Genomic DNA, 50,690 nt, shown 5'->3' with positions numbered 1-50,690 from the left:
AAGGACTGAGTCCAGTTCAATACCGAACTCAGTCTTTACCTAACTAATTTAAACTGTCCAATAAATTGGGGTCAGTTCATATGTCGCTGTTTTTTTATTTTCTCATCAATGAATCCCCCTTCTAGCTCAACGTGTTTCCTCATCTTATTCCTTAAAAGCATATCCATATCAATTTTTATTATTTTATGAACTTAGATCAACTTGATAGCGTGATATCCAACATAACGATGATAATTCTTTTCTTTGGGGTGAATAATGAAATTACGTGTTTTGGCAACCGCATTAATTGCGAGCTCAGTACTTTTCTCTGGTATTGCAAAAGCAGATAAACTCGATGATATAAAAAAAGCAGGTGTAGTACGTATCGCGATTTTTGATAGCAATCCTCCTTTTGGCTTTATTGATCCTCAAACCAAAAAACTGGCAGGTTATGATGCAGATATCGCCAATGAAATCGCCAAAGATTTAGGTGTAAAACTGGAACTGCGCCCAACAAACCCAGCAAACCGTATCCCACTTTTAAGTTCTAAGAAAGTCGATTTAATCGCGGCTAACTTCACCATTACCGATGAACGCGCTAAGCAAGTTGATTTCTCTGTTCCTTACTTTGCAACAGGACAAAAATTTATTGCACGCAAAGGGGTTTTAACTAATCCAGAACAAATTCATTCACTGCGTATTGGTGCTGATAAAGGCACCGTTCAAGAAATCACTTTACGTGAACGTTATCCTGACACCAAAGTGATCTCTTATGATGATACACCTCTCGCTTTTGCTGCATTACGTAATGGTAACGTACAAGCAATCACACAAGACGATGCAAAATTAGTGGGTTTATTGGCAAATCTTCCTGATGCCATTAAAGCAGATTTTGAAATTTCACCGTTTAGCATCACTCGTGAATACCAAGCTGTTGCAGCTGCTAAAGGTGAAGAGCGTTTAATTAATGAAATCAATAACACGCTATTAAGATTGGAAAAAGAAGGTAAAGCAGATCAGATCTATAACCGTTGGTTTGGTCCTGAAACAAAATCAGCTCAGCCTCGTGGCGATTTCAAATTTGCCCCACTATCAGAGCAAACACCACAATCTTGATCCTTAAAGTGTAATCACTTTCTTATTTCATTAAAAACAAAGTTATTCCTTTATTAAAACACCGACCCCGCTTCTGCGGGGTTTGGTGCCTACAATAGGCCTATTATATGTTTGAGCAATTTCTTTCACATTACCTTCTTGAGCCACACTATTTACGCTGGCTCTGGAGTGGTTTTCTAATTACCTTGCTTATCTCTTTTTGGACTATTGTCATTGCAACATTAATGAGCTTTGCCCTTAGTGCTGCAAGAGATAGTGCTTTTGCACCATTACGCTGGTTAGCCACTGCTTATACTTCACTATTTCGTAATACTCCACTGTTAGTACAGTTGTTCTTTTGGTATTTCGCCTCAGGAGAAATTCTGCCACAAAGTGTCATGATGTGGCTAAATACGCCTCATGAAGTTTCTTTTTTAGGGCTCACACTGTCCTGGCCTTCATTTGAGTTTTTAGCCGGTATTGTCGGTCTCACATTTTACTCAACCCCATTTATTGCTGAAGAGCTCAGAGCCGGTATTCAAGGTGTTAAACAAGGGCAAAAATATGCGGCTTTAGCACTAGGCTTAACACCGTGGCAATCTATGCGTTATGTCATTTTACCTCAAGCTTTTCGTATTGCTCTGCCACCTTTACTCGGTCAATACATGAACGTGATAAAAAACTCATCACTCACTATGGCTATTGGTGTTGCAGAGCTTTCTTACGCATCAAGACAAGTCGAAACCGAATCATTACGTACTTTTGAAGCCTTTGGTGTTGCAACTATTCTTTATATTGCGGCGATAGCCTTAATGGAAGCGTGGGGACAATGGCATCAGCAACGTAAATTAGCACAAGGGTATTAATATGGACTTTACTGTTATTGCTGATAACTGGCAGTACTTACTCTTTGGTGCTTATCCTGATGGGCCTTTAGAAGGTGCAGCGCTGACCGTGTTTATCAGTATCATTGCGGGTATTGTATCTATTATTTTAGGTACCTTAGGTGGTATTGCTCTGGCTATGCTCCGAGGTGTCTGGGTTAATCTTTTTGCGGCTTTTTTAGGCTTTTTTCGTGCTATTCCTGTCATTATGTTGATATTTTGGGTCTATTTTCTCTTGCCCGTTGTATTGGGGATGGAAATACCTGAGATCACCACCGTAATTTGTGCATTGGCGTTAATTACATCGTCTTATATTGCACATGGCGTTAAAGCGGGTATCTTGGCGATTGGGAAAGGTCAGTGGCAAGCAGGGTTATCGTTAGGCTTTAATCGCTGGCAAGTACTGTGGTATATCGTATTGCCACAAGCATTACGCATGATGGTCCCTTCGTTTATTAATCAGTGGATAGCCTTAATTAAAGATACTTCATTAGCTTATGTCGTCGGTGTCGGCGAGCTTTCTTTCTTAGCCACACAAGTCAATAACCGTAGCATGGTTTATCCAATGGAAGTCTTTCTGTTTGTTGCTTTTATCTATTTTGTGCTCTGTTTTTCATTGGAAATAATTGCCAATAGAGTTGCTAAATTATTCTCAACACAAAAAGAAAAACGCCCTTTTTGGCAAATGGTGTTGCCGATAAAAAAGAGACCATTTGTTGAGAAGATTGTCGGTTAAGACATTACTAATCTAAAAAGATATGTAAAATAGCTGGCCTTTTATCCATAATAATGTAAAAATATTTGCTAGTTTAGCTGATGAGTATTCAATAATATGTCTTTAAAAATAGTATCTCTTTTTTCTGGTGCTGGTGGTTTAGATCTAGGATTCAAAAAAGCAGGATTTAATATTATCTTTGCTAACGAGTTTGATAAAGACATATGGGCTACATATGAACATAACCATCCTGAAACATATTTAGATAAAAGAAGCATTACATTAATTAATGAAAATGAAATTCCTCAGTGTGATGGAATTATTGGTGGTCCCCCTTGTCAAAGCTGGAGTGAGGCTGGTTCAAAAAAAGGAATTAATGATAAAAGAGGTCAGTTATTTTTTGATTTCATTAGAATTTTGCGCGCTAAACAGCCTCTATTTTTCTTAGCTGAAAATGTGAGTGGTATGTTAGCACCAAGGCATAAAGATGCTTTAGAAGAAATAAAAAAAACATTTGAAGATGCTGGATACAAACTTTATTTTAAACTGTTAAATGCGACAGATTATGGAATTGCACAAGATAGAAAACGTGTCATTTTTATTGGCTTTAGAAAGGACCTTAATGTTCATTATACTTTTCCATTACCCGTTGAAAATAAATTAGTCTTAAATGATGTAATTAAAGACCTTAGTGATAGTGCAGTACCTGCAATAAATAAATCAAAACCTAACTCTAATGTCAAATTCTCTAATCACGAATATATGACTGGTGGATTTTCTTCGATGTATATGTCAAGAAATAGAGTGAGAGCTTGGAATGAACCCTCTTTTACTATTCAAGCCGGAGGGAGACATGCCCCCATTCACCCTAGCGCACCTAAAATGATAAAAGTAGAACCCGATAAATTTATATTTGCTGAAAATAAAGATAAATATAGACGTTTAAGTGTTAGAGAATGTGCAAGAATACAAAGCTTTCCTGATGATTTTATATTCAAATATAGTGATTTAAATCATGGTTATAAAATGATAGGAAATGCAGTAAATGTCGATTTTGCTAAAATATTAGCAAAAAGTATAATACAAGCACTTCCCGTTTAAAATAGCAACCTAACTTAAATTTTTGGTTTTATTTTTTCTATATCAATATCTGAAAAATTATTTATTCCAAGGGCAATGAGACATGATTTAATTTTAGGCATCATGTCTCGTTGCCCTGTAAAAACTAAAGGTTGATTAAAAATAAAATTTGGATATAACCTACCTTCTTTTATTAACCACTCTATTGCAACTGCCAATGCTCTTGGTCCATCGGCTTTATTCGCTTGATATCTAAAGTTATTAGCAGTAAAAACAAGATAAATATCTCCAGCATCATAATGCTCTAAGTTAATTAAATCATCAATAATAGATTGAGCATTTCTATATTTTTCTCGATTGCCATAAAGGATATATTCTGCGATACCTGAATTTTCTTTTATATTTCCATTAATAATAGCGTTTCTTTTTTCTATGGATTGATTTTCACCTTTAAAAATAACGCGAATAATTTCCTCATTACTTAAATCTAGTTTTACACTTAAATTTCTTTCTTTATTTGTAACTTCCAGCTTCCATCCTAATGTAAAATATGCATCACTAACATTATTTCGTGTTTTTAAACAAACTAAGTTCTCAATATCTTTAAACTTTTTAGTTATTTTTTTAGTGTTTTCAATTAAAATATTTGACCAATTAGGACCTAATAAATCTTCAGCTACAGATGCTGTTAATTTATTTGCTAAAAAATCAGCATCGTCTTTTTTTACTGATATTTTAATTTCGGACGATATGTTTTTATCAGTATTCCTTAGTAAAACATAAACATCTGTTTTACATTCCCCACCACCATATCTAGGGTGTGGTTTATATGCTTGGACATGATTATAAGACTCATCAGCCCAATTCAGAACACCATTGAAACTATTAAACAGTTCAATAATATGATCTTCCAAATCTCTATAAACAGCCATATTAATGGTCCTTTTTTATCTAATTTTTATTAAGAATTTTTAATTATACTACCAAATTAATTTTATAAAATAAGTCTGTTACAAATACAGATTTCAATGTGTAATATCTTCAGCAGAATTTATAAAATATCAGACATGTATCTTTTTGATAACACGATTGATTGCTCTTTAAGTTCGGTTCTGGCTTTATTTGTGTAGGATAAAATGAAAAATATTTTTGGGAATCCTTTGTCTATAAGCTTGTCATTCCCAAATTATGCATTGTTGGATTTGCTTCCGCGTCTATTTAAACGACAAGCACATAGTACTACCGCTCACACATAGCTTATTACAGGCGTCATTACTTTCTTAAAGATGACTTATATAATCTTAGTTAACCCTCAGATAAATATGGATATTAATACTGTCTTTATCTCTGCTTGTTTGATACTTACAATTGATAATATCTTAATGAAATTAGTCACCAATTTACCAATAGCGCTTGCACCAGCGATGAGACTTAACATCTTTTTTTTGTAGTTATCGATGTACTAGGCTAAAGCAATTTAGCCTTTTTATTATGCTTATGATCCGTCCTAAATAAATTATCTTTATTGACAACAAATAGATAAGAAAATAACTAAACGCATTAACGAACTCATAAAAGATATAAAAAGAACACTGTTTAGCGAAATAGGTAAACCAGAGCCATTGAAACATAATTTAACCGTTTTTTGGTCAAGACGGATCACTGATAAACATCGTCTCATCTACCGTGTTACTGATCCCGCTGTAGAAATTGCATCATGTCGATACCATGATTACCCCCTTACCTTTATCCAATTTAACGCTTAAAGGATCTCAACCTATTTTTAAGCTTTAGATTTGCCTTCTACGCAATCGATTACTTTTTTAGGTGCAGTTCTGGTTTTATTTGTGTAGGATAAAGCGAAAAACATTTTTTTTTGGGATCTTTTGTCTATGAGCATGTCATCACCAAATTCTGGTTCACAGGGTTTGCTCCAACGTGTGTTTAAGCTACAAGAACACGGTACAAACGCTCGCACTGAACTGATTGCGGGTATCACGACTTTCTTAACGATGGTTTATATTATCTTCGTTAACCCTCAAATTCTCGCTGCTGCCAATATGGATATTAAAGCCGTCTTCGTGACGACCTGCTTAATTGCGGCTTTCGGCAGTATTTTAATGGGATTAGTGGCAAATTTACCTATCGCCGTTGCCCCTGCGATGGGTCTAAACGCTTTCTTTGCCTTTGTGGTTGTTGGTGCAATGGGATATTCATGGGAAGTCGCTATGGGTGCAATTTTCTGGGGCGCAGTGGGTCTGTTTTTATTAACCCTCTTTCGTATTCGTTATTGGATAATTGCCCATATTCCATTAAGTCTCCGTGTAGGTATTACGAGCGGTATCGGCCTTTTTATCGCCATGATGGGACTAAAAAACTCCGGTATTATTATTCCTAATAATGACACTATCGTAACTATCGGTAATTTTGCTTCTCATAACGTATTACTGGGTGCATTAGGCTTTTTTATTATCGCCATTCTTGCCGCTCGTAATATTCATGCTGCAATTCTTATCTCAATTGTGATCACCACTGTCATTGGTCTTCTCTTAGGGGATGTTCAATATCAAGGTATCTTTGCGATGCCTCCTTCTATCACAACTGTGGTAGGTAAAGTGGATATTGTCGGCGCGTTAGATATCGGCCTTTCTGGTGTAATTTTTGCCTTTATGTTGGTTAACTTATTTGACTCATCAGGCACTTTAATTGGTGTCACTGATAAAGCGGGTTTAACTGATGACAAAGGCAAGTTTCCACGCATGAAACAAGCATTATATGTCGATAGCTTAAGCTCTGTTGCAGGCTCGGCAATGGGGACATCTTCTGTTACTGCGTTTATCGAAAGTACTTCAGGTGTTTCTGTCGGTGGGCGTACCGGTTTAACTGCCGTTGTTGTCGGTATTCTTTTCCTACTCGCGATCTTCTTATCACCACTCGCAGGCATGGTACCAAGCTATGCAACCGCAGGCGCACTGATTTATGTGGGTGTATTAATGACATCCAGCCTGACACGCGTAAAATGGGATGATTTAACAGAATCTGTTCCTGCCTTTATCACCGCAGTCATGATGCCATTTAGCTTCTCTATCACAGAAGGTATCGCACTTGGTTTTATTGCTTATTGCGTGATGAAAGTGGGTACGTTTCGTTGGAAAGAAATTAATCTATGCGTTGTGATTGTTTCACTGCTATTTATTTTAAAAATATTACTGATTGATACTCATGTGATTGATTTAAATTCTTTATTCTAATATTCAATAAATTAAGATCATGATGATACAGACAAAACGGCACCAATAACGTGCCGTTTTTTATAAGAAAAGAGGTGATTATGCACGTAATTCTACAAGTCGATTTCCCGTATCATGGTCCTTTCGGTGATGAAATGACACAAGCTATGGATGCATTATCTGCATCAATCAACCAAGAGCCTGGCTTTATCTGGAAAATTTGGACTGAAAATAAAGAAACGCAAAAAGCGGGGGGGATTTATCTTTTTGATTCAAAAGAAAACGCTCAAGCTTATTTAGATAAACACAGTGCTCGATTAAAATCTTTTGGTATTCCAGAAGTACGTGGCGATATATTTGCAGTAAATCAGGCGTTAAGCTTAAAAAATCAAGCCTCTTTTTTGGCTAAGTAGCTAAAAGCACAAGTGCTATATAACACTTGTGCTTTTCTATTTTCTACCATTACGCGACTTTCGTGGGCAATAACAAACCAAAAACAATCGAATCAGAAATCTCATCACCCACTATCCAACGCTGTTTTAGATACCCTTCTTGTTCAAAACCTAATTTCGCTAACAACGCTGCAGATGCTTTATTATCAGGGTGGATATCTGCTTCTAAACGGCGAACAGATAAATGTGTTTGAAGATACGCAATAAACGCGACCATTGCTTCTTTCATAATGCCTTTACCTTGATAAGCCGTATCAAGGCAATACCCTATTTCGCCACGTCGTGAATTAGGGTAATGATTAAAGAAAACACACATGCCCATAAGTGCATTTGTTGTTTTATCTATCACCGCTAAACGCAGGTACTCTTTTCTTTCCATATGCGTAATATCTTGAATAATATCTTCCTGAGCTTCTTGCAGTGATTGCCAAGGGAGATGGCTCCAATAGCGCGTCACTTCAGGTGAACTCATGATCTTAAACCAATCTTCACTATCCCCCATTTCAAAAGGACGCAATCTCAACCTTTCCGTTTCAATCTGAATATCAGCGTAACGCATTTCTACTTTTCCTTATGTGTTTTTGGCGCCACAAAAGCAATACAAACGGGTTCCGCAATAGCATTTGGCTCGGAACGAAACATTATCTCTTGAGTATCGGCTATTTTTAAACTCGGCCAGTGCTTTAATCCTTCATCAAAATGTGCTTTTTCACAGTAATAGCCCACTTCACTCACCAAGACGACACCTTTTTCTTCTAATTGTTGAAGTGTGATATATCGATTATAAATATTAGGAGGTTGTACATTCGCTTCTAATACCCAAGGCTGTGAAGATAATGGTCTATCTTTGCCATAAAAAGTCACCCATTCATGCATATATTCGCCACCCACATACGCAAGTGGTGTGTGATAATGCTGATGCCAAGCTTGTTCAACATCTTGCACAAAGGTTTTTACGCCAATAAATTTTTGACCTGCATTACGTACATTAGCAGCTTGAACGACGGTATAACCAGAAACAACTAACATACCCCAAACACCTAAACCATACAGTGCGCCACGTAATGGACGTTTAGGCATGACACTGATTGAGCCCACAAAAAGTGCCGTCGCAATCGACATAAAGGGTTGTAGCCACTCGCTAATACGGCCACCTTCATGGAAACTAAACCAAATAAAAATAATCGTTAATGGGAACAGCAAAATAAAATTAAGCAATTGGCTATCTTTAGAAGCAGACCAACTCACGCGTCCACCATAAAAACGTAAAATCCCCCACATTAAAATCACAGGATAAAAAACGGTCAGTGCAGCACGAGTTGTACGTAAATTAAAACGGCTTTCGATTTGTGAATCGACCCACTTAAAAGCCGCAAAATCGGTTTGCCATAACCAAATCAAATTGGGAATAACAAAAGCAAACCAAATAGCCAACGCTAAATAGAAATAGGGTGAACAATAGCTTGCTCGAACTTTAGGTACAAAAAGGCTTGATAGAAACACAGAACCAATAAAAGCTAATGATGAATATTTCCCCATTGTGGCAATACCCATCGTAATTGCGAAGCCAATCCAATATTTTTGATTATCATTAATGGCACAAAGGAAAAAATAAAGTGCCCATGCCCAACAGCCCACTAGAATATAGTTATCGTTATAAGGGATAATATCGAAGTTGATGATGCCAGATAAATTAAGTCCCAACATGGCAAACCATGCAAGGTTCGTATTACGTGTCAATTTATAAGCTAAATTCCAGACACCTAATAGTCCAATGGCAATGACAATAAAGTGGATAAAATACCAATAAAAGCTAAAATCGATACCGCCGTAAATAGCCGGTGTCATTATAAAACCAACAAACCAAGGATTTTTGGGCGAACCCCACCCGCCATTAGTGCCCCAATTGACAGCCTCAACGGCATCATAAGGCACGGTCGGGTCAAAGAGATAACTCACTAAGATCCAAAGTGTCGCATAACCAATAACCCACCAATATACTGGTTTACGTAATTGTGCAGATGATAATGTCATAATAAATAGAAAGTTAAGTTCATTAATTTAGTTTAATCGTTAATTGACGTTACAACACAGCAAAGTATAGTGAAACGAACTGCACATTGTACGTGAGCAAAAATTAAATTGTCTTAAATTTGCGCTTTTATTGAAAATTTGTTTCTGATAGATTGCGCAACCAAGAAGATCACTATCGAGTTACCATTATGAATATGATTAAAAGAAAACCCGCAGCTAAAACACGTAAGAAATCGCGTGAAGAGCTAAACGCGGAAGGACGTGAGCGTAAACGTCAAAAGAAACACCGTGGCAATCCTGCCGGTAACCGTCAGCAGGAAGCGGAAAATAAACAGCAACTGCAAAATACAGCGCCCAAAGATCCACGTATTGGTAGCAAAAAACCGATCCCTCTAATTGTGGGCGATGCACCAAAAGTTGCGAAGAAAAAACCTGCGCCAGTTAAAGCAGAACCTGTTCGTTTAACACCTGAACAAGAGTTAGACCTGTTAGAAAACGATACACGTTTAGATGAATTACTGTCTCGTCTTGAAAACGGTGAAAAACTCAATGCAGAAGAACAGGCTTATACTGAGAAAACCCTTGATCGCATTGACGAATTAATGGTTGAGTTAGGTATTGAGTTTGAAGATGATGACGATGAAGAAAAAACAGAAGACATCATGCAACTACTGAAAGGCAAATAATCAAAAGGCGAATCATTTGCCTTGATCGCCTTACATTTAAAGGATATCAATAACTTATTGATATCCTTTGTTTTTATAACACTATCTCTATTTTACTTTTCATTTAAATTTATTATTAACAATAGAGTAAATAGCCCCTTCAAGCTCAGATAACTCCATCTATTCCTCCCTTGTTATCCCTGATATCCTATTTTTCTATCTTTTATATACGAGTGATAAAAAATATGGATAACAAACAGCAGTACTTAGATATCGCAGCTGGGCAAGGGGAAAAAGTGCCCTCTCGTATAGTGGCTTTCCCTGCACAGCCACTAAACTATGCGCTCATTGAACAACGCCTAGAAGAACAGACCGATTACACTGATGGTGAAATAAATTATCTAAGTGAAAATATTGACGACGGTTTTTTCTATCGTTGCCAGCATGGTGATGACGAATTACATTTTTTTGTCTGTCTTTACCCTCGTGATGAAAATTACGAAATACGTCCAATGTATTCGACTGATGAACTCACACCACAGCGACTCGCGCATGCAAATGCGACAACTCAAGATTTATTATTAGAAACACTTTTTACTGAAACCCTGCATCCTTTAGCGAGCTATCGTCATCAACTGAATTTTCTTAATATCATCGCACCCGAAATGGTTTTAGCATTAGATGAATCAGCAGCGGGTAAAGCATTAACACCTGAATGGGTCCGCTTCCAATTAGAGACGCCAGATCTCTACCCTGAAGTAGAAAGCTTATATGTTATTCATGCAGTCTATGACACAGAAAATGATCCACCAACTATGTTCTGGTTCCATACACATGGATTAGCGCGCTGTGGTTTAACAGAAGTCGATTTAGTTATTCCAAGTATGCTTGAATCTTACTATGGTATTCCTGATCTCTTCCGTTGCTTTGTGAACAACAGTATTAATCATCGCCAAATTGAATTTGGTGAACCGATGTTGTGTGGTCAAACATCATCAGGCTTAGAGTATCTTGTTGCATTACCTTTTGAAGAAGGTATTCGCCATATTAATCAATCAACGCCTCTTGATAGCCTTAGACCTTTAGAAGAAATGCGTTATGACACGGAAGGGGCACCAAATGGTGTATTCTTGGGTGATTTAGCCGATCGTGATGAATATCATCAACATCCTTCCTCTATGCTATTTAGAACCAATGAAGAAAATCCTGTTTTAGAAACCTTCTTTAGAGGTTATGAAGAGCAACAAGCGATGATGCTACTGCGTAGCAATGAAGAAACCTATGAGATGTCTGAAAAAGCCAAGCGACGCTGGGAATACTTCGTTTCTATGTTTGATAACTACAATCAACCCCCTATTGAGAAAAAAAGTGGTTTTCTCTCCAAACTATTAGGAAAAGACAAACCCGAAGAGACTGAAAATCCTTGGCAGTTTATGATCAAATTCGGTATTCCTTATGGTGAAGAGGAAGAAAAAGAGCTAGAGCATATGTGGTTTGTGCCACAGTCTCGTGATGGAGACACCGTTTATGCAAAATTACTCAACGTGCCATTTTATGTTAAGGATATGCAAGAAGGTGAAATCTATCCTATTAATATCGCATTAATAACGGATTGGGTCGTTTCATACGAAGACAATAGTTATACCCCGAACAATATTTACCAACTTTTTAGCCACCAGCAAACTCACTAATTAACGGCTATTTACAATAACAACGCGAGCTTTTCACTTAAGCTCGCGAGCTTCATATTCTTGAAATCTACTTTTATATTGTGAACCGTTAATATCATTAGTTGATTGTTATTTTGTTGCTACACTGACATTTCAATCCTTCACATTCTGTTTTTGTCTAGTAACAGATAAGGTAAACAGTCCATTTTCATCTCAATATCTTTTCTCTGATTGATTTAAATCAAGTGCAGATACGCGTAGACTAGGCTAAATTATACCCAATAAGGATAATTATAATTCTCATTAGCATTAAAAATATTTATTATAATTAACCTGACTATTATTATGTGAATTCTCATACACGTTAATACTTATCAGTATCATTGTTTTTTGTATCAATATTCGTGGAAGGACGATTATGTCTCTGATCCCAAATCACAGTTATAAAATCTTGAGCTACTCACCTCAGATTAGCCCTGCATACAGACAGAAATTATTGTCTTTAGGTATGTTACCTGGCGCTGTGTTTAACGTTATTCGTATCGCTCCATTGGGTGATCCTATTCAAATAGAAACACACCGAGTATCCCTAATTTTGAGAAAAAAAGATCTCGCACTCATTAATCTTAGCGAAGTGGTTCATAACGAAAAATAATCGTTATTTCTCATTCAACCAGGCAAGACAACTATTGGCATCACTATTATGACTCCTCTCACTATAGGTCTTATCGGCAATCCCAATGCCGGTAAAACAACACTCTTCAACCAGTTAACAGGCTCTCGTCAGCGTGTGGGGAACTGGGCGGGTGTAACGGTCGAACGCAAAGTTGGCCGTTTCACAACGGCAAATCATAAAATTGAGCTCGTCGATTTACCCGGAACTTACTCTTTAACGACAATATCAGAACAGACATCGCTGGATGAGCAAATTGCTTGTCATTTCATTTTAAGTAATGAAGCAGACATGCTGATTAACGTGGTTGATGCATCAAATCTTGAGCGTAACCTCTATTTGACATTGCAACTGCTTGAGCTCGGTATTCCATGTATCGTGGCATTAAACATGCTCGATATTGCAGAACACCAAGATATGCAAATTGATATCAAGGCACTTTCAGAGCAATTGGGTTGCCCTGTTATTCCAATGATTTCAACCAAAGCGTCAGGGATTGATAAGCTCAAAGAAGCTATTGATACCTTCCCTGCGGAAAAGAAAAAACCACAAGAATTGCTGACGTCTTATCCACTATGGTTATTAAATGAAGTCGAGGTACTTGCTGAAAAAATTAATCATGATGAGTTTAATTTACAGCAACGTCGTTGGATGGCATTACAGTGCTTAGAGGGTGATATCTATACTCATCAACGCGCCCAAATCACGACAGAAGACATCAAAACCATTCGTCAACGCATTCAGGACGAACACAATAATGAACCAGAATTAGTCATCGCTGATGCCCGTTATCAAAATATTGAGCGCATCTGCCATACCGTGATTAATATGGAGTCCATTAAGCCGAATATTCTGACACAAAATATCGATAAAGTGATATTAAACCGTTGGTTAGGTGTTCCTATCTTCTTGTTTGTTATGTATTTAATGTTCGTTCTAGCAATTAACATTGGTGGTGCATTACAACCTGCTTTTGAAGGTGGCTCCGAAGCTATCTTTATTCATGGTATTCAATGGATTGGTGCAACTTTTAACTTCCCTGAATGGCTAACGATTTTCCTTGCTCAAGGTGTCGGTGGCGGTATCAATACCGTTCTACCATTAGTGCCACAAATCGGGATGATGTATCTCTTCTTATCTATTCTTGAAGATTCAGGTTATATGGCTCGTGCCGCATTTGTTATGGATAGATTAATGCAGGCTTTGGGTTTACCGGGTAAATCATTCGTACCACTCATTGTCGGTTTCGGTTGTAACGTGCCTTCCATTATGGGTGCGCGGACTCTAGATGCACCCAGAGAGCGATTGATCACCGTATTAATGGCACCATTTATGTCTTGTGGCGCTCGTTTAGCTATCTTTGCGGTATTTGCGGCAGCTTTCTTTGGTAAAAACGGCGCAAGCGTTGTTTTCTCACTTTATCTTTTAGGTATTGTGGTTGCTATTCTTACTGGTTTGTTGTTAAAGCACACCATTATGCGCGGTGAAGCCTCACCGTTCGTGATGGAACTGCCTGTTTATCATGTTCCCCACGTTAAAACCTTACTGTTACAAACATGGCAACGTTTAAAAGGTTTCGTCGTTCGTGCAGGTAAGGTCATCATTATTGCGAGTATGTTTATTGGCGCACTAAACAGTTTTACCTTTTCGGGTAAACCTGCGGATAACATCAATGATTCGGCATTAGCTTCTGTCAGTAAAGTGATCACACCATTACTGCAACCTATTGGTGTTCACAATGATAACTGGCAAGCAACCGTTGGTTTAGTCACGGGGGCAATGGCAAAAGAAGTGGTTGTAGGAACATTAAATACTCTTTATACCGCAGAAAGCATTGTTAATGAGCCATTTGATCCTGAAGAATTCGACTTGTGGGGAGAAATTGGTGATGCATTTGGTGAGACATGGGATAGCTTAAAAGAGACATTCACTTTAGCCGCACTTTCTAACCCCATTGAAGCCAGTAAAGGTGATGGTGAAATGGATACGGGAACGATGGGCACAATGGGGGCAAAATTTGGCTCAGGTATTGCTGCTTATAGCTACTTAATCTTTGTTTTACTGTATGTACCTTGTGTTTCAGTGATGGGAGCAATTGCGCGTGAAACCAGTCGTGGCTGGATGACTTTCTCTATTCTTTGGGGATTAAATATTGCTTACTCACTGGCTGCGCTATTCTATCAAACCGCAACCTTTAGTGAGCATCCACAAAGTAGTGGTATCACCATTGCGGCTGTAGTTATCTTCAACTTAATTTTGTTTATCTTGTTGCGTAATGCGCGTAGTCGCCTAACAATTAACTTAAGCAATAAGCCTTCATTGGCAAAACAGTGTTGTTCAAAAGGTAGCTGTCACTAAGTGACAAAGGAAAAAGAAGATGGCCAGTTTGATAGAAGTACGTGATTGTATCGCCCTTAATGGTCGAGCCGATGCCCGTCTTATCAGCCATCAACTCAAGATGCCTGAACCTTTGGTACAAGCAATGTTAGAACGGCTCACATTGATGGGTAAGCTTGAAGAGGTCGAGGTGGAAGATTGCCTCACAGGCAGTTGTAAAAGTTGCCCAGAGGCAACCGCCTGCCAGACAAAGCTTTATCAATTACGCTAACTATTTGTTAAATATCGCTTAAAAATAAAATCCCTTACCAAGGTAAGGGATTTTTTTGTCTTATCGTTAATGATGACATTTTTTATCTTCTTAAACTGCCCCAAATAGGGGGCAGTTATTAATAAATTGATTACTTAAGAGAACAAGCATTAATTAACGCTTGCGTAAATTCATCAGGATGAGAAATAAACGGAGCATGGGCTGCATTACGGAAAATAACCGAAGGTGATTGAGGATAAATAGCATCTAATAATCCAGCCACTTTCCGAGGAACTAATCCGTCTAAATAACCATAAAAACGAATAAAAGGACAACGCAACGCTTTCAATTCTTCTCGTAAATCTTCAGTTCTCAAAATTTCTAATCCGCCATTAAGCACTTCGACAGAAGGTAAAGGTTGCTCTAACACCACGGATTTTAATGCCTTCATATCTTCACGCGCACTTTGAGTACCCAATGTTTGCAGAGCTAAAAAACGTTCAACTGTACGATGAAAATTCTCATTTAACTGCTGTTCAAATCCTCTTAAAACCTCAGGTTTGATACCAGGCCAATCGTCATGAGCACCAAAGCAAGGTGAAGAAGCTACCGTAATCAATGCTTGCACATTATTAGGGTTATCCAACGCAACACGGCTCGCAACTAATCCACCTAAAGACCATCCTAACCAAATGGCATGATCGGGGGCTTTGGCAAAAACAATCTCTGCCATCTCTTTTAATGTGAGCACAGAAAAACCTTGGCTACGGCCATACCCAGGGAGATCAACAAGATGCAGTGTAAAATGCGAGTTTAGTCGCGGTATTAATGATTGCCAGACCTCTGCATTCAATCCCCATCCGTGTAATAGCACAAGATGCGTTTTTCCTTCACCTATGGTCTGCCAATACAATTTATTCATTGTTATGCTCTCTTCTCTTTAGTACAGGGATTTTCATTATGTGGATAACAATAGCAGGATATTGTTGGTTATGTCGTCAACCCTTACATTATGATACTAAAGGTATTTGCTCGAGTTGTATTCGCAATTTACCTAAACAGCATAACCGATGCCCATGCTGTTTATATCCTTCATCTCACGCTATGATGCTATGTGGACGCTGCTTACAATCGCCTCCACCATGGAAACAGATGTTGACAGTCACTGACTACCAACCGCCATTAAATAAATTATTGCACCTTTATAAATACCAACCTCGCCCTCAAATAGCGTTATGTCTTGCACGACTTTTTCTATTGCGATGGCTTTCACATCGGCGAGAAAATTTGGTGCAAAAACCCGATAGAATTATTAGCGTTCCTTCGCATCGTCATCGCCTTTGGTCTAGAGGCTTTGAGCAAGTAGAAGCTATCGCTAAGCCTTTGGCAAGGTGGCTAAATTGTGCTTATCAACCGGATACCCTGATAAGAACTCGTGCTACACTGGTGCAAACGCATCTTAATGCCAAGCAAAGGCAACAAAATTTAAAGAATGCATTTGTATTAAATACCACAGTGTCGGTATCAGGGAAAAATCTGGCACTAATTGATGATGTTATCACTACAGGCGCGACATTAAAGAGTATTGTCCCCTTGTTATTTCGTGCGGGAGCACGCTCTGTTGAGGTATGGGCGATTTGTCGAACCTTGTAGTTAACCGCCAATTGGGCGTATGATAACCAACCAGAACAGTCAACTATTGAGCAAGACGATATGATTATTATTACTGATGCCGCACAGGCGCATTTTGCCAAACTACTGGCTAACCAAGAACCCAACACCCAAATTCGTGTATTCGTTATCAATCCGGGCACACCGAATGCTGAATGTGGCGTTTCATACTGCCCACCGGATGCCGTAGAGCCAAACGATACTGAAATTAAGTTCGAAAAACTTTCTGCGTATGTTGATGACATCAGCGCGCCTTTCTTAGAAGATGCGGAAATTGACTTTGTCACTGACCAACTGGGCTCACAATTAACCCTGAAAGCACCTAACGCAAAAATGCGTAAAGTCGATGCTGATGCACCGTTAATTGAACGCGTAGAATATGTACTACAATCACAGATTAACCCACAATTAGCCGGTCATGGTGGTCGCGTTAGTCTAATGGAAATCACTGAAGATGGTTATGCTATCTTACAATTCGGTGGTGGTTGTAACGGTTGTTCAATGATTGATGTCACATTAAAAGATGGTATCGAAAAAGAACTGTTAAACCTGTTCCCTGATGAATTAAAAGGTGTGAAAGATTTAACTGAACACCAACGTGGCGAACACTCCTACTACTGATCCCTCAGTATCACATCCCCTATGATACTCACCTGCACTGATATCATGGGGGATTTGTTTATTAAAATAATCATTTACAAAGTGTAACGCCATCTTTACCTATTTGACGTTATGATAAATGTACGTTCTCTCGCTCAGAACAAATAAATCAATTAACAATATAATAAATAAGACAATTATGGATAAGTTTCAATTTCTTAGCATTGAACAAGCCTATCAATTCTGGACCTCTCAAGCGGCGATATTAGTTGATGTGAGAGATCCTCAGAGTTACCGCATTGGTCATGCTACCGGTGCATTTCATCTCACCAATGATACGCTAAACCAATTTTTACAAGATGCTGACTTTGATGTGCCTGTTATGGTGATGTGTTATCACGGTCATAGCAGTCAAGGTGCAGCTCAATATCTGGTCAATATGGGCTTTGAAACCGTTTATAGTGTTAACGGTGGTTTTGAAGCATGGCTAAGAGAGTTTCCACAAGCGATAACTTCTCTGCAATAACTACAGATGAGTTTTGTTAATGATCCATATTATTACGCTTTCTAACCCTCAAGCAGCTGATTTGTTTGTCAATTACATGGCAACAAAAGGTGTACGTATTCACGCAAAAAATGAAAATCAGCAGATCTCACTTTGGTTAGAAGACCAACATCAGTTGGATATGGTTGAAAAAGAACTAAATACTTTTTTACGTGAGCCTTTTCACCCACGTTACCAAGCCGCAAGTTGGCAAACTGGTGATCCCCAAAATACGAGTATCAACTATCGCCCAGCCTTTTCGATAAAAAATATGGTGCAACGATCAGGCCCATTAACGGTGCTGGTGGTAATGTTATGTACCCTTATTTTTATTTGGCAACAAGTGGTAGGCGATTATGAGGTTATGCTCCATCTAGCATGGCCTTATACAGAGAGCTTGAACGTTGAAATTTGGCGCTATATCACCCCTGCGTTTGTTCATTTCTCACTAATGCATATCGCCTTTAACCTTGCAATGTGGTGGTATCTCGCCAGTCAAACAGAACAACGATTAGGTACAGGTAAATTATTCGTCATCATGTTCGTTTCTGCGCTCTTTAGTAATTGGGCACAATCACTGTTTACACACTCCAATTTTGGTGGACTTTCTGGTGTTGTTTACGCATTAATTGGCTATGTCGGCTTAACGGGAATGCGTAATCCAGAAAAAGGTATTGGTGCTCCAACAGGCTTACTCGTCTTTTCGATTTTGTGGATTGTTGCGGGTTATATGGGCGTTTTAGGTGACTCTATCGGAAATACTGCACATTTTGCAGGCTTCCTTATCGGCTTATTGATGGCTTTGTGGGATAATCGACATCAATTATCTCGTAGATCATAATAAAATTAACATGATATTTTTTAACATTAGGGGATACCTGTGAAGCAAACGCAACGACATGATGCCATCATTGAACTGGTACGCCTACAAGGCTATGTCAGCACTGAAGAATTGGTGGAGCATTTTGAAGTCAGCCCACAGACAATCCGACGTGATTTAAATGAATTAGCGGAAAAGAACAAAATCCAACGTCATCACGGTGGTGCGGCATTACCTTCAAGCTCAGTGAATACGGCTTATCATGATCGTAAAATTATGTGGTCTGATGAAAAATCACGTATCGCACAACGAGTAGCAAGCTTAATTCCTGATGGTGCAACACTGTTTATTGATATCGGTACAACACCTGAAGCTGTCGCACATGCATTAATTAACCACAAAAACCTACGTATCGTGACCAACAACCTCAATGTGGCAACGTTACTGATGGGCAAAGAAGACTTTCGCTTAATTCTTGCGGGTGGTGAAGTGCGTACACGAGATGGTGGTATTGTCGGTGAAGCTACGCTTGATTTTATCTCTCAATTCCGTCTTGATTACGGTATTTTAGGGATAAGTGGCATTGATATGGATGGCTCTCTACTTGAGTTTGATTACCATGAAGTTCGAACTAAACGCGCAATTATCGAAAACTCACGCTGTGTAATGTTGGTGACTGACCATTCTAAGTTTGGTCGTAATGCGATGGTAAATTTGGGTAATATGAATCTAATCGATTACTTATTTACCGATCAAGAACCCCCCGCAGGTATCCAAAAAATTGTCGAACAACACAACGTTCAACTCGAATTATGTTAATTGAATAAAATCCTCAAAAAGTACCTTATCAGGTACTTTTTTTTCGCCTATTCCCCACTAAATTCTGATTAACTCATTCTATTTACTCTCTTTTTTGACTTACCCACTCTCTTTTTTATTAATACATTAACAATGTTGCTTATTTTTAATAAACACACAAAACATGTGGATATGATAATAAATTGTTATCCATATCACGCGGTTATGTTTTTTATCAGTTATATAGTTGGCATTTTCATCAAACTTCATTACAATTATGAGCGAAAACGAACATTAAAGAATTGTTTCGCGCATTCGTAGGAGGATGTTATGAAAACTCAAGACTTGATTGTCATCGGCGGCGGAATAAACGGCGCTGGAATTGCGGCGGATGCAGCTGGCCGAGGCCTTTCAGTACTTATGCTGGAAGCTCAAGACTTAGCAAGTGCGACATCTTCCGCAAGCTCTAAACTTATTCATGGTGGTTTACGTTATTTAGAACACTACGAATTTCGCTTAGTGAGCGAAGCACTGGCAGAGCGTGAAGTGTTATTGCGCTTAGCACCACATATCGCATTTCCAATGCGTTTTCGCCTGCCACACCAACCACACTTACGCCCAGCTTGGATGATCCGTATTGGTCTATTCCTTTATGATCATTTAGGAAAACGCGTCAGCCTACCAAGCAGTAAAGGCATTAAATTTGGTGCAAACTCTGTTTTAAAACCAGAATTAACTCGCGGTTTTGAATATTCAGACTGTTGGGTTGATGATGCGCGTTTAGTGGTACTCAATGCACAAGAAATCGTCCGTCGTGGTGGTGAAGTACGCACACGAACTAAAGTCACCCGAGCTTGGCGTGAAAACAATTTATGGATGGTAGAAGCACAAGATTTACGTACTGGTGAAACATCGCTCTATCAATCAAAAGCACTTGTCAATGCTGCTGGCCCTTGGGTTAAAACACTGTTTGATGAAGGCTTAAAACTGAAATCCCCCTATGGTATTCGCTTAATTAAAGGCAGCCATATTGTTATTCCTCGTGCGCATAACGAACCACAAGCTTATATTTTACAAAACGAAGATAACCGTATTGTTTTCGTCATTCCGTGGATGGATGAGTTTTCTATCATTGGTACAACCGATGTGGAATACAAAGGCGATCCGAAAGATGTCGCGATTGATGACAACGAAGTTCAGTATTTACTGAAAGTGTATAACGATCACTTTAAAAAGCAGTTAACCAAAGAAGATGTGGTTTGGGATTACTCTGGCGTGCGTCCATTATGTGACGATGAATCAGACTCACCACAAGCGATTACCCGTGATTACACCTTAGATGTTCACGATGATAATGGTCAAACACCACTATTATCTGTATTTGGTGGTAAATTAACGACTTATCGTAAATTAGGTGAACACGCTGTTGATAAACTCGTTACTTACTTCCCGAATATGGGCAAACCATGGACTAAAAATGGTCAATTACCGGGTGGTAATTTAGAAGGCTGTGATCGTGATGGTTATTCACGTTTAATTCGTCAACGTCATCCGTGGTTACCAGAAGCACTGGCTCTGCGTTTTGCTCGTACTTATGGTAGCAACACCGAATTACTGCTTGAAGGCATTACTGATCTAGCGGGTATGGGCGAAAATTTCGGTCATAACTTGTATGAAGCAGAATTACGTTATTTAGTGAAACATGAGTGGGTTATCGAAGTTGATGATGCTATTTGGCGTCGTACCAAACTGGGTATGTGGCTAAATGACGAACAAAAACAACGTATTATTGCGTGGTTAGCAGTAAATACACAAAATTCATAAGAATAGTCACCCTATTCTCTGACTCTGTTCGATGTTTTTATTAGCAATTTTTGTGGCGCCTAATACCGCGCCACTTTTTTTTACTTTTTACCAGAATGCTAAAATTAGCATGATTAACAGTATGTTAACTGTTTTTCCAGGAAAGCTTTTAATACAGTAGCATTATTTTGTTGCTCATCTTTACCTGAATAAAGTAATACCAGTGGTTGCTCTTTGGCTATCACTAAGAGTGATTGCCAATGTTCAGGAGCACCTGTCAATTCGGCAATATAGCGTTGCGTAAATTCAGTGAAATCCCCTTTACCAGCATGAAACCATTTTCGTAATTCGGTCGAAGGTGCAACTTCTTTATTCCACTCATCATAATGAAAATCTGTTTTTTTCACGCCTCTAGGCCACAATCTATCAACTAATACGCGATAACCTTCATTCGCCCCATCTTTATCGTTATACACGCGTTTACAAGTGATCATTTCGCCTCTCATTAAAAAGTCAGTGAGCTTTATTGTAGAAGAAAAATCACTCAACTTATCAGGCTACACACTCACTTTTCTCATCATTGCGTTTTACAACATGAATTTTCCTCTCATTGTGACTGAATTATCCTCATCAAAAATAGGGTGAATAATTGTTGACTAAATAACCTAATTAAGAGAGTCTACATCTAGACGTCTAAATGGTTAGATGGGTAAACAAGTAGTAATACTTAAATAAAAATAACAACACAGTGACATGATTGATGAGGTACAGGTATGAGCTTTTATCACGCAAGCCAACATGAAGCATTAAATCAAAATCTTGCCGAACTTGATGGTCAGATCCAAGTTTCCTTTGAGTTTTTTCCACCTCGTACCGAAGAGATGGAAAATACCCTTTGGCAATCCCTTGCGCGTTTAAATACCTTAAAACCGAGCTTTGTCTCTGTCACTTATGGCGCAAATTCGGGTGAACGTGATAGAACACACTCCATTATTAAAGGCATTAAAGAACGTACAGGACTAGAAGCCGCACCGCACTTAACCTGTATTGATGCTAGCCGTGAAGAGTTACAGCATATTGCACAAGATTATTGGCAAAATGGTATTCGCCACATTGTGGCATTGCGAGGCGATTTACCCGATAACACCCAAAAACCCGATATGTATGCAACTGATTTAGTGCATTTACTCAAAGGAGTGGGCGATTTTGATATTTCTGTAGCGGCTTATCCTGAAGTGCATCCTGAAGCAAAAAGTGCGCAGGCGGATTTAATCAATTTAAAAAGAAAAGTCGATGCTGGAGCCAACCGCGCGATCACCCAATTTTTCTTTGATGTCGAAAGCTATTTACGTTTTCGTGATCGCTGTGTTTCAACGGGGATTGATGTTGAAATTGTGCCAGGCATTTTACCTGTCACTAATTTTAAACAGCTAAAACGCTTTGCTGGTTTAACCAATGTGAAAATTCCGGGTTGGATGCATAAAATGTTTGATGGATTAGATAACGATCCTGAAACCCGTAGTCTGGTAGGTGCTTCGATTGCTATTGATATGGTGAAGATCCTAAGCCGTGAAGGCGTCAAAGACTTCCATTTTTATACACTTAATCGTTCAGAGTTAACCTATGCTATTTGCCATACACTTGGCGTTCGTCCTGAACTTGTACAAGCCTGATCCTATCTTACAATTACCCCGCCAATTAAGCGGGGTGATATTTGAATGAATTACTCACCCAAATGATAAGGTTTTTCTACTGGTAATAGACTGTATGCGGTGTCGAGATCACCATTAGCAATACAAGCATCTATTTTATGTACCTTATCGGTAATATCTGTAATATTTACAATCCACTCTTGGCAATATTTTTCAACTGCTTGATTTCGCAAACCAATTTGGATGGTACGATAACTGAGTCGATTCAGATAAATATCACGTTCAGGGTCCCACTGAATGCGGATATTACTGGTCTCTGATGCCTCTTTCCAAGCCTCAGCAGTGACATAGCGATCGGGATCAAAATGACTCACAACACCTTGTGTCAGCATCTCTTGAAAACCTTCATGCGTAATATCAACCGCAAGAATAGAAGCTTGATTAGCATCTTTGCGTCCCCAACCAGAACGGTACATCATCCAAAGAAAGGACGGTTTTACCCAAGTCATGCGGGTCATACTAAAAGGGGGTGAAACAAATGTTCCGTTTGCGACTGCGCTCTGAGCTATAGTATTTGAATAGGCTTGATAAACACGAACAAAATCATCCGTATAATATGCCCTTACTTCGCACTCAGGACATCGGTCAACATCATCGTTCATCTTTCTTTAATATCCTTTTATATTAATAAAATGGAACTATCCGCTTAAATTATGAGCCTCTGATTACAGATAATCAAGAGTCCCTATTTTTGATAAGGCTATATAAATAGCGTAACGCGTGTCCATAAAAATAAAAAAAAGAATAACAATAAAACAAACCGACTAATGTCACGATTGTGGTTTATTTGTACAGAAATGAGTCAATTAAAACGTCTATTCTGCTCACAAGAATAAGCGATTTAATTAACTCATTGGGGAGAAATCAAGCGCTCGATCAGTTGTGTTTTTATTAATGCAGGAGATTGAACTGCGGTACCCGCTATCTTTGCTGTCATGATTTCAAAGGCTTTTTCGACCAATAATGCTTCATCCTGCTTCATCGACCATACATTATTAGGTAAAAAACTAAGCATCACATGATCATCGAAGGTACCAATATGAAGATCAGCAGGAATGCTTCCTTCACGTTGACGGATAACACTCAATAAACCTTCAAGAATAGGCAATGATGAGGCAATAAAATGAGAGGGGATTTGCTGATGTTGTTCTAGATACTGTTTCATCATCTGCTCACCATCTTTGGTCGTATTATGCTCCGCATAAGAGACCGTAACACGGTGATCATCACCATAATGCCCTTTTATCGCTTGCACATAACCGCGCAAACGAGCGGCAATAGTGGGTAATAATGCATCACCGGCAAAAAAGTGGATTGGCACATCTTGCTTTATCATCGCTCTTGTTAGCTGAGCACCACTGTCACAGTTATCTGAAGCGACACAAATAGCCTCAGAGACAGAGAAATCTCTATCTAAAAAAACTAATGGTTTTTGACGATGCTTAACATGATGTAGCTGATTTTTGCGGCTTGATGAAACAATAAAAATGCCATCAACATTGCGCTCATCCATTGATTTAACGAGCTTATTTTCATTTTTGATATCACCATAGGTACAACTAATCGTTAGCTGGCAACCAATTTGGTGACAATGCATTTCTAATTTTTCAGCCAACGCGGCGAAGAATGGGTTAGAAAGACGAGGGATAACCAATCCGTAAGTATCTGTTTTATTAAGCTTTAAGCTTCTAGCCGCATGATTGACGGTATAACCAAACACCTCAACATAGTCCGCTATCTTCTTTTGCGTTTTTGCACTGATCCGGTATTGATCACCTTTGCCATTTAATACCAATCTGACTGTGGTAATAGACAAATTCAGGTCATTTGCAATCTGTTCAACTGTTTTTGCCATTAATATTCCATCATTGATATTGCCCTCATCTTAATGATGAGGGCCAGTTAACCTTTACTGAGCAGGCTTAGCTCGGTATTTCTTCCACATTGCTTTTAACGATGGTCCAATAATAGGTAGGATCAACGTCAGTATCGCAATACCTAAGAATGTCGCTGTAATCGGGCGTGTATAAAGGATAGATAAATCCCCCTGAGACATCATTAAAGCACGACGTAAGTTTGATTCTGCCATCGGCCCCAAGATAATCCCGATAACCACTGGAGACATGGAGAAATCCAGCTTAATCATAATGTAAGCGAGTAATCCTGCCCCCATCATCACAAATACATCGATGATACTATGGTTCACAGAATAAGCACCCACACTACATAATACAAAGATAATTGGCACTAATACGCGACGCGGAACATCCATCACTCGAACGAAGAGTTTCATACATAAGAAACCTAAAATACCGAGGAAAATATTCGCCATCATCAAACCAATAAAGATGCTGTTAACTTCAACGGGATTATCAGTAAAGAGCTGAGGTCCTAATGCCAATCCTTGGACCATAAATGCCCCCATGATAATGGCCGTTGCACCATCACCCGGAATACCTAAGGTCATTAAAGGCACCATGGTTCCGCCTGTTACTGAGTTTGCTCCAGCTTCTGGTGCAGACACACCTTCTGGTGACCCGTGACCAAACTCTTCAGGGTGTTTAGACCAACGCTTGGCTTCGTTATAAGAGATAAATGATGAGATATCTCCCCCCGTTCCCGGAATAGCCCCAATCGTTGTGCCAATAGCGGACGAACGGAAGTACGTTGGCAATACGCGTTTAAAATCAGCCCATGTTGGTAATACACGGTGAATACGCGCATTAATTTTTTCGTTTTTCTTCTGTTTGCGCTCACGGTACTCTTCTTCAAAACTGATCAAGCCTTGAGAGAACGCGAACAGACCAACCAAGATAGGAATAAATGAGACCCCACCCATTAGGTAAACGGTATCAAAGGTAAAACGAGGTCCCGATGTCATTGGATCAAGTCCAATAGTGGCAATCGCTAAACCTATCGCCCCGCCCATTAATCCTTTCACAATCGATTGCGATGATACACTGGTAATAATACTTATGCCAAATACTGCGAGTGCAAAATATTCAGCCGCAGAGAAACCTGTTGCCACTTTTGCTAATTGAGGCGCAATAACAATCAGGGCTATCGTACTAAAGATCCCCCCGAACATAGAGCCCATCGTAGATAAACCCAGCGCTCTTCCTGCTTCACCTTTTTTCGCCATTGGATAACCATCCAATACCGTCGCAGCAGAAGCGGGAGTACCCGGCGTACTAATTAATATCGCAGTAATTGAACCACCGTAAACGGCACCACAATACATTCCTAATAACAGGAGGATCCCGGTCATTCCTTGGAAGGAGTAAGTCAATGGGAGAAGTAATGCAATCCCCATATTCACTGTCAGGCCTGGTAATGCGCCGATAATAATACCCGCGAACACCCCCAACAGGATCATCGTGATCGTTTCCAGACTGAAAACGATCATTAAAGCGTCTAATATTTCCATCTCAAAGCTCCTTTACCGCTTACTCAAAAAAGACGGAGGTTGGCAGAGGTGAATTAAAGATAATGTCAAAGAAGACATAAACGGCGGCGACCATTACGACCGGAATAACAACCAGTGCAATAGGTTTTCTTTCATTCATCAGCCACATAATGATCGGGATAAGAAGCAGTGACGGAATAATAAAGCCAAAAAAGTGCAGACCAGTGGCATAGACCAACATAAAGAGGCCTAAACCATAAGCGCGTTTAACGGCGGTAGAACTCAGGTCAACAGACTTATGTACGTGTTTGATTTTATCAACCACAACACCGATCCATTGAAAAATCCCCAGTAAAATAAATAAGATGGCAAGACCATAAGGCCAAAAACGCTCCCCAGGCACACCATAATCATCAAACATGCTCATATCACGGGAGAGATAGATAATAAGTGCCCCGAAAGCCACTGAAATCGCACCGATGATTGTATTGATTTTTGTCATGTCGGGATCTCCCCGACCCTACCTGCCATAACAGGTAGGGTGGTTTATAATAATAGAAAAGTTATTTTTTCAGGGTTGTTGAAATTAACTCAGCGTACATCTCGTGGTCTTCTTTCATCATTTGGTAAGCATCGTCACCAGTGATGAATACAGGCATAATACCTTGTTTTTTCAGTGCTTCTTGATATTCAGGTTTTTGAACCACTTCAGAGAATGCACCGACTAACTCTTTCTTCACGTTATCAGGTACATTCGCAGTTGTTGCTAATACAGCCCAAGCACGCATTTTCACGTTAGTGTCTAATTTCAATGCTTCTTTGAAAGTAGGTACCGCTGGGAATAATGGGAAGCGACGTTCATCCATGACACCAAGAACACGCAGAATACCGGCATCAACTTGAGACTTAACCGCACCTGGAGTCGTTAATACGCCATCAATGTGGTTACCCACTAAAGCCGCGATTGAAGGGCCTGTACCTTCGTTATAAGGGATATGGTTAAATTTAGTACCCGTGGTACGTTCGATATTAACACCCGCTAAGTGATAAATAGCCCCCATACCTGAGTTACCGACTTTCAGTTTACCCGGATTCGCTTTCGCGCCATCGATAAACTCTTGTAACGTGGTGTAAGGTGATTCTGCATTAACCACTAACACCACAGGATCAGCGATAGTGGTTGCGATTGGGGTGAAGTCTTTATAAGTAACAGGTGATTTTCCTTGGTGTGGGAACATCGCCAATTCAACCGTTGTCATGACTAATTTTGTGCCATCTGGACGCGCATTAGCCACTTCAATTAGACCCGTTAAACCATTACCAGCAGGCTTATTCACCGGAACGAAAATACGTCCAGCTGGCATCACATCTTTTGCAAATTCAATGATAGTACGTGCAGAAGTATCAGTACCACCACCTGGGTTTTTCGGAATGACAACATCAATATTTTTTGTAGGATACGTTAACTGTTGGGCGACTGCATTCCCCATGCCCAGTGTCATCGTAATCGCCAACGCTGCGAGTAGACTCTTTTTCATAAAACCCTTTCTCCACATTTTTATTGAGTAGCCATTAATTGCTGATAAACAATGTTTTTTCGATTCCAAGTAAAGGTCACGTGTAGGGTATTGTTTTCAGCAATAATAGCCGGATATGAAAATTCGCCTTCCCCATCGAGTAAATCGAATGGTTCAGACCAAGTACTGCCATTATCGGATGAAAGACTGACAGAGATGGGATAACGACGGCTCCAGTTACCTGAATTCGGGTTATACACCAATGCCAGTTGACCATCTGCGAAGGAGACGACATCAATGCCGCTATTATTATTTGGTAATATTGTTGCATAAGCCGGACACCAATTGCGCCCATAATCCGTTGAATCGCTACGATAAATAGTACCGCGCGTACTCCGCATCATGGCATGCACATGCCCAGGCTGGGATTCCCATAGTGTTGGCTGTATCACGCCATCCCATTGAAAAACGCGTTGTAGATCAGTCTCCCATAAGGCATCGTCCTTTAAACCTTGCCAGATTTCATGTTCCGCTTGTTCACCTTTATGATGTTCAATGGGAATATCTACTCGCAACCAGTGTTGACCGTTGTCACTCGAAATATCAACAAACGCATCCCAGAATTGGTCATCCTCAACCGATCCCGGTGCCAACCACTCGCCGTTCGACATCACTAACACTTTATTTTTCACAGGACCTCTAGGTGCTACATCACCAGAAACCAATTCACTCGGTAAACTCCAGCTATTTCCGCCATCCTTCGAGATAACGTATTGGGTCGTCCAACTATGTACGTCGGGACCCGTTTTATAAAACAGCCAGATATTACCTGTTGATGGGTCAACATGTAAAACTGGATTCCAGTGCGCAACACCCGGATTTTTAACAACAGGTTGAGCATGTTGCCAATGATCACCCTCTTTCATCACTAGCCAGATAGCGGTATTACCGCTACCTTCTTTATCACCAGCGAAAAAAGCGGTTAACAAACGCTCAGAGTTAGGCACACGCACAATCGTTGAAGCATGGCAGTGATTAAAAAGTGAATGTGCATTATCAAGCACAAACTGGGTTTCCTTCATCACGAAAGGCATATTCCTACTCCTGTGTCCTAAATTAATCTAACGAAAGCCACTTCTTCATATTCTCACCCAATGCTGTCATGCTATTGACGGCAGAAGGGAAAAATGAGTTTTCAAACTGACTGCTGTTACGGGAACGGCAAACCAGTGTGCTGAAGTTACCAATCAGGCGCTGATGATATTTAGCGCATGCTGGATAATCCAGCGTTTCGGTCATCGCTGCTGTTGATAAATAATCTGCTAACACCGCAGCCTGCTCTGGTTTATCTTTCCAATTTTCATAAAGCCAAACATAAAGCTCTGGATGGAAGTTTGCCATAACACCGCTATATGCCTGACATCCTGCTTGGAATGAAGCTAATAGCGTTTGACTGTTGGCGTTTGCAAGATGCAAGCGAGTTCCTTTTGATAATGCCAAACGACGTTCTATCATCGGAAGAGAACAACAGGTATCTTTGATAAAGGTAAAGCGATTACTTTGTGCACACCACTCGACAATTTCTTCAGATAACAAGCGTTTGTAAGGATAAGGGCATTCATAGATCCCCAAATCAATCTCTTTTGGTACTACATTGGTTAAGACTTGCAGTGTTTCCAGTGCTTTATCATCCGACTCACCAACAAGAGCCAAGCGATTACTGATCATAATGACGCCATCGACACCTGTACCCGCCATTGCCTGCAATTGTTCTTTTTGCTGACTTAATGCGGTTGCAGTATGACCAGAAGCAACGACAGGTACTCTTCCATCTGCTTTTTCAACGATAAAACGGGTAAGTGCTTGCGTTTCTTCATCACTTAAATAGAACATTTCGCTTGATTGACAAGCGGCAAAGAGTCCATGTACACCAGAATCGATATACCAATCTACAAGACGCTCTAATGACGCCCAATCAATCTCCCCTTTGGCATCAAAAGGGGTTAGCATAACAGGCCAAACACCGACGTATTTTTGCTGACTCATCATCAATTCCTTACAGTAAGTTAATGGCATCGCCTGCCACTTTCACTTGGATACCTTGAGTCAATGCTTGAGCAACGAATGCTTTTAGCACAAACGCCAATTTATCTTCATCAACATAAGCCACCGTAATGTGGTTACTTTGATGTCCCGCCATAAGGTCATCACGCGTTACGCCATCTAACGTACAGTTCAATAATGGCCATTCGTAGTTAGTTGCTCTACGGCGACGTTCAAATTCTGCTTCAGGTAACTCCACAGCCACGCCTGTACCAATATGCATAATCACATCAGTACCTTCATAGTGCGCACGACCCCATAACAGACGTCCTGCTTTGCCTTGACCGGTAATGGTTGATCCCCCTTTAGGGAAGAACATCGGAGGCTGGCGATAACCTGTTGCACCTTTTAGGCCACCTTTGAGGTGTTCAAAAGGAACTGAGCCTGAAATTTCCATATCCCAGTAGAATGTTCCTTCATACTCACTACCCCAACGAATATCATGTAGTGTGGTTTCAGCCGGTAATCCTAATGATGTTAATAAACGCCATAACATCGTTTGAGGAATAGCCGTCCCCATATCCACTTCGTTGATACAAGGAATTGGCGTGTTAGGGCAGATAATTTCGCCGTTTTCATCTGGCAGTGGGAAACGCGCCGTTGAACCAATCGCACCTTCAGCAAAGTCAGACGCTGGGCAACAATCTTTTAAGCCCTGCTGATATTGCACACCCACCGCAGTTAAACCAAAACGTTTTACGAAACGCGCCATTGCAATCATCATGGCGCACTGCTCCATCACTTGTTCACGAGTGAGTTCAGTTTTGTCATCTTGACCAAACATAAACGTCATCCCGTTATCTTCGTACCACTGTAAACATGCCTCTCTTAATTCTGTCGGTACTTTCGCCATTTCGACCAGTAACGCAGATTGAGAAAGGGATTCAATTGGCATACCAATATTGATCATTGCCTGTTGTGGGAAGACCCCGTTAATCATTCCCATACAGAATGTATCGAACAAACCAATTATTTCTTTATTTTTAATTATGTATTCGCCGACTTTACGACCCACTTCGCCAGCTTCTGTCGCCATTACCCTGTGTGTTGGCGCAACATCCGTAAGATAGCTAAGCTTATGATTTACATAACCATATTTCAACCAAGTCGCTAAGCCATCTACAAAGAATTCATCATCAAACGTTTCTGACCATAAACGTGAATAATTTTTACCTAAACTGGTCATTGTTCCCGCTAAACACAACATGCCGACCAAACCCGGCCATGTACCATCAAAGTTAGCCAGCAGTAAAATAGGGCCACGATGGTGTGCTAAGGAAGAGGCAATATGGTGTGAATATTGCCATGCGGTTAATAACACAATAACCGGAGCATCAGGATCGATTGCCGCAAACATATCGCAACCTTCACGCTGACTACTGATAAAACCATGACCACGAGCTTCATTAATTTCATGAGCACGCTTCATTTTGTAACCTTGAGCTTCTAATGCTGCCGCCAGTTTATCTTCAAATTTTTTCTGTACAGGCCAGCACGTTACGTTTGCAGGCTCGCGTAAGTCTGCGTTGGTGACCATCAGGATCTCTTTCGGACCTGCTGTGATGGTTGTTGGTAATTTTGGTAGATTTAAGTTCAACATAAGATATCCCTGGTAAGGTAAACTCGGTTCATAATCGGAAAAATTAGTGGTCAACAATCTGACATCATTTCGTTATAACGCTGCTGATCTTGATACATCTGCAAATAGACTTGATATTTAGCCTGATGGAAGGCAAACGTGTCGCTATCTGGTGTGATAATGCCACCTTCTCGTACCATTGCGCTGGCAGCTTTAGAGAAATCATCAAAGGCTTTACACGCTACGGCACCTAATAAGGCGGCCCCTAAATTCACCGCATCTTCTTCTTGCGCTAAATGAATTTCACGACCTGTCGCATTGGCGTATTCGCGTAGCCACAATGGATTCTTCGTTGCGCCACCACACATCACGATGCGATTGATTTGATGTCCAGCATCTTCAAGTGTGTCGATAATATGGCGTGTGCCATAAGCAATAGATTGCAATGTCGCTAGGTAATAACGAGCCAATGCAACTCGACCGCTTTCAAGCGTTAACCCACTCACCATACCTTTTGCTGCAGGATTGGCACGCGGAGAGCGATTACCATGATGGTCAGCTAAAACATGAAACTGTGCAGTTGGATATTGTTCATTCTCTTCTAATTCAGCGACAGCTTCGTTTAATAAGGCGTAGTAATTCACCCCTTTTTCATTCGCTTCTTGCTCTAATTCAGCCCATGACTCATGACGGCGAATAGACCACTCGACTAATGCACCCGCAGCACTTTGACCGCCTTCGTTTAGCCATAAGTCGGGTAGCATCGCGCCAAAATAAGGTCCCCAAACACCGGGCACCATAATGGGATATTGGCTTACGATCATGTGGCAGTTAGATGTGCCACTGATAATTGCCAAACTCCCTTCAGGTTGTGATGCCGTTAATGCCAAACCACCTGCATGTGCGTCAATAATGCCTGAAGCAACAATGACACCCGTGTGCAAGCCAAACGCATTGGCAACCGACTCATCTAAACAACCCGCTTGTTCGCCTAACGCAAGGATGGTTTGTGGTACTTTTTCTAATAATTCATCCAAACCTACATCGGCTAACAAGCTCTCACTAAATTGCCCCTGATGTGCTAAATAGTTCCATTTACAGGTTAATGTACAGGTACTTGCTACATCCCCTGATGTTGCTTTCCAAACTAAAAAGTCAGCTAAATCAAAAAATCGCCATACGTTTTGATAACGTTCTGGATAATGATTTTTTAACCACAGAATTTTTGGCAATTCCATTTCAATACTCACTTCACCGCCGACATATCGCAGTGAAGGATCATTGGTCAGATTGATCGTAACCGTTTCTTGTACAGCACGGTGATCCATCCACATGATGATATCTTGTTCCGCATTACCGCTAGGTGAAACAGAAAGCCCTTTACCGTCCTTATCTACAGCAACTAAAGAACAAGTGGCATCAAAACCAATAGATTTCACATGGATAGGATCAATCGCAGATAACGCCACCGACTCTTTTACAGTAGTGCAAACCTGCTGCCAAATATCGGTAGACGATTGCTCAACGAAATCCGTTTTTGGGCGGAATTGAGCAATAGGGCGGACAGAAAAGCCCAAACGCTTTCCATTGCTATCAAATACCGCTGCACGGACACTGGCTGAGCCAACATCAACGCCAATAAAATATTGTTGTTCCATGCGAACCCTCATCATTTGCTAACACTATGCTAATTTTTGCTACTTCGAGTTAGCAAGTTAATTCGAGCATGACGAAAAAACAATCACAATAAGATTGGTTTGTGATGCAGATCTACATTGATAATTTAACACTATGATTTTGTTGGCAATTTATTTATTTGGCTTTATGCATTATTTAAATGCGGTACTGAATCGATTATGTTCGTTATGAAACTAACGAACATTTAATTAATAAATTAAGTAAGAACACTTATAAAAATAGTAATATCTCAATAATCAACACCTTTTTATTAAAAGATATCTCACTAATAATAAGAGATATTATTCAAAAATAATGAAAAAAAGAAAAACAATAATATTCCTATTGCTATAACGCTCTATTACTTTATTTTTAATAAGTTAATTTAAATTTATATATTCTTTTTTGGAGCATTTAATTATGTTAAAAAATATTGCGATTAGTCTTTCTTTACTTTTTATTTCATCTTCAGCCTTTTCAGCGACATTAGCTGAAAAAGAATTACAACAAAAATTCGAGGACAATATTCAATCGCGTATTGTCGATTTAAATAAAAGCTGTGATGCCAATATCAAAGTCGCTTTTGATTGGTCTGCATTTACTGCTGATGATTTAAAAACAACAGGTGTTGATAGTTATTGTAGCGAAGGATTAAAAGGCGTAATTAATACTTGTGAAAGCTCAAAAGTAGCACAAGAAACCGTAAAAGAAAAAATACAGAATATTACCTGCTCTAAAGCAACACCACGTAGTATTGAACTGAAAGAAGGCACTCTGAATTTTGGTATAGATTTCAATGCCGCGAACGATGCCAAAGCAGTTCAAGAACACTTAATGAACAATCTCTAAATGAAATTTGACAAGCAGTAATACCTAAAGGTATTGCTGTTTGTTGATTAAATAACAGATTGAATAAGCTTTTTAGAATAATCATGAGAAACCTTGCCTAAATTATTTATCTCACATAATTCAATATTTTTACCTTGTAAAAAGAACATCACTCTATCGCAAAAATAAGCCACTGTTTGAATATCATGACTAATAAAAAGATAAGAGAGTGTAGATCCTTCTTTTAACTGTTTTAATAAATCCAATATTTGAACTTGAGTTGGAATATCTAAAGAGCTAAGCGCTTCATCTAATACAATAAGTTTAGGATAGGACGCTAATGCACGGCATAAACATACCCGCTGAGCCTGTCCTCCAGACAGCTCAAATATATAACGTGAATAGCAACTTTTAGGTAATTCTACTTTATCTAAAAAAGAAAAAATAAGTTTTTTTAGTGCTTGATGGTGAATACTTGGATTAATGATTTTAATTGGCTCAGCAATAATTTCGCCTACTGTTAATGTCGGATTAACAGAAGTCATATAATCTTGAAAAACAATACTGATTATACCTTGGCGATGAAGTCGTTTTGTAACAGGCTTATTATTTAAAGAAATAGCACCACTATCAGGTAACTCTAATCCACAAATTAAACGCGCTAACGTGCTCTTACCACTGCCACTTTCACCCACTAAACCAAAAGCTTCACTCGAATTAATATGAAAAGAGAGTGAGTCAATAACCTTCACTTTTTCACCAAATAGTGTGTTATTTTTTTGAGTATAATACTGAGTGATATTCTCAACGTTTAATAACATAAACCCTCTTTTATTATGATGATATTAATCTGTTTTGTGATTAATCAACTGCTCAAAACGTAATGAAAGCTGTCGGCGCGCATGAATTAAATAACGCGTATATTGTTGCGTTGGATGTGATAAAACGGCTGTTTTATCACCCCATTCAACCATTTTCCCTTTTTGCATGACTAATATATCGTCAGCCATTTCATTGACTATCCCTAAATCATGGGAAATAAAAATCAGTGTTGAGTGATGAGTTGTAACGACATGCTGGAGCAGTTTTAAAATATCTTGGCGAAGAGGTGCATCAAGCGCCGTTGTCGGTTCATCTGCAATTAATAATTTCGGTGATAAGGCAAGTGCAATCGCAATCATCACACGTTGTAATTGCCCACCACTTAATTGATGAGGAAAGGCTTGCATAATAGATTGAAACCGACGAGGAAATACACGAGATAATGCCGACGCCGTTTCTTCTATGGCTTGCTTTTTAGAATAAGAAAAATGGTAGATTAAAGTTTGGCAAAATTGTTTTCCTATTCTCATTAGAGGATCAAAGGCACTCATGCCATTTTGCACAATCACACCTAAAGATGTACCTAATAAGGCTCGACGTTGAGAAAGCGCCTCATGGGTGATTTCTTTTCCATTCAAGAAAATCGCCCCTGACATGACTAACTGCTTAGGTAGCAACCCCATAATCGCTTTACTTATCAAACTCTTGCCACTACCACTTTCGCCTACAATCGCGAATGTACGTCCTTGCTGTATTGAAAAAGAGATATCATCAATCAGCTTTTTTCCACTTTCTTGATGAGTAATAGAAACGTGCTCAAGCGTCAGTAAGTTGTTCATGCTTTTCTCCTACTGACTGGCGATTATCCGGATCAAACACATCACGTAAAAAATCCCCCCAAAAATTAAATGCGGTGACAACAAGCGTAATTGCAATGCCTGCAGGTAACATTTGCTCTGGGTGTAATACCATGACATTTTTTGCTTCACTGAGCATATTTCCCCATTCTGGCGTTGGTGGTTGTACACCTAACCCTAAAAAGGAGAGTGCCGAGATCATTAAAATAACACTACCAATATCCGTTGATGCTAAAACAATAGTTTCAGCTAAAGTGACGGGCAATAAATGACGCCGTAAAATATGACTAGAAGGTGCACCAATCACCTGTGCATATGCAATGTAATTACGATGAGAATATTGACGAACAACGCCTCTGATCATTCTGGCATACCATGCCCATTTCACTAAAATAACGGCAATTAAGATATTACCAATACCCGGTCCCATGATCCCCACTAACGCTAAGATCATAATTTCTGCTGGGAATGACAAAACCACATCACATAACCGCATAATCAATGTATCTGTCTTGCCATGGAAAAATCCGGCTAGCATCCCCATTAACCAACCCATCATTAATGTCACACTCATGGCTAATAAGGCATAAAATACCGTCGTTCTTACACCAAACAATAACCTTGAAAAGATACAGCGCCCTAAATTATCCGTGCCCAACGGATAATCTAAGCTCATGGGCTTAAATTTCAAACGTATCGAAGTTAATGTGGGATCATGCGGAGCCAACCAAGGAGCGAATATCCCTGCAATCACCACAATCAGAATCACCAATAAACACAGTTGCGCACTTTTATCTTTTCCGAGTCGTTGCCAAAAAAGCCGCCACATCATTATCTCCTTAACCGTGGATCTGCCATCATTTGAATGACGTCCATCAGAAAATTAAAAAAGAGAAATAACAGTGACATCAATAAAATATAAGCTTGTATCATCGGATAATCACGACCAAATATAGCACTGATGCATAGTCGCCCTATTCCTGGCCAAGCAAAAATATTCTCAATCACCACCGTACCAGCAATAAGCTTCGGAATACTCATCCCCAATGCCGTTAAACTGGAATACAGCGAATTACGTAAAATATGGCGGCGCAAAATAAGATTATCGGGTAATCCGCGCGCTTTGGCATAAAAGACATAAGGCTGATGCCATTGATTTAACATCGCACCTCGTAATAACCGTAAATAAGTGCCGATATACCCTAAAGAGAGCGCTAGGGCAGGCAAAATAACAGACTCGGGCGATAACATCCCACTGACGGGCAACCAATCTAAATAAACAGCGACTCCCCAAATTAATAGCAATCCTAACCAATAATTAGGAATAGCTGTTAAAACAAACACAATGAAACGGATACATTTATCCGTAAAACTTTGAGGTTTAGCCACGCACCATAATGCTAAAGGGAGTGTCAGAATAATCGTAAAAAATAGTGCTGTTGATGCTAGCCAAAGTGTTGGCGGTAACGCCCGTAACATCTCTTGAATAACAGGCGTTCTTGTCAGAAAAGAGGTACCAAAATCGAGTTGTAAACCTGCTATTAACCATAAAAAATAACGCGTAAAAAAAGGCTTATCTAACCCTAACTCATGACGCATGCCTTCAATGGCTTCGGGTGTGGGTACAATTTCATTGATGCGTAGCGCGACTTCCGCAGGATCAGACGGGGCTAACTCCAACAGAATAAAAGCAATAAATGAAATGATCAGTGCCAACGGAAGTATCGCCAACACTCTCCAAAATATATAACGTAGCATAAGATTTGATGAGTGTGGCACCTTGATATTATGTACCACACTGATTCTAGTTAATCTCATTAATTAAGGATTAAAGCGCATCTTTTCAAACGGTATTTCATATTGAGATGGATTAAAACCCACATTTTCTAATTCACTACTATGGATAGCCTTAGTACGTGAATAAGTTAACGGAATATAGACCGCTTGCTCTGCTAATGAGGTAAACAAGATTTTATAGAGCGCCTGACGGTGCGCTTCATTAGGTGTAATTAATAACTCACCAATCATCGCATCCAATTGGGCTTTATTTGCCAACCCTTTTTGCCCTTGATAATCTGCGTGAGCGGGTATTCTAAATGATGAAACAAAAGAAGCCGGATCGTAAGGCGTTCCCCATGAGAGTGAATATTGTAAATCAAAATCACCATTTTTTTGTCTATCTAAATAGGCTTGTTTCTCTTCACCTAAAATCGTTAAACCGACACCAATCTTTTTAAAGTCATCTTGAATAAGTTCAGCTATCTCTTTTTCAACGGCATTATTCACATTATAAGAAAGCAACAGCTGTAATTTTTCACCTTGTTTCTCACGAATAGCCTTGCCTTTTGGTAATACCCAGCCTTCGTCTTCTAATAATTCAATCGCTTTTGTTGGTCGATAAACATAAGTTGGAGAAGTAAAATCACAGTAAGGTACACTGCGCGCCATTAAAGTATCTGCGACTTTTTCGCTACCCGCTAAAATACCTTGTGCAATTCCTTCTTTATCAACAGCATATTGCAATGCTTGGCGGACTTTTTGGCTAGAAGTCATTGAACGACTACTATTGAGCACAATCGCACGAGAAGCAATCGGTGCACTCATTTCAGTTTTGAATTTATCTGATGCCATAAGAGCCTCAAACGAATCCATATCTAACATGTCGCCATCTGCACCAAAAATAAGCTGAATATCCCCTTTTTGTAGAGAAAGTAACATGGTTTGTCTATCGGGGATCACTCGCCATACCACACCATTTAATACCGGTTTCGCTCCCCAATAATTGGGGTTAACTTTAAACTCAGCATATTGGTCTTTTTTATGTTCAGTTAATACCCAAGGTCCTGTACCCACATAGTTCGCAACACCTGTTTTGGTTTTACCATTAATAAAAGACTTCGGTGAAATAAAGCGGAATGGGCGAGTTAAACCTAATTCAGTTAATGTTGGATAGTAAGGATTTTTTAGATTTAGTTTTACAGTGAATTCATCGACAATTTCAACGTGATCAATCTGACGAACTAACTCCAACCACGCATGACGTTCATAGTTATCCAGCACCGCTTCAATATTTAATTTTACCGCTTTAGCATTAAAGGGTTCACCATCACTGAAAGTCACATCATGACGTAAAAAGAAAGTGTAGCTCTTTCCATCAGGCGAAATATCCCAACGCTCCGCTAAATAAGGTGCAACACCTTTTTCGGTATTTAATACAAGAGATTCAAACACCATGTTTTGAGCCGCCATCTCACCAGAGTAGAGATGTGGGTTAATATCACGAATGTCTTTTGTGCTGGCATAATCCAACATATTATTACTTTTATCTGCTAACGCAGGAAACGCACATGTTATTGTTAATAATAGTGTTGGAAACACTGAAAATAAGGACTTCACGTTATTCTCCTTTAATTATTTATTTTTTGTTTTTGTGCATGGATCATAAACATCGGTGTTGAACCATAATTGATTTTTTCTTCTTCGTTCCACACAAAATCGCCAATTCGCGTATCTATCATATATCGACTAAAACCGACTTCTAGTAGGGTATTAATATCCCATTGTGGACGTTTAATTTGACTTAATGGTAATTGGCGAGCGATTCGTTCCATCTCTTTGGTATCTGTATTGACGTAGTGATCTTCAACTTGCTTTTCAATTGAACGCTCTCTATCTGCCACAAAACCTTGCCAGTAATTCTCATCAAAGAGATGTAAATACCAGTTAGCATCAAAATTAATTAAACTCCCCCCCGGTTTTAATACACGAAACCACTCCGAATAGGCTTTTTGAGGTGCTTTTAAATTCCATGTCACATTGCGACTCACCACTAAATCAAACTGTTCACTGCCAAAAGGCAGTTGATGTACATCACCACGAATAAATTGAATATTTGCCTTATGCGTTTGCGCATTTTGTTTCGCTTCCAGCAACATGCCCTCAGTGGCATCAATTGCCGTGACATCATGACCCGATAACGCTAATAGAATGGCAAAAAACCCCGGCCCCGTTCCAATATCAAGCACTTTTAAGGTTTCACCTTCTTTGATATGCCCCAATAACAGATGACGCCATTTCTGTTGTTTCTCGCTCAGTAATTCCTGTTGATTAGACTCACTATAACTTTCAGCTCTGATATTCCAGTAGCGAGTTACATCATTAAGTAATTGGTTATTATTTATTTTATTTATCATCAGAAACCTGCTGTTATATCAACGTAAAGAGAGGAATAAATTCCCCTAAAAGCGAATGATTTGACTATTTTTTAGTGTGGGTAACATACCTTGTAACCCTAAGATGCTCTATGTGCTATATCAATATTCATCAGTACTCAATAAGAGAGAGCGACTAATTTGCGATCTTCATCTTTAACATAAATGCGCATCCTAAAGGGAGTGCAGATAAATAAGCAAATGGATTATTTCCCCTGTTAAAATAGAGGAATAAATTGAGCGAATTTAGAAATAAAAATTAAATTTTCCTTATATTAAAAAAGTGAACCCTTTAATTTCATCTTTTTTATAAAACCGTTATAGTCAATAATATTGCTATCTTAAATTTCTTTCTTTAAACGAATATAGCCGTCACATAAGGCTCTCTAAAATATGAATCGAATCTCACGATTAACGGCTGATATTACCCGCGCCGATTTTGCCTTAACGCATCAACAGCAATTACGCCAATTGCTGACACAACACTTTCCGACTAAGTATCATTCTCTATTTGCGACTCCAGAGAAAAAATCGGATAACGTGATTGAATGGTATTCGCCTGTTTCTGGTAATCCTATCGCTTTAACCTCGTTACAAGGGCAAGAGCAGCAAGAAATAAGACGTATTTTAGATGAACGCCTTAACGATATTAAAACGCAAACAGCGCTATTAGCATCGCAAAATCGCATAACGGATGAAGAGCGCCACCTTTTAGATACAGCATCAACGCTACCTGATAGCGAAAGTGTCTATATTATTAACGGACAACCCGTTATTACATGGTGGCCACGTACAACACCATTGCCACCCCCTATTGCACAAGTTACCGCAGGGGCAAGTGCAGCAGCCGCGGGTGCCGCGCTTGCTGATGTCCCTGCCAAAACACGCAATCGCTGGCTACGTTGGTTATTACTGTTGTTATTTTTGCTGTTTTTGATCTTACTGGCATCTTGGCTGAAAGGCTGTTTTGATCCCAAAGCGGTTCCGCCGGTGGTTGAAGAGAAGCCTGTCGTTGTCATACCGCCAAAACCAGAACCTATCCCTGAACCAGAGCCAATCCCAGAACCCGTTCCAGAGCCCGTTCCAGAACCAGTGCCTGAACCTGAACCGGTACCCGTGCCCAAGCCTGTGCCAGTGAAAAAACTCACGCCACTCGAAGCTTGTGTACAAGATGAATTGAAAAAAGCAGGTGTGACAGAGAAAACAGCCAATGCAACTTGTGAAAATCGCTTAGCAAACAAAATTAAGCAAATGTGCCCAGCCGAACGTCCACCAGAATTAGCACCACAGGTCATTCTTATTTTTGATGCCTCTGGCTCTATGGCGCTGAGCATGAATTTAACAGAAAATGATTTAGACTATATCGCTTCAACGGGACAACTTTTCCCTGGTTATGATGCTGAGCCTCGACGGATCACAACCGCAAGAAACGCCGCAATAAAAATCATTAATAACATTCCGTCAGATATGAAAATTACCACCGTTGTGGCATCGGACTGTGGTGTCGTGAAATCAAGTCCAGCTTATGGTGGTAATGAGAGATCAAAATTACTTAGTTACATTAAGCGCATTGAGCCAGATAGTGGTACACCATTAGCCGAGTCTATTAAACGTGCAGGTAATTTAATTAAAGGCAATAATCGTGACACTATTATTGTGTTGTTATCCGACGGTTTAGAGTCTTGCGATCAAGACCCATGTGCAGCGGCTAGAACCCTAAAACGCGCTCACCCTCGCGCCGTTATTAATGTTGTCGATATATTAGGTACTGGCGCAGGTAACTGCGTTGCGGATGCAACTGGAGGAAAAGTTTTCACTGCGCGTAATGCAAATGAGGTCAGTTTAATGACTCGAAAAGCGATTGAAGATTATATTCCGAAGAACTGTAAATAATGATTAATAACGCTTTCTAATATTTAATTCACCCTCTTTGGTTTCACATTGAGGGTGAACTTTTTCCACGTGTCATGTGTATTTTATTATTATATTGAAGTTGGTAAGCGCTATATCTTATCGATTTCAGACCATTCTTTAATTATGTATTTTTTTTCTTTTCTGGTTCTCTCATTATTCAGAATAAACCTATTTTGTGATTATTATCACAGAGAATAGATGCACACCAATAGTCTATTCTTTTATATCTTATCTTTTTTTTCTTCTATTCCATTATTTTTCAATGTAAAACTCAACATATCGGTGATTTAATCTATATATTTAAGAAAATATAGCGCAACCTGCAATGACATTGTTTAATTATCATAATCGTCATCTTAATATTCCCTCTTTCACTCAAGAAAAATAAAAAAACCTTTAATAATAATCAGTTAATTAACCTTAAATAATCCGCTAGATAGACACCCAATTTCTGATAATATAAAATGTATATCAAATTTATATCTTTATTTTTAGCCTAAAAGCCTATTTACGGATAAGCCAACTTACCCATAGATAATCTTGCCTAGCGGAATGATCGTCGTGAATAAAGCATTCTTACGAAGTGGTAAATTAGAAAATTATCTCCCAATGGGGGAAAATGGACAGGCTGTTTATATCTCTGCACTGCAGCTACGTGAAACTCTGCGTTTAAGAGGAAAGGCAGCTATTTCTCAATGTCTTGCTATTCCTCAGCCAAATGAAACTGGCGAGCGCATTGACTGGTATTCACCGATTGACGGCTCTGTTATTCCTTGGTCTGCGGCTTCAGAAGAAGAGCGCGCCGCGGCTTATGCTGTACTGAAAAAAAATCAAGATGACTTAATTGCCTTTAGCGAAAAAGAACAACAAAAAACGGACAATAAAGAAAGTCAGCTTTTTGGCGCCCTACTCAGTAAGACCATTCAATTTCCTGACGAAAACCATATTTTTATTGTTGATGGGCAGCCAATTATTACCTTTTGGGGTTTTGTCAGCGCCAATCAGCAACTTAGAGTTGACCCTGTTGCTTGCTTAAAGCCAGCGGTTGCGCCAATTGCACCAACATCAACCGTGGTTCCACCAGCACAAGAAAACGTCATCATTACTGACACTAAGCGCCCTTGGTGGCGTTTCTTATGGTGGTTGTTACCTTTATTATTACTTCTACTCGCTATTTTCTTCTTAAGAGGCTGTTTCTCAACGCCAGCGTTACCTACGGTCGATATTAAAACACCCAATATTGAAGCGCCTAAATTGCCAGATCCTACGCTTGAGAAGCCGAAAGTCCCTACAGTCGTGACTAACGGTCACACCGTCGGTGTGCCAACCGGCACTGTTCACACAGGCACATTAGGTACTGTAGATGCAAATGGAAATGTGATTAATGGCACTGGCGGTAACGGCGCAGTCGTTGATCCTAATACGGGTTTACCTGTCGTTGATCCTCAAACGGACAATAACCAAGGTGCCTTACCTGAAGAGACACAACAACCGAATATACCACCGGCTGATCCTGCTGCACAAAATGCGCAACCGAAAACAGATAACACCCTAAATACGGGAAATGAGAACAACACGCCTAACTCTCCGGTTGATCCTAATGCACCACCTGATGTCACACCGCCTGCGACAGCAGATAACACGACACCACTCACTATTCCTGCGAATGCATTAGCCAATGGCTCAACGCAATTCCTCAATGGTCAATGGAAAGCAGGAGCGGGAATTCAAGATCAAAAAACGGGTAAACCACTGAGCCTGAATTACCAAATTGATAATGGTAAAGGACAAGTCGTCATGACACGCAGTGATGGCGTGACCTGCAAAGCACCTGTCAACGCAGCCGTAAATCAAAGCGGATTAAATATTAATAATCAAGGCCAGGCTCTGTGTAGTGATGGTTCAAACTATTTGATGCCAAATATTATTTGCCAGCCAGGAAGCCAAAATATTGCTGATTGCCAAGGGAAATATGAAAACAGTCAGCCATTCCCATTATCAATGAAGCGGGAGAATAACTAATTCATGTTAGCGCCACTGACCGATTATAAAGACAAAATTACCCTTATCCGAGACAGTAATATTCAGTTTCTGGATTTCGGTTTTAAGCTACCACAGCGCAAAGAGTACGGTGAGTTTGTTAAAAAAGGCGAAAACGGCCCGTTAATGCGACTCATCTATAATGAACGAGACGATAACTATCTTTATCCTGCACCTAAAAATCAGCCTCAAACACCGAGAGAAGCCGAATTTAGTTTCTCTCTTGAAGAGTCATTAACGCTATTAAATGACACATGGTTGCCAGTGCCATTTTTCCGTTTTAATCCACCTCGCGCATTCTCTCAAGGTCCTGATAACTGGGTAAGAATGATGTTCCATCAACTGCCAGAGCCAGATGAAGATGGGCATACACACCGCGTTGTTGTGGCATTTGATACGCGAATTGAGCCAAATCGCACCAATACCGCATATCTAGCGCCAAACGAAGAAGATGTTCGCTCAGGGGTTGCTTTTGCGCTTGCCTATTTAGGCTATGAAGTTGAGAACTTCCTTGAAACACCTTGGATTGATGGCTGGTTAAAGGAAGTGTTTAGCGAAAGAGCGCTCGCTGTAACCCAAATGTACCATGATGAACTTGAAGATGCGCTCAAAGAGTTTCAACATCAGGCACATTATCTCAATTTACTCAATATCTTAGGTGAGAAGCTACACTTACCTGAAATCAAAATTAACGAAACCAAACCACAAGAACCGGCGATCGAAGTTGACCTTATTCTTGATGTGGGTAACTCACGCACCTGTGGGATCTTAATTGAAGATCACATCAATGATAACAAAGGGTTAACGCAACTCTATGAAATGACGCTGCGTGATCTCAGCCACCCTTATCAAATCTATAATGAACCATTTGAAAGCCGTGTTGAATTTGCGCAAGCGGAATTTGGTAAACAAGATTTTTCAGTTAATAGCGGTCGAAACAATGCCTTTATGTGGCCTACCATTGGTCGCGTTGGCCCGGAAGCCAACCGCATGGCAGCGCAACGCTTAGGTACTGAAGGCTCAACCGGTATTTCAAGCCCTAAACGCTATTTATGGGACGACTCGCCGTATTCTCCGGGTTGGCGCTTTAGTCGCTCTTTTGGTCAAACAGACAGAGAGCCACTGGCGACGGCTGTGCCGATGACATACCTTCTAAACGATCACGGTGAACCGTTATTCCGTTTAGAACCAGATGATCGCATGCCCGTGTTTACGCCAAACTATACTCGCAGTTCATTAATGACCATGATGTTAACCGAAGTGTTAGCACAGGCATTAACACAAATGAACAGCCCAGCTCAACGCCTTAAAATGAGTCATGCAAGCGCGCCTCGTCAACTGCGCAATATCATTTTGACTATTCCACCTGCAATGCCAAAACCAGAGCGCGCTATTTTTGAAACGTGCATGGAAAACGCATTAGGGCTAATTTGGAAAGCAATGAATTGGGACCCAACCGACGAAAAACTGCGTTTTGATGGTAAAGATGCACAATGTCGTATACCGATGCCAAACATCCATGTGAAATGGGATGAAGCCACTTGTGGTCAGTTAGTTTACCTCTACAACGAAACACAAATTAAATTTGGTGAGCGTACTGAAGCCTTTTTTGCCAGCCAAGTGCGGGAAGATAACCGCGCATTAACCGGTGACAGCACGTTAAAGATCGCCTCAATTGATATTGGTGGCGGAACAACCGATCTCGTGATCACACGCTATAAACTGGATACGGGTACAGGTAGTAACGTCAAAATCATTCCAACACAATTATTCCGTGAAGGATTCAAAATTGCTGGCGATGATATTTTACTGGATATCATCCAGATTTGTGTATTACCTGCATTACGCACCGCATTAACGGATGCGGGTATTTCTGATGCCGATGCTCTGATGTCTTCACTTTTTGGGAGTGAAGGTTTAGATGCGGGGCAACAAGTACTGCGCCAACAGCTTACCTTACAAATCTTTAATCCAATTGGGTTGAAAATTTTAAGTCAATACGAAAACTACGATCCCTTAGTGCCTCATGAAGGCATTAACAGTACGTTTGGTGAATTGCTTAACGTTCTACCGACAGAGCATGTACGTCGTTATATTGATGACGCAACCAATAAAGAGCTTGGTGGTGGCGACAGTTTCTCCATTTTAAATGTGCCTGTACAAATTAACTTTGCGCAATTACACGCTGAATTTATTTCGGGTGAACGTATTAATATCACTCGTAGTTTAAAAGCGCTGTGTGAAGTGCTTTATTACTACTCCTGTGATGTTTTACTGCTGACAGGTCGCCCTTCTCGTTTACCGGGTATTCAAGCGCTATTAAAAGTATTACAGCCTGTACCACCTTCTCGTATTCTGCCATTACACGGTTACAAAACAGGTGGCTGGTATCCATTCAACAAAAAAGGCCGTATTGACGATCCAAAATCAACCGCGGCAGTTGGTGCAATGTTGTGTTTAATGGCTGAAAATGCACGTTTGCTCAACTTCTACTTCTCGACAGGTAACTTTAAAACTTACTCGACAGTACGTTATTTAGGGATGTTGGATAATAACAACACTATTTCCGATAATGACGTCTACTACCGTGATATTCAGGATAAATTTGAACCTGATCCTGATACCTATTTCGAAGTCAGAGGCGGGATCCGCTTAGGTTTCCGTCAATTAGATAATGCCCGTTGGCCAGCATCTCCACTTTATACCTTACGCATTAAAAATCCGAAATTGGCACAGCAACTGAGCCAAGAAGACAGCGTATTGCATATCAAACTTGGAGAAGAAAGAGGGGCTTCCGGCCATAATGATGACAATAAATCTGAAAAATTACGGATTGAAGAAATGGAGCTTATTAATGGCAAAGGTGGCGTTAATAAAAACGGTTTAAGCTTCAAACTCAATACGTTAGCAGATAGTGGTATTGGTGAAACATCCTATTGGCTGGATAGCGGGAGTGTATTAGGTAAATGAATATGATGGATGAAAAACAGTTAACAGCCAAATGGGATGCCATTTATCAAGGCGCAGGTAAAGCCATTGATTGGGTAACGGCAGTAAGAGGTAATGCGCCTCGTTTAAATACCGAAGCCGATAGCCTTATTTATCGTCTACGCCGTAGCCGTAATATGGCAAAAAATCTCAGTTTAGCGACACAAAGACCAATGTCTGTGGGCTTTTTTGGTCTCTCACAAGCAGGAAAATCATACCTGATTTCAGCACTTGCTGCCGGGCAAGAGGGTCGCTTAAGAACCAATATGTCAGGTAAAACGCTTGATTTTATCGACCATATCAACCCACCGGGTGGCGGTAAAGAAGCCACGGGTTTAGTGACTCGCTTTAGTCGCAACGCGACAAAAGGTACACAAGCGTTTCCTGTCGAGTTACATCTTTTCAGTGAAATTGAGATCGTTAAAATTCTCGCTAATGCTTACCTGTATGATTTTAATCAGGAAAAAATTGAATTTGAGCTAGATGACGAGAAAATTTCTCGTTTAATCAATTCATTAAGCACGCAACGCAGTACGACACCTGTTGCAGGTATGACTCATGATGATGTTGTTTCATTATGGGATTATCTGCAACGCCATGCGGAAAAAAGCCAGAAAAAATTGGCGACAACCTATTGGCCTAAAGCGATTGAATTAGCACCTTATCTCAGTATCACGCAACGCGCTAAACTCTTTTCTGTTTTATGGGGCGATATTGCAGAGCTGACATCCGCTTATCAACGTTTTAGCACCACACTGGCTTCTTTAGGTCATGCATCTCTTGTTTTGGCTCCGCTCTCTTCTTTAGTCAAAGAGCAAGATGGCGTGTTAGTACAAGAAGACAGTATTATGAACGTGGATATGTTAGAGCGTCTCAATACTGCCAATGATAGTCAGATCAGCATTTGTCCTGTTCATGGCGATCGTATTGATGCCCCTGTTACCCTTTCATTAGCAGAATTAACTGCGCTGACGGTTGAATTAGTCGTCCCGTTATTAGATGCACCAAGTAAAGCTCTGTTTGAACACGTTGAACTGCTCGATTTTCCTGGCTATCGTGGTCGTTTAGGGGTTGAAACCATGGCGGATGTACGTCGTCAGGTCAACGATGACAGTGCTAACCCTCTGGCACAGCTTATTCTTCGGGGTAAAGTTGCCTATCTGTTTGAACGTTATACTGATAACCAAGAAATGAATGTGTTAGTGGTGTGTACCGCATCAAACAAGCAATCAGATGTAAAAGAAGTCGGTGCTGTCCTCACAGAATGGATCAATAACACGCAAGGTAAAGATGCATTAACGCGCGCTAAACGCCCTTCTGGGTTAATTTGGGCAATGACCATGTTTGATATGCGTATTACTAACTCTTTAACTATGAATGAGGCGTTATTACGCCAATCATGGGGTAAAGGGGGCATGATCAAAATGGCAATGTTAGAGCGCTTTGGTCAATATGAATGGATGTCATCAGATTGGATCAATGGTGAAGCCTTTAATAACACCTTCTTAGTGCGTAAACCGGGTGTACCTACCCCGTTTATTCAAATCAGTCATGGCAAAGAGACCGTCTTAAACGAGGACAGTGTTTCACAGCTACATCTGATGAAAAAAACCTTTGCTGAAGACGAAACTGTCCAACGCTATATTCGTGAGCCAGACCAAGCATGGGATGCGATGTTGTCGCTCAACGATGGTGGTATGCAACGTCTTGCCGACTACCTTGAAACCGTTGCATTAAAATCACTAAAACTTGAACGTATCAGTGAGCAATTGGAAGAAATCCAACGTGATTTAATCGGTCATCATCTTGAAAAATGGTATCAATCAGGTGGTGAAGAAGAGCTGGAAGTCAAACGCCGTAATGCCGCCACTATTTTACGCTTTATGCAAAGCCGCCCTTATTTACAAGGTGCCTTGCTAGATTATCTTCTGCCTCCTCGTAAATCACTCTACGATCTGTATATGCAAGAAAAAGAGGTTATCGATACACTTTCAGATAACAAGAAAGCGACTCAAGCCCCCGTTTCTGCCTTTGCCGCTATGGAGCAACCGACTTTCGATCTGTTTAGCGATACGCCAATTTCTCTGGTATCAGAAGAAGATGAAGCGCCTAAAGGTCACGGCAATGAGGTTACCTACCCTAAAAAAGTGATGGCATTATGGATAAATCATCTGCGTAGCCTGCCTGATAACAGTACGTTGTTAACCTATTTAGGCATTGATCAAGAAATTATGGTGCTGTTAGTTGATGAACTTATCACGGCCATTAACCGCCTTGGTGTTGAACAACGTATGTTGAAAACCCTTGCAGGAACCGAAGCCATTGCCCGCCGTGATGACTTAGCCGAACAGCAATCATCTCGTGTTTATAATGTGCTGGGTGATTTTATTACTTGGTTTAATTTCAAAGATAACGGTGTTGAAAAACCCGATAGCAAAATCAATGTTGGTCATAAAATCTTTGAAAGACCAGATAACACTAGCGTGCAATGGGGTGAGGATGAGCGTTTAGTCCGCTTACCGACCAACCCGGTTAACTATACTCTTTTATTTGTGATTGATTGGCTTATCGCGTTATCAGCGATTATTACTGAGAATGCGGGGCATTCTGCGGGAAGAGAGATCAGTGCTGAACAAAACGCACTCTTAGGTCAAATCATTCAAACCATGAAATTATCCGTTGTGGAGTCATAATTCGTGTTTAATCCAGAATTAAAACCCGTACAACCTGCTCGTCCCGGCTTTGCGGTATTAAGTATTCGTAATTGGGAAGGTGACGCTTCCCCTGTTTATTTAAGCATTCAGCGTAACCAAGATCGCTATTTCTTAAATGATAAAGGGGAATGGGTAGGTAATGCCTTTTTCCACCAGCTATCGCTTGAAGATGCTGATGATGGTTATCAAATCGTTCTTGATAAAACGTTGGTTGATCCCCTCGTGAGCAACTTACAAATGGCGTATCAATTTACGTTAAAAGACGATAATGAAACACAAGATATCGGACGACTACGTATTCGTGATGGCGTATTAGCCTCACAAGCTCAAGGTCAAAGTGAAGCATTAAAATCAACGGCTACATTAGATAATCAGCCTGTTCCGCCTGCGCCCATTGTTGAAACATCCCCCGCGCCAGAACCTGAACCACTCAAAATACCTGAGCCAGAGCCTGAACCCATTATCCCTGAAATCAAAGTAGATGAACCACCACAGCGTCCAACACCACCTGCACCGAAAAAATCAAAAATCGGCTTAATTTTTGCGATTATTTTGATTTTAATTTTAGCGGGTATCTTAACGTGGTTCTTCTTACTAAGAGGCAATCCCGCAGGCGAACCAGCACCACAACCGACACAAGAACCCGCAACACCAAGTGTATGTAGTGTTGAAAACATGAAATCGGGTACCGCATTAGCCTTTGTACAAAGTTGCATACAGAGCCAACCAGATAGCAAAACTATCCTTGCAACGATCTCACTCGCAAAACAGAACAATCAATGTGATGTTGCTCAGCGTTTATATGCTTATAAAGCACAATCAGGTGATGTTGAGATCGCACTGAATTACGCTCGTGAATACGATCCAGACACTGCATCAACACAAGGCTGCTTTGGTGCAGACAAAGAGACCGCTATTTATTGGTACGAAGCGGTTCTCAATCATGACTCACAAAACAGTGACGCAAAAGCGCGTCTTGAAGCTTTGAAAAAATAGGAAAGTCGCATGAAAAAGGCGCATTG

General features: G+C 40.1%; 46 protein-coding genes (1 of these 46 cut by a window edge). 26 read left to right on the top strand and 20 right to left on the bottom strand.

Annotated elements, in window-relative coordinates; translation table 11 throughout:
• Positions 1 to 255 precede the first annotated feature (255 nt).
• The 4 genes from DK865_RS13070 (at position 256) to DK865_RS13055 (ending at position 3,774) form a co-directional block, all read left to right on the top strand.
• Positions 256 to 1,095 (top strand): ABC transporter substrate-binding protein, encoded by an 840-nt coding sequence (locus tag DK865_RS13070; protein ID WP_023583224.1) that lies wholly within the window; start codon positions 256 to 258, stop codon positions 1,093 to 1,095.
• 107 nt (positions 1,096 to 1,202) lie between these two features.
• Positions 1,203 to 1,940: an amino acid ABC transporter permease gene (locus DK865_RS13065; protein ID WP_109392116.1), complete on the top strand. Its 738-nt coding sequence runs from the start codon at positions 1,203 to 1,205 to the stop codon at positions 1,938 to 1,940.
• 1 nt (position 1,941) lies between these two features.
• Positions 1,942 to 2,694 carry an amino acid ABC transporter permease gene (locus DK865_RS13060; RefSeq protein ID WP_109392115.1) on the top strand — a complete coding sequence of 251 codons (753 nt, stop codon included), beginning with the start codon at positions 1,942 to 1,944 and terminating at the stop codon, positions 2,692 to 2,694.
• A gap of 96 nt (positions 2,695 to 2,790) precedes the next feature.
• Entirely contained in the window at positions 2,791 to 3,774 is a 984-nt protein-coding gene (locus DK865_RS13055; protein WP_023583221.1) for a DNA cytosine methyltransferase, read from the top strand.
• Between the two features lie 14 nt (positions 3,775 to 3,788).
• On the opposite strand, the gene DK865_RS13050 is transcribed toward DK865_RS13055, so the two are convergent.
• Positions 3,789 to 4,685 carry a hypothetical protein gene (locus DK865_RS13050; RefSeq protein ID WP_023583220.1) on the bottom strand — a complete coding sequence of 299 codons (897 nt, stop codon included), beginning with the start codon at positions 4,683 to 4,685 and terminating at the stop codon, positions 3,789 to 3,791.
• A gap of 603 nt (positions 4,686 to 5,288) precedes the next feature.
• Between DK865_RS13050 and DK865_RS13045 the strand changes: the two genes are divergently transcribed.
• The 3 genes from DK865_RS13045 (at position 5,289) to DK865_RS13035 (ending at position 7,396) form a co-directional block, all read left to right on the top strand.
• Complete coding sequence (locus DK865_RS13045; protein WP_228407787.1) at positions 5,289 to 5,519, top strand: Txe/YoeB family addiction module toxin; 231 nt, start codon at positions 5,289 to 5,291, stop codon at positions 5,517 to 5,519.
• 132 nt (positions 5,520 to 5,651) lie between these two features.
• Entirely contained in the window at positions 5,652 to 7,004 is a 1,353-nt protein-coding gene (locus DK865_RS13040) for an NCS2 family permease (RefSeq protein WP_023583218.1), read from the top strand.
• 80 nt (positions 7,005 to 7,084) lie between these two features.
• Entirely contained in the window at positions 7,085 to 7,396 is a 312-nt protein-coding gene (locus DK865_RS13035; protein WP_036914347.1) for a monooxygenase, read from the top strand.
• A gap of 49 nt (positions 7,397 to 7,445) precedes the next feature.
• Here DK865_RS13035 and DK865_RS13030 read toward each other — a convergent pair whose 3' ends face one another.
• Positions 7,446 to 7,994: a GNAT family N-acetyltransferase gene (locus DK865_RS13030; RefSeq protein ID WP_109392114.1), complete on the bottom strand. Its 549-nt coding sequence runs from the start codon at positions 7,992 to 7,994 to the stop codon at positions 7,446 to 7,448.
• 2 nt (positions 7,995 to 7,996) lie between these two features.
• Positions 7,997 to 9,469: a glycosyltransferase family 39 protein gene (locus tag DK865_RS13025; RefSeq protein ID WP_023583216.1), complete on the bottom strand. Its 1,473-nt coding sequence runs from the start codon at positions 9,467 to 9,469 to the stop codon at positions 7,997 to 7,999.
• Between the two features lie 188 nt (positions 9,470 to 9,657).
• Here DK865_RS13025 and yihI point away from each other — a divergent pair, with 188 nt between their 5' ends.
• The 5 genes from yihI (at position 9,658) to DK865_RS13000 (ending at position 15,085) form a co-directional block, all read left to right on the top strand.
• Complete coding sequence (gene yihI / locus DK865_RS13020; protein ID WP_023583215.1) at positions 9,658 to 10,155, top strand: Der GTPase-activating protein YihI; 498 nt, start codon at positions 9,658 to 9,660, stop codon at positions 10,153 to 10,155.
• A 224-nt stretch (positions 10,156 to 10,379) separates the two neighbouring features.
• Positions 10,380 to 11,825, top strand: coding sequence for a DUF4026 domain-containing protein (locus DK865_RS13015; RefSeq protein WP_023583214.1), 1,446 nt, complete (start codon positions 10,380 to 10,382; stop codon positions 11,823 to 11,825).
• A 397-nt stretch (positions 11,826 to 12,222) separates the two neighbouring features.
• Positions 12,223 to 12,459 (top strand): ferrous iron transporter A, encoded by a 237-nt coding sequence (gene feoA, locus DK865_RS13010; protein ID WP_036914344.1) that lies wholly within the window; start codon positions 12,223 to 12,225, stop codon positions 12,457 to 12,459.
• Between the two features lie 48 nt (positions 12,460 to 12,507).
• The gene (gene feoB, locus DK865_RS13005; protein ID WP_109392113.1) at positions 12,508 to 14,835 is read left to right on the top strand and encodes a Fe(2+) transporter permease subunit FeoB; all 2,328 of its coding nucleotides are present in this window, start codon (positions 12,508 to 12,510) and stop codon (positions 14,833 to 14,835) included.
• A 19-nt stretch (positions 14,836 to 14,854) separates the two neighbouring features.
• The gene (locus DK865_RS13000; protein ID WP_109392112.1) at positions 14,855 to 15,085 is read left to right on the top strand and encodes a FeoC-like transcriptional regulator; all 231 of its coding nucleotides are present in this window, start codon (positions 14,855 to 14,857) and stop codon (positions 15,083 to 15,085) included.
• Between the two features lie 130 nt (positions 15,086 to 15,215).
• On the opposite strand, the gene bioH is transcribed toward DK865_RS13000, so the two are convergent.
• Positions 15,216 to 15,986, bottom strand: coding sequence for a pimeloyl-ACP methyl ester esterase BioH (gene bioH, locus DK865_RS12995; protein WP_109392111.1), 771 nt, complete (start codon positions 15,984 to 15,986; stop codon positions 15,216 to 15,218).
• A gap of 38 nt (positions 15,987 to 16,024) precedes the next feature.
• Here bioH and gntX point away from each other — a divergent pair, with 38 nt between their 5' ends.
• The 6 genes from gntX (at position 16,025) to glpD (ending at position 21,321) form a co-directional block, all read left to right on the top strand.
• The gene (gene gntX / locus DK865_RS12990) at positions 16,025 to 16,717 is read left to right on the top strand and encodes a DNA utilization protein GntX (RefSeq protein WP_109392110.1); all 693 of its coding nucleotides are present in this window, start codon (positions 16,025 to 16,027) and stop codon (positions 16,715 to 16,717) included.
• Positions 16,718 to 16,777: 60 nt separating this feature from the next.
• A complete protein-coding gene (gene nfuA / locus DK865_RS12985) occupies positions 16,778 to 17,356 on the top strand; it encodes a Fe-S biogenesis protein NfuA (protein WP_023583208.1) in 579 nt (192 codons plus the stop codon).
• Between the two features lie 178 nt (positions 17,357 to 17,534).
• A complete protein-coding gene (glpE, locus tag DK865_RS12980; RefSeq protein ID WP_036914342.1) occupies positions 17,535 to 17,861 on the top strand; it encodes a thiosulfate sulfurtransferase GlpE in 327 nt (108 codons plus the stop codon).
• A 19-nt stretch (positions 17,862 to 17,880) separates the two neighbouring features.
• The gene (glpG, locus tag DK865_RS12975; protein WP_023583206.1) at positions 17,881 to 18,720 is read left to right on the top strand and encodes a rhomboid family intramembrane serine protease GlpG; all 840 of its coding nucleotides are present in this window, start codon (positions 17,881 to 17,883) and stop codon (positions 18,718 to 18,720) included.
• 39 nt (positions 18,721 to 18,759) lie between these two features.
• Positions 18,760 to 19,518 (top strand): DeoR/GlpR family transcriptional regulator, encoded by a 759-nt coding sequence (locus tag DK865_RS12970; RefSeq protein WP_006534541.1) that lies wholly within the window; start codon positions 18,760 to 18,762, stop codon positions 19,516 to 19,518.
• Positions 19,519 to 19,827: 309 nt separating this feature from the next.
• Complete coding sequence (gene glpD, locus DK865_RS12965; RefSeq protein WP_023583205.1) at positions 19,828 to 21,321, top strand: glycerol-3-phosphate dehydrogenase; 1,494 nt, start codon at positions 19,828 to 19,830, stop codon at positions 21,319 to 21,321.
• 113 nt (positions 21,322 to 21,434) lie between these two features.
• On the opposite strand, the gene DK865_RS12960 is transcribed toward glpD, so the two are convergent.
• Positions 21,435 to 21,794, bottom strand: a complete 360-nt coding sequence (locus DK865_RS12960) for a DUF488 domain-containing protein (RefSeq protein ID WP_109392109.1) — start codon at positions 21,792 to 21,794, stop codon at positions 21,435 to 21,437.
• A 279-nt stretch (positions 21,795 to 22,073) separates the two neighbouring features.
• Here DK865_RS12960 and metF point away from each other — a divergent pair, with 279 nt between their 5' ends.
• Entirely contained in the window at positions 22,074 to 22,973 is a 900-nt protein-coding gene (metF, locus tag DK865_RS12955; protein ID WP_023583203.1) for a methylenetetrahydrofolate reductase, read from the top strand.
• A gap of 50 nt (positions 22,974 to 23,023) precedes the next feature.
• Here the strand turns inward: metF and DK865_RS12950 are convergent, their stop codons facing one another.
• The 9 genes from DK865_RS12950 to DK865_RS12910 all read right to left on the bottom strand — a co-directional run bounded on the left by DK865_RS12950 (position 23,024) and on the right by DK865_RS12910 (position 33,275).
• Positions 23,024 to 23,614 carry a DUF4291 domain-containing protein gene (locus DK865_RS12950; protein WP_109392108.1) on the bottom strand — a complete coding sequence of 197 codons (591 nt, stop codon included), beginning with the start codon at positions 23,612 to 23,614 and terminating at the stop codon, positions 23,024 to 23,026.
• 248 nt (positions 23,615 to 23,862) lie between these two features.
• Entirely contained in the window at positions 23,863 to 24,867 is a 1,005-nt protein-coding gene (locus DK865_RS12945; protein ID WP_023583201.1) for a LacI family DNA-binding transcriptional regulator, read from the bottom strand.
• A gap of 54 nt (positions 24,868 to 24,921) precedes the next feature.
• Positions 24,922 to 26,439 carry a tripartite tricarboxylate transporter permease gene (locus DK865_RS12940; protein WP_023583200.1) on the bottom strand — a complete coding sequence of 506 codons (1,518 nt, stop codon included), beginning with the start codon at positions 26,437 to 26,439 and terminating at the stop codon, positions 24,922 to 24,924.
• A 19-nt stretch (positions 26,440 to 26,458) separates the two neighbouring features.
• Positions 26,459 to 26,920, bottom strand: a complete 462-nt coding sequence (locus DK865_RS12935; RefSeq protein ID WP_023583199.1) for a tripartite tricarboxylate transporter TctB family protein — start codon at positions 26,918 to 26,920, stop codon at positions 26,459 to 26,461.
• Between the two features lie 61 nt (positions 26,921 to 26,981).
• Positions 26,982 to 27,956: a tripartite tricarboxylate transporter substrate binding protein gene (locus tag DK865_RS12930; protein ID WP_228407784.1), complete on the bottom strand. Its 975-nt coding sequence runs from the start codon at positions 27,954 to 27,956 to the stop codon at positions 26,982 to 26,984.
• 20 nt (positions 27,957 to 27,976) lie between these two features.
• On the bottom strand, positions 27,977 to 29,029 hold the full coding sequence (locus tag DK865_RS12925; RefSeq protein ID WP_099076040.1) for a sialidase family protein: 1,053 nt from the start codon (positions 29,027 to 29,029) through the stop codon (positions 27,977 to 27,979).
• Between the two features lie 22 nt (positions 29,030 to 29,051).
• A complete protein-coding gene (locus tag DK865_RS12920) occupies positions 29,052 to 29,981 on the bottom strand; it encodes a dihydrodipicolinate synthase family protein (protein ID WP_036914337.1) in 930 nt (309 codons plus the stop codon).
• Positions 29,982 to 29,991: 10 nt separating this feature from the next.
• Positions 29,992 to 31,638 carry a hypothetical protein gene (locus tag DK865_RS12915; RefSeq protein ID WP_023583195.1) on the bottom strand — a complete coding sequence of 549 codons (1,647 nt, stop codon included), beginning with the start codon at positions 31,636 to 31,638 and terminating at the stop codon, positions 29,992 to 29,994.
• Between the two features lie 50 nt (positions 31,639 to 31,688).
• Positions 31,689 to 33,275 carry an FGGY-family carbohydrate kinase gene (locus tag DK865_RS12910; RefSeq protein WP_036914334.1) on the bottom strand — a complete coding sequence of 529 codons (1,587 nt, stop codon included), beginning with the start codon at positions 33,273 to 33,275 and terminating at the stop codon, positions 31,689 to 31,691.
• Between the two features lie 439 nt (positions 33,276 to 33,714).
• Between DK865_RS12910 and DK865_RS12905 the strand changes: the two genes are divergently transcribed.
• Positions 33,715 to 34,143, top strand: a complete 429-nt coding sequence (locus DK865_RS12905) for a hypothetical protein (protein ID WP_023583193.1) — start codon at positions 33,715 to 33,717, stop codon at positions 34,141 to 34,143.
• Between the two features lie 47 nt (positions 34,144 to 34,190).
• Here the strand turns inward: DK865_RS12905 and DK865_RS12900 are convergent, their stop codons facing one another.
• The 6 genes from DK865_RS12900 to DK865_RS12875 all read right to left on the bottom strand — a co-directional run bounded on the left by DK865_RS12900 (position 34,191) and on the right by DK865_RS12875 (position 39,994).
• Positions 34,191 to 34,943 (bottom strand): ABC transporter ATP-binding protein, encoded by a 753-nt coding sequence (locus tag DK865_RS12900; RefSeq protein WP_109392107.1) that lies wholly within the window; start codon positions 34,941 to 34,943, stop codon positions 34,191 to 34,193.
• A gap of 24 nt (positions 34,944 to 34,967) precedes the next feature.
• Positions 34,968 to 35,783 carry an ABC transporter ATP-binding protein gene (locus tag DK865_RS12895; RefSeq protein ID WP_109392106.1) on the bottom strand — a complete coding sequence of 272 codons (816 nt, stop codon included), beginning with the start codon at positions 35,781 to 35,783 and terminating at the stop codon, positions 34,968 to 34,970.
• Positions 35,761 to 36,630 carry a nickel/cobalt ABC transporter permease gene (gene opp1C, locus DK865_RS12890; protein ID WP_109392105.1) on the bottom strand — a complete coding sequence of 290 codons (870 nt, stop codon included), beginning with the start codon at positions 36,628 to 36,630 and terminating at the stop codon, positions 35,761 to 35,763. Before opp1C ends, DK865_RS12895 begins: the two co-directional genes overlap by 23 nt.
• Before the next feature lie 2 nt (positions 36,631 to 36,632).
• Positions 36,633 to 37,559: a nickel/cobalt ABC transporter permease gene (gene opp1B / locus DK865_RS12885; protein ID WP_023583189.1), complete on the bottom strand. Its 927-nt coding sequence runs from the start codon at positions 37,557 to 37,559 to the stop codon at positions 36,633 to 36,635.
• Positions 37,560 to 37,622: 63 nt separating this feature from the next.
• The gene (nikA, locus tag DK865_RS12880) at positions 37,623 to 39,197 is read right to left on the bottom strand and encodes a nickel ABC transporter substrate-binding protein (RefSeq protein ID WP_109392104.1); all 1,575 of its coding nucleotides are present in this window, start codon (positions 39,195 to 39,197) and stop codon (positions 37,623 to 37,625) included.
• Positions 39,198 to 39,208: 11 nt separating this feature from the next.
• Positions 39,209 to 39,994, bottom strand: a complete 786-nt coding sequence (locus tag DK865_RS12875) for a class I SAM-dependent methyltransferase (RefSeq protein ID WP_023583187.1) — start codon at positions 39,992 to 39,994, stop codon at positions 39,209 to 39,211.
• Between the two features lie 411 nt (positions 39,995 to 40,405).
• On the opposite strand from DK865_RS12875, the gene DK865_RS12870 reads away from it, so the two are divergent.
• From DK865_RS12870 to DK865_RS12845, 6 genes are all read left to right on the top strand, one after another.
• Positions 40,406 to 41,905 (top strand): vWA domain-containing protein, encoded by a 1,500-nt coding sequence (locus DK865_RS12870; RefSeq protein WP_023583186.1) that lies wholly within the window; start codon positions 40,406 to 40,408, stop codon positions 41,903 to 41,905.
• Between the two features lie 582 nt (positions 41,906 to 42,487).
• The gene (locus DK865_RS12865) at positions 42,488 to 43,948 is read left to right on the top strand and encodes an SrfA family protein (protein ID WP_109392103.1); all 1,461 of its coding nucleotides are present in this window, start codon (positions 42,488 to 42,490) and stop codon (positions 43,946 to 43,948) included.
• Between the two features lie 3 nt (positions 43,949 to 43,951).
• Positions 43,952 to 46,936, top strand: a complete 2,985-nt coding sequence (locus DK865_RS12860) for a virulence factor SrfB (RefSeq protein WP_109392102.1) — start codon at positions 43,952 to 43,954, stop codon at positions 46,934 to 46,936.
• A gap of 2 nt (positions 46,937 to 46,938) precedes the next feature.
• The gene (locus DK865_RS12855; RefSeq protein ID WP_228407783.1) at positions 46,939 to 49,647 is read left to right on the top strand and encodes a putative virulence factor; all 2,709 of its coding nucleotides are present in this window, start codon (positions 46,939 to 46,941) and stop codon (positions 49,645 to 49,647) included.
• 3 nt (positions 49,648 to 49,650) lie between these two features.
• On the top strand, positions 49,651 to 50,664 hold the full coding sequence (locus DK865_RS12850) for a hypothetical protein (protein ID WP_036914326.1): 1,014 nt from the start codon (positions 49,651 to 49,653) through the stop codon (positions 50,662 to 50,664).
• A gap of 9 nt (positions 50,665 to 50,673) precedes the next feature.
• Positions 50,674 to 50,690, top strand: partial view of a vWA domain-containing protein gene (locus DK865_RS12845; RefSeq protein ID WP_109392100.1) — the start only. It continues 1,987 nt past the right edge of the window; only the first 17 of its 2,004 coding nucleotides appear in the window; the start codon lies at positions 50,674 to 50,676; its stop codon lies off the right edge, out of view.

Origin of the sequence: Proteus cibi (genome assembly GCF_003144405.1) — a bacterium.
GTDB lineage: Bacteria > Pseudomonadota > Gammaproteobacteria > Enterobacterales > Enterobacteriaceae > Proteus > Proteus cibi.
The sequence above is the reverse complement of the archived record's forward strand: the minus strand, read 5'-3'. Positions and strand labels throughout refer to the sequence as shown.

Excerpts from the sequence above, each read along its gene's own strand:
- DK865_RS13070 (WP_023583224.1), top strand. The coding sequence starts at position 256 with ATGAAATTACGTGTTTTGGCAACCGCATTAATTGCGAGCTCAGTACTT.
- DK865_RS13065 (WP_109392116.1), top strand. The coding sequence starts at position 1,203 with ATGTTTGAGCAATTTCTTTCACATTACCTTCTTGAGCCACACTATTTA.
- DK865_RS13060 (WP_109392115.1), top strand. The coding sequence starts at position 1,942 with ATGGACTTTACTGTTATTGCTGATAACTGGCAGTACTTACTCTTTGGT.
- DK865_RS13055 (WP_023583221.1), top strand. The coding sequence starts at position 2,791 with ATGTCTTTAAAAATAGTATCTCTTTTTTCTGGTGCTGGTGGTTTAGAT.
- DK865_RS13050 (WP_023583220.1), bottom strand. The coding sequence starts at position 4,685 with ATGGCTGTTTATAGAGATTTGGAAGATCATATTATTGAACTGTTTAAT.
- DK865_RS13040 (WP_023583218.1), top strand. The coding sequence starts at position 5,652 with ATGTCATCACCAAATTCTGGTTCACAGGGTTTGCTCCAACGTGTGTTT.
- DK865_RS13035 (WP_036914347.1), top strand. The coding sequence starts at position 7,085 with ATGCACGTAATTCTACAAGTCGATTTCCCGTATCATGGTCCTTTCGGT.
- DK865_RS13030 (WP_109392114.1), bottom strand. The coding sequence starts at position 7,994 with ATGCGTTACGCTGATATTCAGATTGAAACGGAAAGGTTGAGATTGCGT.
- DK865_RS13025 (WP_023583216.1), bottom strand. The coding sequence starts at position 9,469 with ATGACATTATCATCTGCACAATTACGTAAACCAGTATATTGGTGGGTT.
- yihI (WP_023583215.1), top strand. The coding sequence starts at position 9,658 with ATGAATATGATTAAAAGAAAACCCGCAGCTAAAACACGTAAGAAATCG.
- DK865_RS13015 (WP_023583214.1), top strand. The coding sequence starts at position 10,380 with ATGGATAACAAACAGCAGTACTTAGATATCGCAGCTGGGCAAGGGGAA.
- feoA (WP_036914344.1), top strand. The coding sequence starts at position 12,223 with ATGTCTCTGATCCCAAATCACAGTTATAAAATCTTGAGCTACTCACCT.
- feoB (WP_109392113.1), top strand. The coding sequence starts at position 12,508 with ATGACTCCTCTCACTATAGGTCTTATCGGCAATCCCAATGCCGGTAAA.
- DK865_RS13000 (WP_109392112.1), top strand. The coding sequence starts at position 14,855 with ATGGCCAGTTTGATAGAAGTACGTGATTGTATCGCCCTTAATGGTCGA.
- bioH (WP_109392111.1), bottom strand. The coding sequence starts at position 15,986 with ATGAATAAATTGTATTGGCAGACCATAGGTGAAGGAAAAACGCATCTT.
- gntX (WP_109392110.1), top strand. The coding sequence starts at position 16,025 with ATGTGGATAACAATAGCAGGATATTGTTGGTTATGTCGTCAACCCTTA.
- nfuA (WP_023583208.1), top strand. The coding sequence starts at position 16,778 with ATGATTATTATTACTGATGCCGCACAGGCGCATTTTGCCAAACTACTG.
- glpE (WP_036914342.1), top strand. The coding sequence starts at position 17,535 with ATGGATAAGTTTCAATTTCTTAGCATTGAACAAGCCTATCAATTCTGG.
- glpG (WP_023583206.1), top strand. The coding sequence starts at position 17,881 with ATGATCCATATTATTACGCTTTCTAACCCTCAAGCAGCTGATTTGTTT.
- glpD (WP_023583205.1), top strand. The coding sequence starts at position 19,828 with ATGAAAACTCAAGACTTGATTGTCATCGGCGGCGGAATAAACGGCGCT.
- DK865_RS12960 (WP_109392109.1), bottom strand. The coding sequence starts at position 21,794 with ATGATCACTTGTAAACGCGTGTATAACGATAAAGATGGGGCGAATGAA.
- metF (WP_023583203.1), top strand. The coding sequence starts at position 22,074 with ATGAGCTTTTATCACGCAAGCCAACATGAAGCATTAAATCAAAATCTT.
- DK865_RS12950 (WP_109392108.1), bottom strand. The coding sequence starts at position 23,614 with ATGAACGATGATGTTGACCGATGTCCTGAGTGCGAAGTAAGGGCATAT.
- DK865_RS12945 (WP_023583201.1), bottom strand. The coding sequence starts at position 24,867 with ATGGCAAAAACAGTTGAACAGATTGCAAATGACCTGAATTTGTCTATT.
- DK865_RS12940 (WP_023583200.1), bottom strand. The coding sequence starts at position 26,439 with ATGGAAATATTAGACGCTTTAATGATCGTTTTCAGTCTGGAAACGATC.
- DK865_RS12935 (WP_023583199.1), bottom strand. The coding sequence starts at position 26,920 with ATGACAAAAATCAATACAATCATCGGTGCGATTTCAGTGGCTTTCGGG.
- DK865_RS12930 (WP_228407784.1), bottom strand. The coding sequence starts at position 27,956 with ATGAAAAAGAGTCTACTCGCAGCGTTGGCGATTACGATGACACTGGGC.
- DK865_RS12925 (WP_099076040.1), bottom strand. The coding sequence starts at position 29,029 with ATGCCTTTCGTGATGAAGGAAACCCAGTTTGTGCTTGATAATGCACAT.
- DK865_RS12920 (WP_036914337.1), bottom strand. The coding sequence starts at position 29,981 with ATGAGTCAGCAAAAATACGTCGGTGTTTGGCCTGTTATGCTAACCCCT.
- DK865_RS12915 (WP_023583195.1), bottom strand. The coding sequence starts at position 31,638 with ATGTTGAACTTAAATCTACCAAAATTACCAACAACCATCACAGCAGGT.
- DK865_RS12910 (WP_036914334.1), bottom strand. The coding sequence starts at position 33,275 with ATGGAACAACAATATTTTATTGGCGTTGATGTTGGCTCAGCCAGTGTC.
- DK865_RS12905 (WP_023583193.1), top strand. The coding sequence starts at position 33,715 with ATGTTAAAAAATATTGCGATTAGTCTTTCTTTACTTTTTATTTCATCT.
- DK865_RS12900 (WP_109392107.1), bottom strand. The coding sequence starts at position 34,943 with ATGTTATTAAACGTTGAGAATATCACTCAGTATTATACTCAAAAAAAT.
- DK865_RS12895 (WP_109392106.1), bottom strand. The coding sequence starts at position 35,783 with ATGAACAACTTACTGACGCTTGAGCACGTTTCTATTACTCATCAAGAA.
- opp1C (WP_109392105.1), bottom strand. The coding sequence starts at position 36,630 with ATGTGGCGGCTTTTTTGGCAACGACTCGGAAAAGATAAAAGTGCGCAA.
- opp1B (WP_023583189.1), bottom strand. The coding sequence starts at position 37,559 with ATGCTACGTTATATATTTTGGAGAGTGTTGGCGATACTTCCGTTGGCA.
- DK865_RS12875 (WP_023583187.1), bottom strand. The coding sequence starts at position 39,994 with ATGATAAATAAAATAAATAATAACCAATTACTTAATGATGTAACTCGC.
- DK865_RS12870 (WP_023583186.1), top strand. The coding sequence starts at position 40,406 with ATGAATCGAATCTCACGATTAACGGCTGATATTACCCGCGCCGATTTT.
- DK865_RS12860 (WP_109392102.1), top strand. The coding sequence starts at position 43,952 with ATGTTAGCGCCACTGACCGATTATAAAGACAAAATTACCCTTATCCGA.
- DK865_RS12855 (WP_228407783.1), top strand. The coding sequence starts at position 46,939 with ATGATGGATGAAAAACAGTTAACAGCCAAATGGGATGCCATTTATCAA.